At 73.0% G+C, this 56,044-nt stretch carries 53 protein-coding genes (1 of these 53 cut by a window edge); 33 read left to right on the top strand and 20 right to left on the bottom strand.

Annotation, left to right across the window (positions count from 1 at the left end; translation table 11 throughout):
* A protein-coding gene (locus tag ACGFZF_RS07735; RefSeq protein ID WP_393551905.1) for an ABC transporter ATP-binding protein crosses the window boundary here: on the bottom strand, positions 1-214 show its 5' end (the start). It extends 929 nt beyond the left edge of the window; the window shows 214 of its 1,143 coding nt (coding positions 1-214); its start codon is at positions 212-214; its stop codon lies beyond the left edge, outside the window.
* A 142-nt stretch (positions 215-356) separates the two neighbouring features.
* Here ACGFZF_RS07735 and ACGFZF_RS07730 point away from each other — a divergent pair, with 142 nt between their 5' ends.
* The 5 genes from ACGFZF_RS07730 to ACGFZF_RS07710 all read left to right on the top strand — a co-directional run bounded on the left by ACGFZF_RS07730 (position 357) and on the right by ACGFZF_RS07710 (position 4,370).
* Positions 357-1,043 (top strand): ABC transporter permease, encoded by a 687-nt coding sequence (locus tag ACGFZF_RS07730; RefSeq protein ID WP_393551903.1) that lies wholly within the window; start codon positions 357-359, stop codon positions 1,041-1,043.
* A gap of 1 nt (position 1,044) precedes the next feature.
* Positions 1,045-1,707: an ABC transporter permease gene (locus ACGFZF_RS07725; protein ID WP_393551901.1), complete on the top strand. Its 663-nt coding sequence runs from the start codon at positions 1,045-1,047 to the stop codon at positions 1,705-1,707.
* A gap of 28 nt (positions 1,708-1,735) precedes the next feature.
* Complete coding sequence (locus tag ACGFZF_RS07720; protein WP_393551899.1) at positions 1,736-2,731, top strand: ABC transporter substrate-binding protein; 996 nt, start codon at positions 1,736-1,738, stop codon at positions 2,729-2,731.
* Positions 2,732-2,850: 119 nt separating this feature from the next.
* Positions 2,851-3,837: a hypothetical protein gene (locus tag ACGFZF_RS07715; RefSeq protein WP_393551897.1), complete on the top strand. Its 987-nt coding sequence runs from the start codon at positions 2,851-2,853 to the stop codon at positions 3,835-3,837.
* Entirely contained in the window at positions 3,834-4,370 is a 537-nt protein-coding gene (locus ACGFZF_RS07710) for a GNAT family N-acetyltransferase (protein WP_393551895.1), read from the top strand. The genes ACGFZF_RS07715 and ACGFZF_RS07710 overlap by 4 nt, the downstream gene beginning before the upstream one ends.
* A 33-nt stretch (positions 4,371-4,403) precedes the next feature.
* Here the strand turns inward: ACGFZF_RS07710 and ACGFZF_RS07705 are convergent, their stop codons facing one another.
* Positions 4,404-5,546: an NADH-quinone oxidoreductase subunit D gene (locus tag ACGFZF_RS07705; protein ID WP_356603772.1), complete on the bottom strand. Its 1,143-nt coding sequence runs from the start codon at positions 5,544-5,546 to the stop codon at positions 4,404-4,406.
* Positions 5,547-5,636: 90 nt separating this feature from the next.
* A complete protein-coding gene (locus ACGFZF_RS07700) occupies positions 5,637-6,632 on the bottom strand; it encodes an SAM-dependent methyltransferase (protein ID WP_393551893.1) in 996 nt (331 codons plus the stop codon).
* Positions 6,633-6,729: 97 nt separating this feature from the next.
* Between ACGFZF_RS07700 and ACGFZF_RS07695 the strand changes: the two genes are divergently transcribed.
* Both ACGFZF_RS07695 and ACGFZF_RS07690 read left to right on the top strand, forming a co-directional pair.
* Entirely contained in the window at positions 6,730-7,935 is a 1,206-nt protein-coding gene (locus tag ACGFZF_RS07695; RefSeq protein WP_356603776.1) for a sensor histidine kinase, read from the top strand.
* Positions 7,936-8,014: 79 nt separating this feature from the next.
* The gene (locus ACGFZF_RS07690) at positions 8,015-8,692 is read left to right on the top strand and encodes a response regulator transcription factor (RefSeq protein WP_356603778.1); all 678 of its coding nucleotides are present in this window, start codon (positions 8,015-8,017) and stop codon (positions 8,690-8,692) included.
* Positions 8,693-8,748: 56 nt separating this feature from the next.
* On the opposite strand, the gene ACGFZF_RS07685 is transcribed toward ACGFZF_RS07690, so the two are convergent.
* On the bottom strand, positions 8,749-9,930 hold the full coding sequence (locus ACGFZF_RS07685; RefSeq protein WP_393551890.1) for a threonine aldolase family protein: 1,182 nt from the start codon (positions 9,928-9,930) through the stop codon (positions 8,749-8,751).
* A 125-nt stretch (positions 9,931-10,055) separates the two neighbouring features.
* On the opposite strand from ACGFZF_RS07685, the gene ACGFZF_RS07680 reads away from it, so the two are divergent.
* From ACGFZF_RS07680 to ACGFZF_RS07635, 10 genes are all read left to right on the top strand, one after another.
* Positions 10,056-10,967: a Rossmann-like and DUF2520 domain-containing protein gene (locus tag ACGFZF_RS07680; RefSeq protein ID WP_393551888.1), complete on the top strand. Its 912-nt coding sequence runs from the start codon at positions 10,056-10,058 to the stop codon at positions 10,965-10,967.
* Entirely contained in the window at positions 10,964-12,025 is a 1,062-nt protein-coding gene (panC, locus tag ACGFZF_RS07675; protein WP_393551886.1) for a pantoate--beta-alanine ligase, read from the top strand. The genes ACGFZF_RS07680 and panC overlap by 4 nt, the downstream gene beginning before the upstream one ends.
* Positions 12,022-13,728 (top strand): L-aspartate oxidase, encoded by a 1,707-nt coding sequence (locus ACGFZF_RS07670; RefSeq protein ID WP_393551884.1) that lies wholly within the window; start codon positions 12,022-12,024, stop codon positions 13,726-13,728. Before panC ends, ACGFZF_RS07670 begins: the two co-directional genes overlap by 4 nt.
* Before the next feature lie 3 nt (positions 13,729-13,731).
* Complete coding sequence (nadC, locus tag ACGFZF_RS07665) at positions 13,732-14,775, top strand: carboxylating nicotinate-nucleotide diphosphorylase (RefSeq protein WP_356776350.1); 1,044 nt, start codon at positions 13,732-13,734, stop codon at positions 14,773-14,775.
* A complete protein-coding gene (locus ACGFZF_RS07660; protein WP_147979053.1) occupies positions 14,775-15,581 on the top strand; it encodes a type III pantothenate kinase in 807 nt (268 codons plus the stop codon). Before nadC ends, ACGFZF_RS07660 begins: the two co-directional genes overlap by 1 nt.
* A gap of 208 nt (positions 15,582-15,789) precedes the next feature.
* On the top strand, positions 15,790-16,371 hold the full coding sequence (locus ACGFZF_RS07655) for a hypothetical protein (protein ID WP_393552941.1): 582 nt from the start codon (positions 15,790-15,792) through the stop codon (positions 16,369-16,371).
* Between the two features lie 14 nt (positions 16,372-16,385).
* Positions 16,386-16,568, top strand: coding sequence for a hypothetical protein (locus tag ACGFZF_RS07650; protein ID WP_147979055.1), 183 nt, complete (start codon positions 16,386-16,388; stop codon positions 16,566-16,568).
* 121 nt (positions 16,569-16,689) lie between these two features.
* Positions 16,690-17,112 carry a BlaI/MecI/CopY family transcriptional regulator gene (locus tag ACGFZF_RS07645; RefSeq protein ID WP_356603791.1) on the top strand — a complete coding sequence of 141 codons (423 nt, stop codon included), beginning with the start codon at positions 16,690-16,692 and terminating at the stop codon, positions 17,110-17,112.
* A gap of 9 nt (positions 17,113-17,121) precedes the next feature.
* The gene (locus ACGFZF_RS07640; protein ID WP_147979057.1) at positions 17,122-17,661 is read left to right on the top strand and encodes an amino-acid N-acetyltransferase; all 540 of its coding nucleotides are present in this window, start codon (positions 17,122-17,124) and stop codon (positions 17,659-17,661) included.
* A 144-nt stretch (positions 17,662-17,805) separates the two neighbouring features.
* Entirely contained in the window at positions 17,806-18,141 is a 336-nt protein-coding gene (locus tag ACGFZF_RS07635) for an Lsr2 family protein (RefSeq protein ID WP_147979058.1), read from the top strand.
* On the opposite strand, the gene ACGFZF_RS07630 is transcribed toward ACGFZF_RS07635, so the two are convergent.
* Complete coding sequence (locus ACGFZF_RS07630; RefSeq protein ID WP_393551880.1) at positions 18,120-18,716, bottom strand: SCO3374 family protein; 597 nt, start codon at positions 18,714-18,716, stop codon at positions 18,120-18,122. The genes ACGFZF_RS07635 and ACGFZF_RS07630 overlap by 22 nt on opposite strands.
* Positions 18,717-19,178: 462 nt before the next feature.
* Between ACGFZF_RS07630 and ACGFZF_RS07625 the strand changes: the two genes are divergently transcribed.
* Complete coding sequence (locus tag ACGFZF_RS07625; protein WP_393551878.1) at positions 19,179-21,704, top strand: ATP-dependent Clp protease ATP-binding subunit; 2,526 nt, start codon at positions 19,179-19,181, stop codon at positions 21,702-21,704.
* A 103-nt stretch (positions 21,705-21,807) separates the two neighbouring features.
* Here the strand turns inward: ACGFZF_RS07625 and ACGFZF_RS07620 are convergent, their stop codons facing one another.
* Positions 21,808-24,813 carry an NACHT domain-containing protein gene (locus ACGFZF_RS07620; protein WP_393551875.1) on the bottom strand — a complete coding sequence of 1,002 codons (3,006 nt, stop codon included), beginning with the start codon at positions 24,811-24,813 and terminating at the stop codon, positions 21,808-21,810.
* A gap of 482 nt (positions 24,814-25,295) precedes the next feature.
* Here ACGFZF_RS07620 and ACGFZF_RS07615 point away from each other — a divergent pair, with 482 nt between their 5' ends.
* On the top strand, positions 25,296-25,997 hold the full coding sequence (locus ACGFZF_RS07615) for a M23 family metallopeptidase (protein ID WP_356603798.1): 702 nt from the start codon (positions 25,296-25,298) through the stop codon (positions 25,995-25,997).
* A gap of 37 nt (positions 25,998-26,034) precedes the next feature.
* Here ACGFZF_RS07615 and ACGFZF_RS07610 read toward each other — a convergent pair whose 3' ends face one another.
* Entirely contained in the window at positions 26,035-26,589 is a 555-nt protein-coding gene (locus ACGFZF_RS07610) for a TetR/AcrR family transcriptional regulator (protein WP_393551873.1), read from the bottom strand.
* A 118-nt stretch (positions 26,590-26,707) separates the two neighbouring features.
* Here ACGFZF_RS07610 and ACGFZF_RS07605 point away from each other — a divergent pair, with 118 nt between their 5' ends.
* A complete protein-coding gene (locus ACGFZF_RS07605; protein WP_393551871.1) occupies positions 26,708-28,285 on the top strand; it encodes an MDR family MFS transporter in 1,578 nt (525 codons plus the stop codon).
* A 276-nt stretch (positions 28,286-28,561) separates the two neighbouring features.
* Here ACGFZF_RS07605 and cseC read toward each other — a convergent pair whose 3' ends face one another.
* The 4 genes from cseC to ACGFZF_RS07585 all read right to left on the bottom strand — a co-directional run bounded on the left by cseC (position 28,562) and on the right by ACGFZF_RS07585 (position 31,937).
* Positions 28,562-29,881, bottom strand: a complete 1,320-nt coding sequence (gene cseC / locus ACGFZF_RS07600) for a two-component system sensor histidine kinase CseC (RefSeq protein WP_393551869.1) — start codon at positions 29,879-29,881, stop codon at positions 28,562-28,564.
* Between the two features lie 16 nt (positions 29,882-29,897).
* Positions 29,898-30,602 (bottom strand): two-component system response regulator CseB, encoded by a 705-nt coding sequence (gene cseB, locus ACGFZF_RS07595; RefSeq protein ID WP_147979066.1) that lies wholly within the window; start codon positions 30,600-30,602, stop codon positions 29,898-29,900.
* A gap of 91 nt (positions 30,603-30,693) precedes the next feature.
* Positions 30,694-31,383 (bottom strand): hypothetical protein, encoded by a 690-nt coding sequence (locus ACGFZF_RS07590; protein WP_393551867.1) that lies wholly within the window; start codon positions 31,381-31,383, stop codon positions 30,694-30,696.
* Positions 31,371-31,937, bottom strand: coding sequence for a SigE family RNA polymerase sigma factor (locus ACGFZF_RS07585; protein ID WP_393551865.1), 567 nt, complete (start codon positions 31,935-31,937; stop codon positions 31,371-31,373). Before ACGFZF_RS07585 ends, ACGFZF_RS07590 begins: the two co-directional genes overlap by 13 nt.
* A 223-nt stretch (positions 31,938-32,160) precedes the next feature.
* On the opposite strand from ACGFZF_RS07585, the gene ACGFZF_RS07580 reads away from it, so the two are divergent.
* Positions 32,161-33,105 carry a sigma-70 family RNA polymerase sigma factor gene (locus ACGFZF_RS07580; RefSeq protein ID WP_393551863.1) on the top strand — a complete coding sequence of 315 codons (945 nt, stop codon included), beginning with the start codon at positions 32,161-32,163 and terminating at the stop codon, positions 33,103-33,105.
* A 142-nt stretch (positions 33,106-33,247) separates the two neighbouring features.
* On the opposite strand, the gene ACGFZF_RS07575 is transcribed toward ACGFZF_RS07580, so the two are convergent.
* Positions 33,248-34,198: an A/G-specific adenine glycosylase gene (locus ACGFZF_RS07575; RefSeq protein WP_393551861.1), complete on the bottom strand. Its 951-nt coding sequence runs from the start codon at positions 34,196-34,198 to the stop codon at positions 33,248-33,250.
* A 22-nt stretch (positions 34,199-34,220) separates the two neighbouring features.
* The gene (locus tag ACGFZF_RS07570; RefSeq protein WP_393551859.1) at positions 34,221-34,883 is read right to left on the bottom strand and encodes a phosphatase PAP2 family protein; all 663 of its coding nucleotides are present in this window, start codon (positions 34,881-34,883) and stop codon (positions 34,221-34,223) included.
* 183 nt (positions 34,884-35,066) lie between these two features.
* Between ACGFZF_RS07570 and ACGFZF_RS07565 the strand changes: the two genes are divergently transcribed.
* A complete protein-coding gene (locus tag ACGFZF_RS07565) occupies positions 35,067-35,870 on the top strand; it encodes a hypothetical protein (protein ID WP_393551857.1) in 804 nt (267 codons plus the stop codon).
* An 81-nt stretch (positions 35,871-35,951) separates the two neighbouring features.
* On the opposite strand, the gene disA is transcribed toward ACGFZF_RS07565, so the two are convergent.
* Positions 35,952-37,076, bottom strand: a complete 1,125-nt coding sequence (gene disA, locus ACGFZF_RS07560; RefSeq protein WP_393551855.1) for a DNA integrity scanning diadenylate cyclase DisA — start codon at positions 37,074-37,076, stop codon at positions 35,952-35,954.
* 332 nt (positions 37,077-37,408) lie between these two features.
* Positions 37,409-38,812, bottom strand: a complete 1,404-nt coding sequence (gene radA, locus ACGFZF_RS07555) for a DNA repair protein RadA (protein ID WP_393551853.1) — start codon at positions 38,810-38,812, stop codon at positions 37,409-37,411.
* A gap of 174 nt (positions 38,813-38,986) precedes the next feature.
* Between radA and ACGFZF_RS07550 the strand changes: the two genes are divergently transcribed.
* Positions 38,987-40,735: a hypothetical protein gene (locus ACGFZF_RS07550; RefSeq protein ID WP_393551851.1), complete on the top strand. Its 1,749-nt coding sequence runs from the start codon at positions 38,987-38,989 to the stop codon at positions 40,733-40,735.
* Between the two features lie 160 nt (positions 40,736-40,895).
* On the opposite strand, the gene ACGFZF_RS07545 is transcribed toward ACGFZF_RS07550, so the two are convergent.
* Complete coding sequence (locus tag ACGFZF_RS07545) at positions 40,896-41,762, bottom strand: hypothetical protein (protein WP_393551849.1); 867 nt, start codon at positions 41,760-41,762, stop codon at positions 40,896-40,898.
* Positions 41,763-41,802: 40 nt separating this feature from the next.
* Here ACGFZF_RS07545 and ACGFZF_RS07540 point away from each other — a divergent pair, with 40 nt between their 5' ends.
* The 4 genes from ACGFZF_RS07540 (at position 41,803) to ilvD (ending at position 46,336) form a co-directional block, all read left to right on the top strand.
* Positions 41,803-42,735, top strand: a complete 933-nt coding sequence (locus ACGFZF_RS07540) for a Ppx/GppA family phosphatase (protein WP_393551847.1) — start codon at positions 41,803-41,805, stop codon at positions 42,733-42,735.
* A gap of 157 nt (positions 42,736-42,892) precedes the next feature.
* A complete protein-coding gene (locus ACGFZF_RS07535; protein WP_356603823.1) occupies positions 42,893-43,729 on the top strand; it encodes a sugar phosphate isomerase/epimerase in 837 nt (278 codons plus the stop codon).
* Positions 43,726-44,337, top strand: coding sequence for a TetR family transcriptional regulator (locus ACGFZF_RS07530; RefSeq protein WP_393551844.1), 612 nt, complete (start codon positions 43,726-43,728; stop codon positions 44,335-44,337). Before ACGFZF_RS07535 ends, ACGFZF_RS07530 begins: the two co-directional genes overlap by 4 nt.
* 145 nt (positions 44,338-44,482) lie before the next feature.
* A complete protein-coding gene (gene ilvD / locus ACGFZF_RS07525) occupies positions 44,483-46,336 on the top strand; it encodes a dihydroxy-acid dehydratase (protein ID WP_393551842.1) in 1,854 nt (617 codons plus the stop codon).
* Between the two features lie 141 nt (positions 46,337-46,477).
* On the opposite strand, the gene ACGFZF_RS07520 is transcribed toward ilvD, so the two are convergent.
* Positions 46,478-48,655: a serine/threonine-protein kinase gene (locus tag ACGFZF_RS07520; protein WP_393551840.1), complete on the bottom strand. Its 2,178-nt coding sequence runs from the start codon at positions 48,653-48,655 to the stop codon at positions 46,478-46,480.
* A 157-nt stretch (positions 48,656-48,812) separates the two neighbouring features.
* On the opposite strand from ACGFZF_RS07520, the gene ACGFZF_RS07515 reads away from it, so the two are divergent.
* The 5 genes from ACGFZF_RS07515 to proC all read left to right on the top strand — a co-directional run bounded on the left by ACGFZF_RS07515 (position 48,813) and on the right by proC (position 52,798).
* Positions 48,813-49,121 (top strand): SH3 domain-containing protein, encoded by a 309-nt coding sequence (locus tag ACGFZF_RS07515; RefSeq protein WP_393551838.1) that lies wholly within the window; start codon positions 48,813-48,815, stop codon positions 49,119-49,121.
* A gap of 113 nt (positions 49,122-49,234) precedes the next feature.
* Positions 49,235-49,768: a hypothetical protein gene (locus tag ACGFZF_RS07510; RefSeq protein ID WP_393551836.1), complete on the top strand. Its 534-nt coding sequence runs from the start codon at positions 49,235-49,237 to the stop codon at positions 49,766-49,768.
* A 571-nt stretch (positions 49,769-50,339) separates the two neighbouring features.
* Positions 50,340-51,170, top strand: a complete 831-nt coding sequence (locus ACGFZF_RS07505; protein WP_393551834.1) for an ABC transporter ATP-binding protein — start codon at positions 50,340-50,342, stop codon at positions 51,168-51,170.
* A complete protein-coding gene (locus ACGFZF_RS07500) occupies positions 51,167-51,904 on the top strand; it encodes an ABC transporter permease (RefSeq protein ID WP_393551832.1) in 738 nt (245 codons plus the stop codon). Before ACGFZF_RS07505 ends, ACGFZF_RS07500 begins: the two co-directional genes overlap by 4 nt.
* An 84-nt stretch (positions 51,905-51,988) precedes the next feature.
* Positions 51,989-52,798: a pyrroline-5-carboxylate reductase gene (gene proC, locus ACGFZF_RS07495; protein ID WP_393551830.1), complete on the top strand. Its 810-nt coding sequence runs from the start codon at positions 51,989-51,991 to the stop codon at positions 52,796-52,798.
* A 22-nt stretch (positions 52,799-52,820) separates the two neighbouring features.
* Here proC and ACGFZF_RS07490 read toward each other — a convergent pair whose 3' ends face one another.
* Positions 52,821-53,417, bottom strand: a complete 597-nt coding sequence (locus tag ACGFZF_RS07490) for a cysteine hydrolase family protein (RefSeq protein ID WP_393551828.1) — start codon at positions 53,415-53,417, stop codon at positions 52,821-52,823.
* Positions 53,418-53,491: 74 nt separating this feature from the next.
* Between ACGFZF_RS07490 and ACGFZF_RS07485 the strand changes: the two genes are divergently transcribed.
* Positions 53,492-54,493 (top strand): GlxA family transcriptional regulator, encoded by a 1,002-nt coding sequence (locus ACGFZF_RS07485; RefSeq protein WP_393551826.1) that lies wholly within the window; start codon positions 53,492-53,494, stop codon positions 54,491-54,493.
* On the opposite strand, the gene trpS is transcribed toward ACGFZF_RS07485, so the two are convergent.
* Positions 54,460-55,458 (bottom strand): tryptophan--tRNA ligase, encoded by a 999-nt coding sequence (gene trpS, locus ACGFZF_RS07480; protein WP_393552939.1) that lies wholly within the window; start codon positions 55,456-55,458, stop codon positions 54,460-54,462. The two genes, ACGFZF_RS07485 and trpS, sit on opposite strands and share 34 nt — an antisense overlap.
* A 406-nt stretch (positions 55,459-55,864) precedes the next feature.
* A partial coding sequence (locus tag ACGFZF_RS07475; protein WP_356780150.1) for a hypothetical protein occupies positions 55,865-56,044 on the bottom strand: 180 nt, incomplete at its 5' end.

Genomic DNA, 56,044 nt, shown 5'->3' with positions numbered 1-56,044 from the left:
CGGGGTCGCCGGCGGATATGTCCTGGCCGTCGAGGAGTATGCGGCCCGAGGTGGGTTCGATGAGCCGGTTGACCATCTTCATGGTGGTGGTCTTGCCGCAGCCGGACGGGCCGACGAGCGTGACCAGTTCGCCTTCGGCGACCTCGAAGGAGAGGTCGTCGACTGCGGTGGTGCCGTCCGCGTAGCGCTTGGTGACGTGCTCGAACCGGATCATGGTTCACCATTCTGTCCCCTTACGGCCGGGGGCGTGTGAAGGGCGTGTTGCCGCATTGTGGCGGTCCTCGGTGATGGCCGGCGTCGAGGGCTAGGGTCGGGTCAGACGTACGTTCGGAGTGCGGGCGGCGGGGGGAGGGCTCATGGCTGCGGCGAACTGCCTGGTGACGAACGACTGGATCTGTGGGGAGTATCTGCGCACCCGCAGTGGGGAGTTGACCGAGGCGACGCTCCAGCATGTGGGAATCACCGTGGTGTCCGTGGTGATCGGGCTGATGATCGCCTTCCCGCTGGCGCTGCTGGCCCGGGCGCGTCCGCGGTGGGCGGGGCCGGTGCTGGGTCTGACGACGCTGCTCTACACGATTCCGTCGCTGGCGATGTTCTCGCTGCTGCTGCCGTTCTTCGGGTTGTCGGCGGCGCTGGTGGTGACCGGTCTCGTGCTGTATTCGCTGACGATCCTCGTGCGGAACATCCTGGCCGGTCTCCAGGCGGTGCCGGCGGAGGCGCGGGAGGCCGCGCGGGGTATGGGGTACGGCTCGGGCCGGATGCTGTGGGAGGTCGAACTCCCCCTCGCTCTGCCGGCGTTGATGGCGGGTCTGCGGATGGCGACGGTGTCCACGATCGCGTTGACGACCGTCGGGTCGATCGTGGGGCGTGGGGGGCTCGGCAATCTGATCGAGGACGCGCTGCCGACGTTCTTCAAGGCGCAGGTGCTGGCCGCCTCGGTGCTGTGCGTGGTGCTGGCGGTGGTCGCGGACCTGCTGTTGCTGGGGGTTCAGCGGTTGCTGACGCCGTGGACGCGGATCCGTGCCGGGCGGGGGGCGGGGTGACATGGGGATCGTGACGGGTGCCTGGGAGTGGCTGGTCACCGGGGCCAACTGGTCCGGTGAGGGCGGGGTGTGGCACCGGCTCGGCGAGCACGTGTACGTGAGCGGGGTGTCGTTGGCGCTGGCCTGTGCGGTGGCGTTGCCGCTCGGGTTGTTCCTCGGTCATCTGGGCCGGGGCGGCACGGTCGCGATCAACGTCTCCAACGCGGGGCGGGCGGTCCCGGTCTTCGCGGTGCTGGCGCTGTTCATGGTGTCGCCGTTGCGCAACGCGGGCTATGTCCCGACGGTGATCGCGCTGGTGCTGTTCGCGGTGCCGCCCCTGCTGACCCACGCCTATGTGGGGGTCCGGGAGGTGGACCGGGCGGTGGTGGAGGCCGCGCGGGGGATGGGGATGTCGGGCGGGCAGCTGTTCCTGCGGGTGGAGCTGCCGCTGGCCCGTCCGCTGCTGATGACGGGGCTGCGGTCGGCGGCGGTGCAGGTGGTGGCCACGGCGACGATCGCGGCGATGGTCGGCCAGGGCGGCCTGGGCCGGATCATCACCGCCGGGTTCAACACGTACGACACCCCTCAGGTGGTCGCGGGCGCGCTGCTCGTGGCCGTGCTGGCCCTCCTGGTGGAGGCGGTGCTGGTGGGGGCGGACCGACTGCTCGGCCGCAGGACGCTGTGACGACGGACCGATGGACGAACCGAATGGAATGGGTGATCTCGTGAGCAGGACCTCGCGCATCGCTGGTGCGGTACTGGGCGTGGCGGCGCTGACCGTCTCGCTCGCCGCGTGCGGCGGCGACAGCCTGGAGGAGGGCAAGGCGGGCGGTTCCGGCGGGAGCACGGGCGACTCGGGGAAGAAGGGGTCGCTGGTCGTCGGGGCGGCGGCGTTCACCGAGTCGAAGGTGCTGGCGGAGCTGTACGCGCAGGTGCTGGGCGACGCCGGGTACGCGGCGAGCGTCACGACGGTGAAGAACCGCGAGCTGTACGAGCCGTCGTTGGAGAAGGGCGAGATCGACGTCGTCCCGGAATACGCGGCGACGATCGCGGAATTCCTCAATGCCAAGGTGAACGGTGCGAAGGCGCCCGAGGAGAAGCCGGTCGCCTCGGGTGACGCGGCTGCCACGGTGGCGGAGCTGAAGAAGCTCGCCGAGCCGCGTGGACTGAAGGTGCTGGCGGTCGGGGAGGCGGTCGACCAGAACGCCTTCGCGGTGTCGAAGGAATTCGCCGAGAAGAACAAGTTGACGACGCTTTCGGATCTCGGCCGGGCGAAGCTGAAGGTCAAGATCGCGGCGGGTGACGAATGCGAGATCCGGCCTTTCTGCGCGCCGGGTCTGAAGAAGGTCTACGGGATCGACGTCGCCGGGATCGACCCCAAGGGTGTGGGGACGCCGCAGTCGAAGCAGGCGGTCAAGGACGGGGTGGACCAGCTGGTGCTGACCACCACGACGGACGCGACGATCGAGAGCTTCGGGCTCGTCTTCCTGGCCGACGACAAGAAGCTCCAGAACGCCGACAACGTGCTGCCGGTCGTGAATGCGAAGGATGCCGGATCTCCGGAGATAGCCGCCGCGCTGGACAAGATCACCAAGGTGCTGACGACGGCTGATCTCGCCGAACTCAACCGCAAGGTGGACGCGGAGCGGGCGAAGCCGGAGGACGTCGCGAAGGCCTATCTGGAGTCGAAGGGGCTGATCGGGAAGTAGCGTTCCGGCAGGGGGAGTCGGCCCGGTCCCGGGTGGGTCCGGGGCCGACGGCGAGAAGTGGCCAAGAGATTGCCGGGCCGACCCCCCATACGGCGCCTACGCACGGTAAATTTCAGGCCATGCCACGTGGACGCCACCGCCATTCACCTCCTCTGCACAAGCTTCTGCCGCCCTCCGCGGTAGCCGGGGCTGCGGCCGTGTGTGCCGCGGGCGCCTGGTTGCTCGCGGATCCGGTGGCGCTGCGGCTGCTCGTCGCGGCCGCGGCGGCCGCCGCGGTCACCGGCGCCGTCATGATGCGCAGTTGGGACCGGGGCGCCGGCCGGCAGGTCGCCGAGCTGATCCGGGCGCGGACCGCGGACGAGTGGAAGACCGAGGAGCGGATAGCCGAGCTCGAGTCCGACATCGAGGAGTCGCGCGAACTGCGCGCCCGGCTCGACAAGAAGCTGCGCGCCAAGCGGGTCGAGCTCGCCGGGCTGCGCGGCGAGCACGCCGAGCTGCTGCGCCGGTACGCCACCGCGGAGACGGAGCGGGCCAGCGCCCTGGAAGGCCGCCGTCAGCTCGCCCTGGAGGCGTCCTCCCCCGCGAAGGAGCTGCCGGCCGCCGGGTCCACGCCGACGCCGGCCGCCTACCGCCAGGCCGCCGAGGCCCTGCGCAGCCTCTCGCGCAACGCCGCCGCCCAGCAGGCCCGCCGCACCGCGGAGGCGGCCCGCAGCCGCGATCTGGCGGAGCGCGCCCGGGAGACGGAGGAGCCGCAGGGGAAGCACGCGGCGGTCGCCGGGACCGAGCGGCACGCTCGTCCGTCGATCGCCGCCGTACCTCCCGTACGGGCGATCCCGGCCGCGGCGGCCATCGTCCCCTACGCCTCCCGCCGGCCCGCCCCGCGCCCCGAGGGCGGCTTCGACTTCTTCGGCATGCAGAAGGCGACGGCCGCGATCGAGGCGGTCCAGGACACCGACCTCGCGGACGTGGTCGGCGAGGAGGCCCTCGCCGACGCCGCCCCCCGCACGCGCGAGAAGCGGGCCATCGGTCATGTCATCGACCTGACCGCGCACGACGAGACCGAGCAGATCGACGTGGTGGAGCTGCGGGGAGCGGTCAACTCGTGAGCCTGCGGACCGCCGCCCTGGGCGCCGACGAGGCGCACGGGCTGCGGGACGAACTCATCGCCCTGTGCGCCCAGGCCTTCTGCGGCGCACCGTGGCACGAGCCTCCGCGGGGGGCCCTGCGGATCGTGGAACGGCTCCTCGGCCGGACCGGAGGGCAGGGCTTCCGCTGCGTCGCGGCGTTCGACGGCGGCACCCTCCCGGCGCGGGCGCGGGCGCGGGCGGGGGCGCCCGGCGCGGAAGGCGCCGGGGGCGCGCTCGCCGGCTTCGCGGCCGGCTGGTCCGACCGCGCCCTGTCCGGCGCGGACGACGCCTTCGAACTCGCCGAACTCGTCGTCGCACCCGCCCACCAGGGCCGTGGTCTGGGCCGCGCGCTGCACGACGCCCTGCTGGACCGGGCGCCCGCGCCGCGCCTGCTGATGACCCTCGACGTGCCGGAGCTGCGCGACCGCTACGTCCGCTGGGGCTGGCGCGTGGTCGAGCGGAGGCTGCCGGAGAAGGACCCGCGGCCCTTCGTCGTCATGCGGCACGGCTGACCCCCGCGCCCTGCGGAGCGCACCGCGCCCGGCCTACTTGTCGATGTCCCCGACCACGAAGAACAGCGAGCCGAGGATCGCCACCATGTCGGCGACCAGCGTGCCGGGCAGCAGTTCGGTCAGCGCCTGGATGTTGTTGAACGACGCCGACCGCAGCTTGAGCCGGTACGGCGTCTTCTCGCCCTTGGACACCAGGTAGTAGCCGTTGACGCCGAGCGGGTTCTCCGTCCAGGCGTAGGTGTGGCCCTCGGGCGCCTTGAGGACCTTCGGCAGCCGCTGGTTGATCGGCCCCGGCGCGAGCTCCGCCATCCGGTCGAGACAGGCGTCCGCGAGGTCCAGGGAGTTGTGGGTCTGCTCCAGCAGGCACTCGAAGCGGGCGAGGCAGTCGCCCTCCTCGCGGGTGACGACCCGCAGGGTGTCCTGGAGCTCCCCGTAGGCCAGGTAGGGCTCGTCGCGGCGCAGGTCGAAGTCGACGCCGGAGGCGCGGGCGATGGGCCCGGAGACGCCGTAGGCGTGGGCGGCCTCCCGCCGGAGCACGCCGACGTTCCGGGTGCGGCCGCGGAAGATCTCGTTGCCGAGGACGAGCTTGTCGTACACGTCCATCCGCGAACGGACGTCGGCGACGGCCAGCCGGGCCCGGCCGAGCCAGCCGGCCGGCAGGTCCTCCTTGAGGCCGCCGACCCGGTTGAACATGTAGTGCATCCGGCCGCCGGAGACCTCCTCCATCACGGCCTGGAGCTCCTCGCGCTCCCGGAAGGCGTGGAAGACCGGGGTGATGCCGCCCAGTTCCAGGGGGTACGAGCCGAGGAACATCAGGTGGTTCAGCACCCGGTTCAGCTCGGCGAGCAGCGTGCGGGTCCACACGGCACGCTCGGGGACCTCCATGCCGAGCATCCGCTCGACGGCCATGACGACACCGAGCTCGTTGGAGAAGGCCGACAGCCAGTCGTGGCGGTTGGCGAGCATGACGATCTGGCGGTAGTCGCGCGCCTCGAAGAGCTTCTCGGCGCCGCGGTGCATGTAGCCGATCACGGGCTCGGCCTGCCGGATGACCTCGCCGTCCAGGACGAGCCGGAGGCGGAGCACACCATGGGTCGAGGGATGTTGCGGCCCGATGTTCAGCACCATGTCGGTGCTCTCCGCCGCCCCGCCGATTCCGACCGTCGTCTCCGTCATGGGGACAGTATCCCTGCACCGGACGGCCGCCGTCGGGGGCGTCCACCGTCCGCGGCCCGGGCCGCGGACGGACCGCCGGCCCCGGTCCCCTCAGACCGGCCGGTCCGGCCCGGCCGGGACGCTCCGGGTCAGCCACAGGAAGTCCCCGAGGCCGCCCCGGGAGGTGAGCTCGGCCGCCTCGCCCGCCGCGGCGAGCGCCCGCACGTAGGCGGCGGGGTCGCTCGACGCCAGGGCCAGCGGCGGCCGGCCGCCGGCCACCCCCAGCCGTCCCAGCGCCTCCCGCTGGGTGCGCAGCTCCCCGCCGGCCGCGGCGCACGCGTCCATCGCCACGTGCGCCGTCAGATCGCACGACCCGTCCGGCACCGGGGCCACCTCGCGCCCGGCCCGGAAGCCCGTCAGCGTCCCGAAGGGCGGCCGGGCCGCCCGCAGGTGCCCGTAGTCCACCGCCACCGCCGTCCCCGCCGCCAGCGCGTCGACCGCGTCCGCCCACGCCTCGTCCCGGGGCCGTCCGATCTCCGCGCGCTCGCCCGGCTCCCGCAGCGGCCACCACCGCTCCAGCCATCCTGCGTCCGGGCCCGTCACGGGGTCGCCGTGCCGTTCCGTGCCGTCGTCCCGCACCTCCACGTAGCGGACGGTTCCCGACGCGTCGACCTGCGCGACGTCCACCGGCACGTTGTCGAGCCACTCGTTGGCGAAGAGCAGCCCCCGCACCCCCCGGGGCACCCGGTCCGTCCACACCACGCGCGGGTCGAGGCCGTCGGGCCGGGCGGCGCGCTCCACGCCGTACGGCCGCACGGTGAGCCCGGGCGGCACCGCGGCCAGCACGCCCGTCAGCAGCTCCCCGCGCCCGGCCCCCATGTCGACCAGCGCGACCTCGTCCGTCCCCAGCTCCCCGGCCACCTCCGTCAGCAGCCGGGCGACGGCCCGGGCGAAGAGCGGGGAGGCGTGCACGGAGGTGCGGAAGTGCCCGGCCGGGCCCTCGGGCCGCAGATAGAAACCACCCGTCCCGTACAGCGCCCGCTCGGTGGCCTCGCGCCACCGCAGCCACCCCTCGCGCTCCCGCCGCTGACACGTCTCATCCGTCACAGGCCCCAGTCTCCACCTTGCGGAGTACGGTCCTCACGCCAAGGATCGACCCCACGGTTGACCCCTGCACCTATCCGCCTTCCCTACGCTGGGTCACGTGCAGCGCCTCTACGACTTCATCCGCAGACACCCGACGGGCGTCGACACCTTCTGGGCCGTCGTCCTGTTCGGGTTCTCCCTGCTGTGGGTGGGTTCGACCTACCCGGCGGTGGACCATCCCGCCGCGTACGGGGTGGTCGCCGCGCTGCTGTGCCTGGTCGTGGCCCTGCGGCGGCGCGCGCCCGAGAAGATGCTGGTGCTCACGGTCGTCCTGGGCGTCGCCCAGCTCGCCTTCGGGCTGATGCCGTTCTTCGCCGACTTCGCGATGCTCGTGATCATCTACACCGTCGCCGCGCACGACGGGCCGCGGTGGGCCTCCCGGCTGGCGCTGGCGGGCGGTCTGAGCGCCGCGACGCTCTCCCAGGTGCGCTGGCCGGAACAGGAGGAGATCGACTCCACCGCGGCCCACGTCTTCTTCACGGTCATCATGACCGTGCCGTTCGTCCTCGCCTGGGTCCTCGGGGACTCCCTGCGGACCCGCCGCGCCTACTTCGCACAGCTGGAGGAGCGGGCCTCGCGCCTGGAGCAGGAACGCGAGGCGCAGGCCAAGGTGGCCGTCGCGGCCGAGCGTGCCCGGATCGCCCGCGAACTGCACGACGTCGTCGCCCACAACGTCTCGGTGATGGTGGTGCAGGCCGACGGCGCCGCGTACGTCCTGGACGCCTCGCCCGACCAGGCCAAGCAGGCCCTGGAGACCATCTCCTCCACCGGCCGCCAGGCGCTGGCCGAGATGCGCCGGCTGCTCGGCATCCTGCGCACCGGCGAGCACCAGGAGGCGGGGGAGTACGTGCCCCAGCCCGACGTCGAGCAGATCGAGGACCTCGTCGAGACGGTCCGCGGCGCGGGCCTCACGGTCGACTTCCGGGTCGAGGGGACCCCGCGCCCGCTGCCCAGCGGCGTGGAGCTCACCGCGTACCGGATCGTCCAGGAGGCGCTGACCAACACCCGCAAGCACGGCGGTCCGGACGCCGGCGCGAGTGTCCGCCTGGTGTACTTCGACGACGGTCTCGGGCTGCTCGTCGAGGACGACGGGCGGGGCGCGACCCACGAGATGTACGAGGACGGGGGTGCCGACGGCCGTGGCCACGGCCTGATCGGCATGCGCGAGCGGGTCGGCATGGTCGGCGGCACCCTGGACGCGGGGCCGCGTCCCGGGGGCGGCTTCCGCATCAGCGCCCTGCTCCCCCTCAAGCCCGCTCACTAAGGGGTGCCTCGTCGATCGTGCCGGGCTCCCGACGCGATCGACCGGACGCCCTCCAGACCGCCGCTCCTAAGGAACCCACATGTCCATCCGCGTGATGCTCGTCGACGACCAGGTGCTGCTGCGCACCGGCTTCCGCATGGTGCTCGCCGCCCAGCCGGACATGGAGGTCGTGGCCGAGGCGGGCGACGGCGTGGAGGCGCTGGCCGTGCTGCGCTCCACGGCCGTGGACGTGGTGCTGATGGACGTCCGGATGCCGAAGCTCGACGGGGTCGAGACGACGCGGCGGATCTGTGCGCAGCCCGACGCCCCCAAGGTGCTGATCCTGACCACCTTCGACCTGGACGAGTACGCCTTCTCCGGGCTGAAGGCGGGCGCGAGCGGCTTCATGCTGAAGGACGTGCCGCCGGCCGAGCTGCTCGGCGCGATCCGCTCCGTGCACAGCGGGGACGCGGTCGTGGCGCCCTCGACCACCCGCCGGCTGCTCGACCGCTTCTCGCCGATGCTGCCGACGACGGGCAAGGACCCCGAGCACAAGGAGATCGACCGGCTCACCGACCGGGAGCGCGAGGTGATGCTCCTGGTCGCGCAGGGACTGTCGAACGGGGAGATCGCGGCCCGGCTGGTGCTGTCGGAGGCCACGGTGAAGACCCACGTCGGCCGGATCCTCACCAAGCTGGACCTGCGCGACCGGGTGCAGGTCGTGGTCCTGGCGTACGAGACCGGCCTGGTGCGGGCGGGCGGCACCGGCCGGGCCTGAGGTGTGCCCCGGCGGGCGGCGGCCCCCGGTGGGCGAGGGCCGGTGCCGCGAGCCGGTCAGGCGAGGTGGGAGAGGAAGGCCGCGACCGCCTCGCGGACGTCGGCCCCGGTCCAGTCGAGCGCCGGCCCGGCCACCGTCACCTCGGTCGCCGCCACGCCCGGCGGCCCGCCGGCGCCGGGGGAGAACCAGCGGCGGAACAGGACCGTGCCGGAGGTCTCGGCCAGCGCGACCGAGGCCGCCGTCAGCGTCTCGGGGTCGTAGGGGAGCCAGACCTGGAACTGGTGGGTGTGCGGGATCCCGGGGTGGACCCGGAACCACGGCACCCCCGCCTCCTCGAAGCCCGCCCGCAGCCCGTCCGCGACCACCCGGGCGTGCGCCACGTACGAGGGGAGCCTGGGCAGCTCCACGGCCAGGCCGTGGAGCGCGGCCAGGGCCGTCGGGAACTGCTGGAAGACCAGGCCGCCGTAGCGGTGGAGCCACACCCGGGCCTCCTCGACCAGGTCCTCGGGGCCGGCGAGGGCGGCTCCCGAGATCCCGCCCAGGGACTTGTAGAAGGACACGTAGACGCTGTCCGCGAGGCCCGCGATCTCGGGCAGTGTGCGCCCGAAGTGAGGGGCGCACTCCCACAGGCGCGCGCCGTCGACGTGCACCACTGCGTCACGTTCGCGGGCCGCGTCCACGACGTCGACCAGCTCGTCCCAGGTCGGCAGCACGAAGCCGGCGTCCCGCAGGGGCAGCTCCAGCATCAGCGTGCCGAACGGCTCCGGGTGGTCGCGGACCTCCTGCGCCGTGGGCAGCCGCGGCTCGCCCGTGGGGTGGACGGTGCGCAGTCCCGTGAGCGCGACCAGCGCCCCGTCCTCGTGGACCTCGGGATGGGCGAGCGGGTGCAGGGCGACCACGTCGCTGCCCGTGCGGCCGGCCCAGCAGCGCAGCGCGACCTGCTGGGCCATGGTGCCGGTGGGGAAGAAGACGGCCGAGGGGAAGCCCAGCAGCTCGGCCACCCGCCGCTCCACCTCGGCGACCGGACCGCCGCCGTAGGTGTCGACCAGTTCGTGCGGATCGGTGAAGGCGTGCCCCCGGCGGGCGAGTTCCGCCAGCTGGTCCAGGCGTTCGCCGACCGTCCGCTCCACCGGTGTGTCCCAGAGCCTGCGGCTCGCGCCGGACCACGCGGCGGCTCTGCGCCGACGCTCGTCCGGCTCCGGCTCGTTCATCTCGTCCGTCTCGCCCACCTCATCCATGAACCGATCATCACACCGTCGCCCACACCCTGTGGACAGGCCACGAGCACGCGCGAAACGCTGGCGTAGCATGACCAGAAATCGTCCGGTACCCACCGCGGACTGGAACGGAAGGCCGTAGCCGCGTGAACCAACCAGCAGAACCCCGAGCCGAGGACCGACCCGCACGACTCACCGTCGGAGTCGTGGGAGCGGGCCGGGTGGGGCCGGCACTGGCCGCCTCCCTCAAGCTGGCCGGGCACCGTCCCGTCGCCGTGTCCGCGGTCTCCGACGCCTCCCTGCGCAGGGCCGCTTCGCTGCTGCCGGACGTTCCGGTCGTCCCGCCCGCCCAGGTGCTCGCCCGCGCCGACCTCGTCCTGCTGACCGTTCCCGACGACGCCCTGCCGGGTCTCGTCGAGGGACTCGCCGAGACCGGGGCCGTACGGCCCGGACAGCTCCTGGTGCACACCTCCGGGCGGTACGGGGTGAAGGTCCTGGACCCGGCCCGCCGCGCCGGCGCGCTGCCGCTGGCCCTGCATCCGGCGATGACCTTCACCGGGACCTCCGTCGACATCCAGCGGCTGGCCGGCTGCTCGTTCGGCGTCACCGCGCCCGTGGAGCTGCGGCTGGCCGCCGAGGCCCTGGTCATCGAGATGGGCGGCGAGCCCGAATGGATCGAGGAGGAGGCCCGCCCGCTCTACCACGCGGCCCTCGCCCTGGGCGCGAACCACCTGGTCACGCTGGTCGCCCAGTCCATGGACCTGCTGCGCACGGCCGGGGTCTCCGCCCCCGACCGGATGCTCGGCCCGCTCCTCGGCGCCGCCCTGGACAACGCCCTGCGGTCCGGCGACGCGGCGCTCACCGGCCCGGTCGCCCGCGGTGACGCCGGCACGGTCGCCGCGCACGTGGCCGAGCTGCGCAAGCACGCCCCCGGGACCGTCTCCGGCTATCTGGCGATGGCCCGCACCACCGCAGACCGGGCGCTCGCGCACGGCCTGCTCAAGCCCGAACTGGCCGAGGAACTGCTGGACGTGCTCGCCGAGGGGGAAGCCCGATGAAGACCACCCCGTCCACGGCGGCCCCGGCGCCGGGCGCCGTCGCGCCGGCCCCCGCGGCCCCGGCGCCGTTCGCTCCCGTCCGTACTGCCGAGGCCCTGCACGCGCTGCCGGGCCCCGGCCGGCGCGCCGTCGTCATGACCATGGGCGCCCTCCACGAGGGGCACGCCACGCTCGTCCGGACGGCCCGCGAGCACGTCGGGCCCGACGGGTTCGTCGTCGTCACCGTCTTCGTCAACCCGCTCCAGTTCGGGGCCGGCGAGGACCTCGACCGGTATCCGCGGACCCTCGACGCCGATCTCGAGGTGGCCCGCGCGGCCGGGGCGGACGCCGTCTTCGCCCCCGCCGTCGACGAGGTCTACCCCGGTGGCGAGCCGCAGGTGCGGATCACCGCGGGCCCCATGGGCGAGCGCCTCGAAGGAGCCTCCCGGCCCGGCCACTTCGACGGGATGCTCACCGTCGTCGCCAAGCTGCTCCACCTGACGCGCCCCGACGTGGCCTTCTTCGGCCAGAAGGACGCCCAGCAGCTGGCCCTGATCCGCCGGATGGCCCGCGACCTGAACTTCCCGGTCGACATCGTCGGCGTCCCGACCGTCCGCGAGGCCGACGGCCTGGCCCTGTCCAGCCGCAACCGCTACCTCTCGGCCGCCGAGCGCCGTACGGCCCTGTCCCTGTCCCGCGCCCTGTTCGCCGCCGGCGACCGGCTCGCCGCCCAGCAGGCGCTGTGCGCCCGTGCCGCCTCGCTGCCCGCCTCGGAGACCCGTGCCGAGGCGCTGTCCAAGCTCGGCGAGGCCCGTGCCGCGGCCGACGCGCACGCCGTCGCCCAGGCGACCGAGGGCGGCGGCGCCGACGCCGTACGGGCCGCGGCCCGCGCCGTCCTCGACGACGCGGCCAAGACGGAGCCCCCGCTGACCCTCGACTACCTCGCCCTCGTCGACCCGGCCGACTTCACCGACGTCGGCGCGGACCACGACGGCGAGGCGATCCTCGCCGTCGCCGCGCGCGTGGGCGCCACGCGGCTGATCGACAACATCCCGCTGACCTTCGGAGCCCCCAAGTGACCGGAATACGGCTGCACGCGCCCGCCCCGGGCTGGTCCATCGACGCCGACGTCGTTGTGGTCGGCTCCGGTGTCGCGGGCCTGACCGCCGCCCTGCGCTGCACCGCCGCCGGACTGCGTACGGTCGTCGTCACCAAGGCCCGCCTCGACGACGGTTCCACCCGCTGGGCCCAGGGCGGCATCGCCGCGGCGCTCGGCGAGGGAGACACCCCCGAGCAGCACCTGGAGGACACCCTCGTCGCCGGAGCCGGCCTGTGCGACGAGGACGCGGTCAGGCTCCTGGTCACCGAAGGACCCGACGCCGTCCGCCGGCTGATCGCCACCGGCGCCGACTTCGACAAGACCGCCGACGGCACGATCGCGCTGACCCGCGAGGGCGGGCACCACCGGCGCCGGATCGCGCACGCGGGCGGCGACGCCACCGGCGCCGAGATCTCCCGGGCCCTCGTCGAGGCGGTGCGCGCCGACGCCGTGCGCACCATCGAGAACGCCCTCGTCCTGGACCTCCTGACGGACGCCGAGGGCCGCACGGCCGGCGTCACCCTGCACGTCATGGGCGAGGGGCAGCACGACGGCGTCGGCGCCGTCCACGCCCCGGCCGTGGTCCTCGCCACCGGTGGCATGGGCCAGGTCTTCTCGGCGACCACCAACCCGGCGGTCTCCACCGGCGACGGCGTCGCGCTCGCGCTGCGCGCCGGCGCCGAGGTCTCGGACCTGGAGTTCGTCCAGTTCCATCCCACCGTGCTCTTCCTGGGCGCCGACTCCGAGGGCCAGCAGCCGCTGGTCTCCGAGGCGGTACGCGGCGAGGGCGCGCACCTCGTCGACGCGGACGGCGTCCGGTTCATGCTCGGGCAGCACGAGCTGGCCGAGCTGGCCCCCCGCGACATCGTCGCCAAGGCGATCATGCGCCGGATGCAGGAGAAGGGCGCCGAGCACATGTACCTCGACGCCCGCCACTTCGGCGCCGAGATGTGGGAGAACCGCTTCCCCACGATCCTGGCCGCCTGCCGCGCCCACGGCATCGACCCCGTCTCCGAGCCGATCCCGGTCGCCCCGGCGGCCCACTACGCCTCCGGCGGCGTGCGCACCGACCTGCGGGGCCGCACCACCGTCCCGGGCCTGTACGCGTGCGGCGAGGTCGCCTGCACGGGCGTCCACGGGGCCAACCGGCTCGCCTCGAACTCGCTCCTGGAGGGGCTGGTCTTCGCCGAGCGCATCGCCGACGAGGTCACGGCCCTGGCGGCACGGACCGCGGGCGTCCCGGCGCCGCACCCCTCGCCGGTGACCCTCCCGCTGCCCGACCCGGGCGCCCGCATCAGGATCCAGCGGGTCATGACGCACGGCGCCGGGGTGCTGCGGTCCGCCGAGAGCCTGGCGGCCGCGGCCGCGGGCCTGGACACGCTGCACGCCGAGGCGGTCGCCGCGGCCACCGGGGAGCACGACGAGCACAAGGCGTCCGAGCCGGGCGTCGAGTCCTGGGAGACGACCAACCTGCTGTGCGTCGCCCGGGTGCTGGTCGCCGCGGCCCGTCGACGCGAGGAGACCCGGGGCTGCCACTGGCGCGAGGACCATCCGGAGCGGGACGACGCGGCCTGGCGCCGGCACCTGGTCGTGCGCCTCGAACCGGACCGGACGCTGGACCTCCGTACCACCGAGACCCATGACTTTCCCCCCACCGCCGACGACGCCCCCAGGGAGCTGTAACCCGTGAGCACGCCCAGCACGCCCGAAGAAGCCCGCCCGCAGCCCGTGGACGTGCCCCTGATCCAGATCGGCGCCCCGGGCACGGCCTCGGCGGATGCCGGCGGCTGCGGTGACGGCTGCGGCTGCGCCGACGACGAGGTGTACGAGTGCGGCCTCGACCCGGCCCTCGCCCAGCTGCTCGCCGACGCCGGCCTCGACCCGGTGCAGGTCGAGGACATCGCCCACCTGGCGATCGAGGAGGACCTCGACGGCGGGGTGGACGTGACCACCGTCGCGACCGTGCCCGAGGACGCCGTGGCCACCGCCGACTTCACGGCGCGCGAGGCGGGCGTCGTGGCCGGCCTGCGGGTCGCCGAGGCGATCCTGTCCATCGTCTGCACGGAGACCTTCGAGGTCGAGCGGCACGTGGAGGACGGCGAGCGGGTCGAGGCGGGCCAGAAGCTGCTCTCGGTCACCACCCGCACCCGGGACCTGCTCACCGGCGAGCGCAGCGCGCTGAACCTCCTGTGCCGCCTGTCCGGCATCGCCACCGCGACCCGCGCGTGGGCGGACGTCCTGGAGGGCACCAGGGCCCGGGTCCGCGACACCCGCAAGACCACCCCGGGCCTGCGCGCCCTGGAGAAGTACGCCGTGCGCTGCGGCGGCGGCGTCAACCACCGCATGTCGCTCTCCGACGCCGCCCTGGTCAAGGACAACCACGTGGTGGCCGCCGGCGGCGTCGCCGAGGCGTTCAAGGCCGTGCGCGAGCTGTTCCCCGAGCTGCCGATCGAGGTCGAGGTCGACACCCTGCACCAGGTCCGCGAGGTCCTGGACGCCGGCGCCGACCTGATCCTGCTGGACAACTTCACCCCGCTGGAGACCGAGGAGGCCGTCGCGCTGGTCGCGGGCCGTGCCGCCCTGGAGTCCTCCGGCCGCCTCACGCTGGAGAACGCGGCGGCCTACGCGGCGACCGGCGTGGACTACCTCGCGGTGGGCGGGCTCACCCACTCGTCCCCGATCCTCGACATCGGCCTCGACCTGCGGGACGCCTCCGAGGCGGCTGTCTGATGCTCCTCACCATCGACGTCGGCAACACGCACACCGTCCTCGGCCTGTTCGACGGCGAGGAGATCGTCGAGCACTGGCGGATCTCGACGGATCCGAGCCGCACGGCCGACGAGATGGCGGTCCTGCTGCAGGGCCTGATGGGCATGCACCCGCTGCTCGGGATGGAGCTCGGCGACGGCATCGAGGGCATCTCGATCTGCGCGACCGTCCCCTCGGTCCTGCACGAGCTGCGTGAGGTGACGCGCCGCTACTACGGCGACGTGCCCGCCGTCCTGGTGGAGCCGGGCGTGAAGACCGGCGTCCCGATCCTCACGGACAACCCCAAGGAGGTCGGGGCGGACCGGATCATCAACGCCGTCGGCGCCGTCGAGCTCTACGGCGGCCCGGCGATCGTGGTCGACTTCGGCACGGCGACCACCTACGACGCGATCACCGCACGCGGCGAGTACGCGGGCGGTGCCATCGCGCCGGGCATCGAGATCTCGGTCGAGGCGCTCGGCGTCCGGGGCGCGATGCTCCGCAAGATCGAGCTGGCCCGGCCGCGCAGCGTCATCGGCAAGAACACCGTCGAGGCGATGCAGTCGGGCATCGTCTACGGCTACGCGGGCCAGGTCGACGGCGTGGTGTCCCGGATGAAGCGCGAGCTGGTGGGCCGCGACGGCGACCCCTCGGACGTCACGGTGATCGCGACGGGCGGTCTGGCCCCGATGGTCCTGGCCGACGCCAAGGAGATCGACGAGCACGAGCCGTGGCTGACCCTGATCGGTCTGCGCCTGGTCTACGAGCGGAACGTCTCCCGCATGTAGGAGGCGGGGAGGAGCGGGGCGGCGGCCGACGGCGGCCGCCCCGCTCGCGTCCTCCCGGCCGCCGCCCGGTTCGGGCCCCCGCGGGGCCGGTCGCCGCGCCCCGGCCGGCCCGCCCCCGCGCCGCGCCCGAAGTGATCAATAAGTCAGAAATTGTCCGATTAGCGCGTATCGTCACCCCATGCCCACGCCATACGGATCCCGCGGCGGCATGGTGTTCAGTGCGGACGAGCTGCGTGTGCTCCGACGCGCCCTCGCCACCGCCCTCAACCCTGCCCCCCTCCAGGACGAGGACGTCCGGGACTGCCTGCGTCTCGCCGAATCCGTGGACGAGGCGGTCCGCGAGGCGGATCGGCTGCGCGCCTTCCTCCTCGCCGACCTGGCCCGCTACCGCGATGCCCTGCCCGGTTCCCTCGCCGGCTACCTGGAGCTGCTCCAGGACGCCCTCGCGGCCGGCCACGAGCCCGGCGTCGACGACCTCGCAGCCCTGCGCGCACTGCGCGGCACCCCGCGGGCCGCCGCCCTCCTGGCGCGCTGCCAGGTGATCGCGGAGCGCTCGGTGCGCGCCCGGCTGGCCCGCGTCTCCCAGGTGGGCGCGCGCACCGCCCCCGCGCCCCGCGCCCGGCTGCTCGCGCTGCCCGGTGGGCGCGCCGCCGACCCGCCCAAGCCGACCCCGAGCGGCCCCAAGCCGCCGCCGCCGGGCGAGCGTCCGGTGCCCAAGCCCTCCGAGGTGTTCCCGCCGCGCCGACGGCCCGTACCCCCGCCCCCGCCCGAGGAACGCGCCGCCGGATAGCTACTCTGGACGGCATGGACTACGTATCCGCGCTCCTGCCCCCCGTCGTGATGGCCGCGTTCTTCATCGGCCTCGTCGTCACGATCGTCAAGAGCCAGGGCGGCCCCAACAAGGCCAAGGAGGACGCGGCCGTGGACGCCGCCCTCGCCCGTGCCGAGACCGCCCGCCAGGCGGACGGCGGCGCGACCGCCTCGTAGGACCCCGCTCGACCCAAGGACGTACGGCCGATTTCAGGCCGTACGTCCTTTTTGTTGCGTCTGTTGCGTTTCCGGTCGCAATAGGCGGCCCATTCCCGGCATCGCGCACTAGGGTGGCCCTGTGCCCCGTCAATTGGGAGAGCTGGAAGACGCCGTCATGACGCGCGTCTGGCAATGGAACCGTCCGGTGACCGTCCGGGAAGTCCTGGAGGATCTCCAGCAGGAACGGTCCATCGCCTACACCACCGTCATGACCGTTATGGACAATCTCCATCAGAAGGGCTGGGTGCGCAGGGAAGTCGACGGGCGCGCCTATCGATATACCGCGGTCTCCACTCGCGCCGCCTACTCGGCCGCGCTGATGAACGAAGCCTGGTCGCAGAGCGACAACCCCGCCGCGGCGCTCGTCGCGTTCTTCGGCATGATGTCGCCCGAACAGCGCGAGGCGCTCGGCGACGCGATCCGCGTGGTCGGGTACAACGCCCCCGAGGCCGCCGCGCCACCGGCGGAGGGTGCCGGTGGGACGGGGTCCGAGGGGCGATAGCGTCCCCTCATGCAGTCCTCCGTGCCCGCTTCCGCACCCGCCCCGAAAACCGTCACCGTACGCCGGGCCCGCACCGGCGACGTCGCCGCCGTTCGCCGGCTCGTCGACCCGTACGTGGGGCGCGGCATCCTGCTCGACAAAGCGACCGTGACGCTTTACGAGGACATCCAGGAGTTCTGGGTCGCCGAACGCGACGAGGACGGAGTCGTCGTCGGCTGCGGCGCACTCCACGTGATGTGGGAAGACCTTGCCGAAGTGCGTACTCTCGCGGTCGATCCCGAGTTCAAGGGCGCCGGAGTGGGTCATCTCGTGCTCGACAAGTTGCTGCACACCGCCCGATGGCTCGGGGTGCGCCGGGTATTCTGCCTGACCTTCGAAGTCGACTTCTTCGCGAAGCACGGCTTCGTCGAGATCGGGGAGACTCCGGTGGACGGAGATGTCTACAGCGAGCTCCTGCGTTCCTATGACGAGGGTGTCGCCGAGTTCCTGGGTCTCGAACGAGTGAAGCCGAACACCTTGGGTAACAGTCGGATGCTTCTGCACCTGTGACCGTGACGAACCTCCGGAACCCTATGTCCGAATCGCGCATGTTTCCCGCGTTGCCGGGCTTCTGAACCTCTGCCGGGGGTTTGTGTTTTTCCGGGAAAAGCGGTTTCCTTTCCGCGTACTGCATTTTCGATGAAAGGAAATCCGGTGGCACAGAAGGTTCAGGTCCTTCTTGTCGATGACCTCGACGGTGTCGAGGCGGACGAGACCGTGACGTTCGCGCTGGACGGCAAGACCTACGAGATCGACCTCACCACCGCCAACGCGGACAAGCTCCGTGGCCTGCTCGAGCCGTACACCAAGAGCGGTCGGCGCACCGGTGGCCGCAGTGCCGGTACGCGTGGAAAGGGCCGCGTCGCCGCCGGCGGCAGCCCGGACACCGCGAAGATCCGCGCGTGGGCCAAGGAGAACGGCTACAACGTGAACGACCGCGGTCGCGTGCCTGCCGAGATCAAGGCGGCCTACGAGGACGCGAACCGCTGAGGCGCCAGCTGCTGAGCGGCCGGTTCGCCGGCGGCCGCGCTCAGCAGCCGCACCCGATGGCACTCCGCTGCCGCGGCGGCCACGAGGCGCACGAGGCAGGGGGCGCCCGCACCGCCCCGTGCGACGGCCTGCAGGGCCGGCAGGGAGGACTCCACCTCACGCCCGGGCTCCGGGGCCCGCAGCCACACCGCGGCGCCCGGTGCGCCGGGGCCGCCCCATCCCGGGGGGACGGGGGCGGTCATCCGGCCGCCCGCGCCCAGCGCGGCGAGATCCAGCGTGATCCCGCCCCACTCCAGCCAGTCGAGCAGCCCCGGCAGCTCCTCCGCGCTCCCCGCGGCCACCAGGAGCCGCATCCGCCGCCCCATGAGGGCCACCGGCCCGACGCCCGCTCCCGCCCTGCGCAGGACGGCACGGCCGGCAGTGGCGGGCAGTTCCAGGACGTCGAAGCGCAGCCCCGTCACGAGCTGCACGGGCTGTCCCGACCCGGACGAGGTGGCCCAGCCGAGCTCGTGCTCGTACCACCGCGCCACACCGCCGTCGCGCGGCGAGCAGGGAGGCGGAACGGTGAGGGCCATACCCGGGGAACGGCCGGGACGGCTTCCTGGTTACGCCCGTGGTGACCCAGCGTCCTCGATCAGGTGCGCAGAGTGTCCATGATGGGGGCGTACGGGTGCATTCGAGAGCGCAAGGATGTTCGCCCGTAGCGGAGGGAACCGGGGTGTGCTGCATGGAGTGTCAGTCCTGACGGGTAAGACATTCCTAGTGGGAAGGGGCAACCCGCGGGCTTGGGCGTCTCACGTTCGCCATCGGCGTACAGATGGCACGGGTAACTGCTTGGCCTGCGGGAACATCGTCTCGCACCATCGGGTTGGAGCATTTGTCGGTTGTTCGGCAGCAGGTCTCCCCGCTAGAGAGGGGGTGATCCGGACGGATGTCGGCAGTTGGAATGAGCGGTCCCCGCTTGCGGGACTAAGCTGCGGAAGGACAGGGAGGGGATCGACCCCTAACTGACTGACCGCTCTGAGGAGCGATTAACGATGTTCGAGAGGTTCACCGACCGCGCGCGGCGGGTTGTCGTCCTGGCTCAGGAAGAAGCCCGGATGCTCAACCACAACTACATCGGCACCGAGCACATCCTCCTGGGCCTTATCCATGAGGGTGAGGGTGTCGCCGCTAAGGCCCTGGAGAGCCTCGGGATTTCGCTCGAGGCGGTCCGACAGCAGGTGGAGGAGATCATCGGTCAGGGCCAGCAGGCCCCGTCCGGGCACATCCCCTTCACCCCTCGTGCCAAGAAGGTCCTGGAGCTTTCGCTCCGCGAGGCCCTCCAGCTCGGCCACAACTACATCGGCACCGAGCACATCCTGCTCGGCCTGATCCGCGAGGGCGAGGGCGTCGCCGCCCAGGTCCTCGTGAAGCTGGGCGCCGATCTCAACCGGGTGCGGCAGCAGGTCATCCAGCTGCTCTCCGGCTACCAGGGCAAGGAAGCCGCCACCGCCGGCGGTCCTGCGGAGGGCACCCCCTCGACGTCCCTGGTCCTCGACCAGTTCGGCCGGAACCTCACCCAGGCCGCTCGCGAGTCCAAGCTCGACCCGGTCATCGGGCGCGAGAAGGAGATCGAGCGGGTCATGCAGGTGCTGTCCCGCCGCACCAAGAACAACCCGGTCCTGATCGGCGAGCCCGGCGTCGGCAAGACCGCCGTCGTCGAGGGCCTGGCGCAGGCCATCGTCAAGGGCGAGGTGCCCGAGACCCTCAAGGACAAGCACCTCTACACCCTGGACCTCGGCGCGCTGGTCGCCGGCTCCCGCTACCGCGGTGACTTCGAGGAGCGCCTGAAGAAGGTCCTCAAGGAGATCCGCACCCGCGGCGACATCATCCTGTTCATCGACGAGCTCCACACCCTGGTGGGTGCGGGTGCCGCCGAGGGCGCGATCGACGCCGCCAGCATCCTCAAGCCGATGCTGGCCCGCGGTGAGCTCCAGACCATCGGTGCCACCACGCTCGACGAGTACCGCAAGTACCTGGAGAAGGACGCGGCCCTCGAGCGCCGCTTCCAGCCCATCCAGGTCGCGGAGCCGTCGCTGCCGCACACGATCGAGATCCTCAAGGGTCTGCGCGACCGCTACGAGGCCCACCACCGGGTCTCCATCACGGACGAGGCCCTCGTCCAGGCCGCGACCCTGGCCGACCGGTACATCTCGGACCGCTTCCTCCCGGACAAGGCGATCGACCTGATCGACGAGGCCGGCTCCCGGATGCGCATCCGCCGGATGACCGCGCCGCCGGACCTCCGCGAGTTCGACGAGAAGATCGCCGGCGTCCGCCGGGACAAGGAGTCCGCGATCGACTCCCAGGACTTCGAGAAGGCGGCGTCTCTCCGCGACAAGGAGAAGCAGCTGCTGGCGGCGAAGACCAAGCGGGAGAAGGAGTGGAAGGCCGGCGACATGGACGTCGTCGCCGAGGTCGACGGCGAGCTGATCGCCGAGGTCCTCGCGACCGCCACCGGCATCCCGGTCTTCAAGCTGACCGAGGAGGAGTCCTCGCGTCTGCTCCGCATGGAGGACGAGCTCCACAAGCGCGTCATCGGCCAGAAGGACGCCGTCCGCGGTCTGTCGAAGGCGATCCGCCGTACGCGGGCCGGCCTGAAGGACCCGAAGCGTCCCGGTGGCTCGTTCATCTTCGCCGGCCCGTCCGGTGTCGGTAAGACCGAGCTGTCCAAGGCGCTCGCCGAATTCCTCTTCGGCGACGAGGACGCGATGATCTCCCTCGACATGTCGGAGTTCAGCGAGAAGCACACGGTCTCCCGTCTCTTCGGTTCGCCTCCCGGATACGTGGGCTACGAAGAGGGCGGCCAGCTCACCGAGAAGGTGCGCCGCAAGCCGTTCTCCGTCGTCCTCTTCGACGAGGTCGAGAAGGCCCACCCCGATATCTTCAATTCCCTTCTCCAGATCCTGGAGGACGGTCGCCTGACCGACTCCCAGGGCCGGGTCGTGGACTTCAAGAACACGGTCATCATCATGACGACCAACCTCGGGACCCGGGACATCTCGAAGGGCTTCAACCTGGGCTTCGCCGCCCAGGGCGACACGAAGTCCAACTACGAGCGGATGAAGGCCAAGGTCAGCGACGAGCTGAAGCAGCACTTCCGCCCGGAGTTCCTGAACCGTGTGGACGACATCATCGTCTTCCCGCAGCTCACCCAGGACGACATCCTGCAGATCGTCGACCTGATGATCGGCCGGGTCGACGAGCGCCTGAAGGACCGGGACATGGGCATCGAGCTCTCCCAGTCCGCGAAGGACCTGCTCGCCAAGAAGGGCTACGACCCCGTTCTGGGTGCCCGTCCGCTCCGTCGGACCATCCAGCGCGAGATCGAGGACTCGCTGTCGGAGAAGATCCTCTTCGGCGAGCTGCGCCCCGGTCACATCGTGGTCGTGGACACCGAGGGCGAGGGTGAGGAGAAGAAGTTCACCTTCCGCGGCGAGGAGAAGTCGGCGCTGCCCGACGTCCCCCCGATCGAGCAGGCGACCGGCGGAGCCGGCCCCAACCTCTCGAAGGACGCGTGACGCCGCACTGAGCGGCTGACGGGGCTGCCCCGGCCCGTACGGAGACGTACGGGCCGGGGCAGCCCCTTTTCCGTGGGCGCCCGGCGGAGGAGCCGGGGGCGGATCAGGTGGCGATGCGGAGGGTGGGAGGCAGGTGCCCGGTGCCGATGACCTCGGCGCCGGGCAGCTCGACGAGCGCGAGGTCGGGCAGGCCGGCCAGCGGGCTCAGGTCGTACGTCCGTCCCTCGCAGCGACCGGAGAGGAGCAGCGCGCCCAGTCCCGGGAAGATCTCGGCGATCCGCTCGAACGGCAGATCGGCGTCGTCGCCCGCCACCACCAGGTGGTCGACCTGCGCCAGGACGAGCCCGTCGGGGCAGCCGTCGAGATGGCGGGGGTCGAGTGCGAGCTCGCGCAGGCCGGGCACGGCGGCGACGGCGCGCCAGTCCGCCGCCGTGGGGGACGCCGCCCCGTAGAGGTCGAGATGGCGTAGCCGCGGGACACGGCACGCTCCGGCAGGCGCGTCGCCGTCGCGCAGCAGGCTCGCCACGGCGGTCCCCGCCGAGACCAGCGCGACATGCAGGTACTGCGTCTGCTCCAGGAGCGGTTCGAGGGCGGCGACGCCGTGGCAGGAGAGGCCCTCACGGATGTCGAGGGAGCTGGGCCGGATCCCCCGGCGGACCAGTTCGTCGACCTGGTCGTCGGAGCGGAGGGTGAAGTAGAGGGAGCCGGGAGCGAGGTGGGCGAGGACCTCCCGCGCGTAGTCCCGGGTGTCGAAGCGCGACCACGCCCACATCAGCTGTGACCGGACCTCGATCGACTCGTGTCGGGCGAACCCGGCCAGGTACGGCAGCGCGGCGTCGTCGGTGACGTGGGTGGCGGTGATCACCGACATGAGCGCGTCCCGGGCGCTCAGTCCGTCCGGGCCCGGCAGCAGGTGCAGGACCGCCCGTCCCGCCGACGACAGCTCGCGTGCCTCCTCCGGGTCGCGCGGGGGGATCACCTCCGCCGTCCGTCGCAGGATCCGCTCCCGGATGTCCGGCGCGACCTCCGTCGCCTCGTCCAGGGCCGTCGCCGCCGTCACGAGGACGCGCAGCCGGGTGCGGCGGTCCGTCGTACGGTCCGCGGCCTTCAGGAGTTCACCGAGGATCTCCGCGCACTCGCGCGGGCGGGCGTGGCCGACCGCCATGCGGACGACGTCCTGCCACTGGTCGTCGGCCGCGTGGTCGGCGAGGACGCCGATGTGCCACTCGTCGACGAGGGCCTTGGCGGCCAGGTGGTCCTGGAAGGTGCGGTGGACGAAGTCGACCGTGTCCGGGCTGGGTTCGCGCAGCAGGCCGCTGCGGTGCAGCAGGTGGGTGAAGACCGCACCGGGGTCTTCGTGGGCGGCCGCCTCCGGCACGGCCGGGACGGCCGCCCGCACCAGTGCTTCGGCGCGCGAACGGTCCATCTGGGTGCGGCCGTTGAGTGTGAGCCAGTGGGCGAGCCGCTGGATCAGCTGGATCTGCGGGGCCTCGCCGAGCGCGATCCCGTACGGCGTCCCCATGTCCCGCTCGCGGTCCCGGCGGGTCAGGAGCATCGAGAGCGCCGCCTCGTAGAGCGCCTTCCGGCCGCGGGGCAGGAAGCCCCGGCGATCGCGGTGCAGGGCGCAGATGAGCCCGCACATCAGGGGGTTGGTGGCGAGCTGGGCGACGTGCGTGGTGGTGCGCAGGGCGTCGAGGAGCGGCTTCTCGTACGGGGCGGCGTCGGGTCCGGCGGCGTCGTGCCAGCGCCGGACGAAGGCGGTGACCTCGGCCCGGGACATGGGGGAGAGGGTCAGTTCGGTGAACCCGTCCGGCGTGAGCCAGTCCTCGCGTACGGCGGTGGGGCGGGAGGTGACCAGCCAGCGGTTGCCCTCGTAGGCGTCGAGGAGGTCGCGGAGCCAGCCGCGGGCGCGCCCGCGCTCGGCCTCGGGGACCTCGTCGATGCCGTCGACGAGGATCAGGCCGCGGCCGGCGGCGAGGACGCGCTCGGCCCAGCCGTCGGGAGGAGTCAGGGGGCAGCCGGCGGCGGCCAGGAAGCGGTCGGGCGAGGGGAGGCGCTCGCCGTGGCGGGTCAGGGCCCGCAGGGGGAGGACGAAGGGGATCCGGTCGCGCAGGTACCCCATGCCCTCGTCCCGGCCGTCGTTCGCGGCGCTGACCGTCAGCCACTGGACCAGTGTCGTCTTGCCGGATCCGGCCAGGCCCCGCAGGAGGACCTTGTCGTGGCGGGCGAGGGCGAGTTCCGCGCGCAGGGAGCCGGCGGTGGGGCGCAGGGGGGTCACGTGCTCGTCGTAGGCGTACGGGGCGCGAGTGTCCGGGGCGGCGTACGGGGCCGGGTCCGCGCTGCCGTCGCCGTCCCGGGGCTCGTCGAGGGCGGCGAGCCACCTGCCCGCCGGTCCCGGGCCCGTCGCCTCCAGCGGCAGGTACGCCCTGTCCAGGGGCCAGGTGTCCGGGGAGTGGTGGAGGTCGACTCCGTAGATCGTGAGGCGGCCGTGCTTCCTCGCCAGGTGCGCCCGGTAGCGCCGCTCGAACTCGGTGTCGCGGCCGTCCGGCCGCGGGGTGCGGGTGAGGAGTGCGTCGACCTTGGCGACCAGCTCGCTCTGGCCGCGGGTCTGCTCGACCAGCGTCCGCGCGACGAAGGTGGAGCGCTGGGTGAAGAACTCCAGGATGTGCAGGCAGGCCCATTCGGTCAGGGTCCCCAGGAAGAGGACGGAGTCCGTGGTGAGCCCGTCCGGGGCCGGGGCGGCCGCGCGCAGGCGGCGGGCCAGGGTGGTGTGGCCCAGGGCGACCGCCTGGACGTCGTCCATGTCCAGGTCGCCGAGGGCGAGCAGCGTGGTGGCCAGGGTGTCGGTGACGGCCTCGGTCTCGTCGGCCGGGAAGGGCGGTTCTCCGGGCCCGGCGAGGGCGCGTTCGACGAGGGTGGCGGCCAGTGTGCGGACCTCCCGGTCGGTGAGGGTGCGCCGCTCGCCGCGGAAGGAGACGAGCCGGGAGAGCCGGACGCGGCGGCCCTCGCCGGGTAGGCCGGCCCCGGGACCGTCGGTGACCAGCAGTTTCTTGAGCAGCGGGCCGATCGCGCCGGAGACCAGACGGGTGCCGATGAGCGCTGGATCCACGTACGTCCCCCGAAGCATCCGTGTCCTGTCCGGCCGTGTCGCCGACGTAGTCGGGGACGGCTTCCGGGGGCCTCCGGTTGCGTGACCCAGGTCGCAATGGTGGGGGGTGCGCCGTGACAAGGCGCACAGGCGTTTCGAGGGGTACTAGCCGGGATAGTGGTGGCGTTCGGGGGCAATTCGGGACGTTTCGGTCCCTCGCGTCGGGACCTTGGTCCCGGGGGGTCCCGAACCGGGCGAGAGGCGGCCTCTCGGGCCCATCCGGACAGGGGCGACATGCGGATAAACCGATTTACTTGTGCCGGTTTGTCCGATTTCAAGGACGGGGTCCGGGGGTCGTCAAGACCTGAACTTTCAAGGAGATCGCTACGACGCCATGTCGTAGATGGGGGGTTTGAGGCGAGATGGGGTGGCGGGTTACCAAGGGATGGCCAGCCCGGCGCAGCACAGCGTCGGTCCCGTACTTCCCGGAGGTTTTCCCCCGTATGTCGAAGCGCGTCATGAACCCCACCCGTACCACCGTCGTCGCTCTCGCCGCCGCCGGCCTGGGAGCGTCGTTGGTGGCCGGAGCGGGCTCCGCCTTCGCCGCCGAGGGCAAGGCCATCGCGTCCGCCCCTGTCGGTGTTTCCGCCGCCGTCGCCGCCCAGGCCGACGCCCAGGCGAAGGTCGCCGCTCAGGTCAAGGCCGCTCAGGTCAAGGCCGCCGCCGCGAAGACCGCCGCCGTGAAGGCAGCGGCGAAAAAGGCCCCGGTCGCCGCCAAGAAGGCTCCGTCCTGGGTCAAGCCGGTCGCCGGCTACTCGCTGAGCGCCAGCTTCAACCAGGGCGGCGCCATGTGGGCCCACAAGCACTCCGGCCAGGACTTCGCCGTCCCGGTCGGCACCCCCGTCAAGGCGGCCGGTGCGGGCACCGTCGTGAAGGCCGGCCCCTACGGCGGCGGCGACGGCCCGGCGTACGGCAACGCCATCGTCGTCAAGCACGCCAACGGCAAGTACTCGCAGTACGCGCACCTGTCGAAGATCAACGTGCACATCGGCCAGAAGGTCGGCGCCGGCCAGAAGATCGCGCTGTCGGGCAACACCGGCAACTCCTCCGGCCCGCACCTGCACTTCGAGATCCGTACGACCCCGAACTACGGCTCCGCGCTCAACCCGGCCGCGTTCCTGCGCTCCGTCGGCGTCACCATCTGACCCGACGCGACCGGACCCGGCCCTGCCGGGAGTGGTCTCAGGCGTGGTGCGCCTGGGTGATCAGATCGAGGGCGACCTCGAGGACGGCTTCGTGCTTCTCCTCGGGGTCGCCCTCGATCGTCTGCATGAAGAACATGCCGGCGTGCATGGTGAACAGCGCGCTGATGCAGCGGACCCGGTCGGCCATCGCGAAGTCCGGCTCCTGGATCAGCCCGCTCAGCGTGACCATGCGCTCCTTGAAGGTCAGGCCGATGCTCAGTTCGCGCACGGTGGCCTGGTTCTCCTGCATGAAGCGGAACAGCGGGGCCGCGTCGGCCAGTGCCGACTGGTAGCGGCGCAGCGTCTCCTGCTTGGTCTCCAGGGTGCGCGGCTGCTCCTGGGCCCAGGCGATCAGCTCGTCGATCGGCCGGGTCAGGTCCTGGAAGATCCCGATGAGGATGTCTTCCTTGGTCTTGAAGTGGTAGTAGAGGGCGGCCTTGGTGACGTCCAGCCGTTCGGCGATCTCGCGCAGCGAGGTCTTCTCGTAGCCCTGCTCGGCGAAGAGTTCCAGGGCCACGTCCTGGATGCGCTGGCGGGTGTTGCCTCTGACCATGCTCTTCTCCCCACACCCTGTTACTTACTTGACGCCCGGCTAGTTGGCCTTCTACCTTCCTAGTCTAGTAACTAGCCGGGCGGCAAGTAAGCGTCTGAAGGTGTGGGGAGCAGGGGACATGGCGACGACCGAGTCAGTGAAGGCAGCCGAGGGGGGCGGGGCGGAGGTACAGCAGCGCAGTGTGCGCGTCGTGCTGCTCGCCCTGATGATCGCGATGCTGCTCGCGATGCTGGACAACATGATCATCGGCACGGCCATGCCGACCATCGTCGGCGAGCTGGGCGGCCTGGAGCACCTCTCCTGGGTCGTCACCGCCTACACGCTGGCCACCGCCGCCTCCACTCCCATCTGGGGCAAGCTCGGCGACATGTACGGCCGCAAGGGCGTGTTCCTCACCTCGATCGTGGTCTTCCTGATCGGTTCGGTGCTCAGCGGCATGGCGCAGGACATGGGCCAGCTCATCGGCTTCCGCGCCGTCCAGGGCCTGGGCGCCGGCGGTCTGATGGTCGGCGTCATGGCGATCATCGGCGACCTGATCCCGCCCCGGGAGCGCGGCAAGTACCAGGGCATGATGGCCGGCGTGATGGCGCTCGCCATGATCGGCGGACCCCTCGTCGGCGGCTCCATCACCGACCACTGGGGCTGGCGCTGGTCCTTCTACATCAACCTGCCGCTCGGCGTGGTCGCGCTGGCGATGGTCACCGCCGTGCTGCACCTGCCCCGCAAGGAGCGGACCGCCGGCACCCGGATCGACTTCCTCGGCGCCGCGCTGCTGACCGTCGGTATCACCACGATCGTGCTCGTCACCACCTGGGGCGGCACCGAGTACGCCTGGGGTTCGGCGACCATCGTGGGCCTCGCGGTCACCGGCGTCGTCGCGCTCGCCGCGTTCCTGCTGGTCGAGACCCGCGCGAGCGACCCGATCATGCCCCTGCACATCTTCCGCAGCCGCAACTTCACCCTCATGTCGGTGATCGGCTTCCTCACCGGCTTCGTGATGTTCGGCGCGGTGCTCTTCCTGCCGCTCTTCCAGCAGTCCGTGCAGGGCGCCTCGGCCACCAACTCCGGCCTGCTGCTCCTGCCGATGCTGCTGTCGATGATGGTCGTCTCGCTGATCTCCGGCCGGGTGACCACGAACAGCGGCAAGTACAAGATCTTCCCCATCATCGGCACCGCGCTGATGGTCGTCGGCCTGTTCCTGCTGGCCCAGATGGACACCGGCACCTCCCGGCTCACCTCCGGGATCTACATGGCGGTCCTCGGCGCCGGCATGGGCTTCCTGATGCAGATCACGATGCTCGTGGCCCAGAACAGCGTCGAGCTCAAGGACATGGGGGTCGCCTCCTCGTCGACCACCCTCTTCCGGACCCTCGGTTCGTCCTTCGGCGTCGCGATCATGGGCGCGCTCTTCACCAGCCGCGTCCACGACGAGATGGCGACCCGCGGCGGCTCCGGGCTGACCCAGCAGTCGGCCCAGCTCGACGCCGCCAGCCTGGCCAAGCTGCCCGCCGCGCTGCGCGAGGCGTACCAGTACGCCGTGGCGTCCGGCACCCACTCCGCCTTCCTGGTGGGCTCCGCGGTCGCGGTGATCGGCTTCGTCCTGGCGTTCTTCGTCAAGGAGGTGGCCCTGCGCGGGACCGGACCGGCCCCCAAGCCGGCCGACGGAGAGACCGTGAAGGTCGCCGAGACGGTCTGACCCCGCCCCCGGGCACCACACGCCCGAAGGCCCCCGGCGCGACAGCGCGCCGGGGGCCTTCGGTCGTCTGCCGGAGACGACGCCCTAAGGGCTGTCCCGTAATCCGCGGCGGGCGCACGACGTCGGCTACGGCCCTCCCCCAGCCTTCGGCCGGGGGTGCCCCCACGCTGCGTTGTCGGATCGCCCGAATACGCCCGGTATGAGGACGACCCTCCGCCTTGCGATGCACCGCATCCGACGCCGTGCGCCGACCCACCGCGGATTACGGGACAGCCCTTAGTCCGGGAACCTGATCATCGGGAAACTGCCCGTGTTCGTGGGCGCGTGGTCGGGGAGCCAGAGCACCGCGATCGCACCGCCCTGCGTCCCGGCGGGCGCCCCCGAGGGGGCCGCGTTGCGGAACGTCAGCCGGGCGCCCAGGACCCGCGCCTGCCCCGCCGCGATCGTCAGGCCGAGCCCGTGGCCCTGGCCGGCCCGGTCGCTCGCCCCGGTCCGGAAGCGGCTCGGGCCTTCGCGCAGCAGCTCCTCGGGGAAGCCGGGGCCGTGGTCCCGTACGCGGAGCACCCGGCCCTCGACCGTGACCTCCACCGGCTTGCTGCCGTGCTTGGCCGCGTTCGCCAGGAGGTTGCCCAGGATCCGCTCCAGCCGGCGCGGATCGGTGTTCACCCACGACTCGTGGACCACCCGGACGACCACGTCCGGGTCGAGCGTCCGCACCCGCCGCTCGACGAACTCGCCGAGCGCGATCTCCTGCAGCTCGGCCCGCTCCGAGGCGCTGTCCAGCCGGGCCACCTCCAGCACGTCCTCGACCAGCGTCCGCATGGCCTGCGCCCGGTCCCGTACGAGCTCGGTGGGCCGCCCGGGCGGCAGCAGCTCGGCCGCCGTCAGCAGGCCCGTCACCGGCGTGCGCAGCTCGTGCGCGATGTCCGCCGTGACCCGGCGCTCGGCCTCGATCCGTTCGTTGAGAGCGTCGGTCAGGCCGTCGACCGCGCGGGCCAGCTCGTCGGTCTCGTCGCGGACGACCCCGCCGATCGCGTCCCTGACCCGGACGCCCGTGTTGCCCTGGGCCACCTTCCCGGCGGCCGCGGCGGCCTTCCGCAGTCGTCGGGAGAGCTGGCCGCCGATGAGCACGCCGAGCGCGCAGCCGCCGAAGACCACCGAGACGGAGCCGATGATCAGCGCCCGGTCGAGGTCCTTCATGATGGCCGCGCTGCGGTCGGCGAAGGGGATGTGCAGCGACAGCACGTCGCCGTTGGCCAGCGGCACGGCCGCCCAGACGTCCGGCGGACCGCCGTGGCTGTGCTCCTGGACGTACGTGCCACGCCGGTTGTCCCGCATCAGCTGGTCGAGCTGGCGCGGCAGCATCGGGTCGTTGATCTTGGTGCCGAAGCGGGGCTCCTTGGGCTTGGAGCCCTCGTACATCCGCTGGGCGAAGAGCAGCCGTTCCATCTGGACCTCGCGGGCGTTGTCCAGCATCGAGACGCGCGCGGAGTTGTGGACGACCAGGCTGAGCGTGACCGCGATGAGCGCGCCGACCGCGGCGATCGCGACGGAGATCTTCCAGCGGACGCCCGTGCGCAGGGGGAGCCGCCTCATCCGTTCATCCCCCGCGTCATCCCTTGAGCTTGTAGCCGAAGCCGCGGACCGTCTCGATCCGGTCCTGGCCGATCTTGGTGCGCAGGCGCTGCACGTGGACGTCCACGACCCGGGTGTCGCCGCCCCAGCCGTAGTCCCAGACCCGCTCCAGAAGCTTGTCGCGCGACAGGACCGTGCCGGGTGCGGAGGAGAACTCCAGCAGCAGACGCATCTCCGTCGGCGTCAGCGCCACCGGCGCCCCGCCCCTGCGGACCTCCATGCCGTCGGTGTCGACCTCCAGCTCGCCGAAGACCAGCACGCCGCCGTCGGGGCCCTCGTCCCGCCCGGCGTCCCCGCCGGCCGCGCCGCCCGCGTGCCCGAAGCGGCGCAGCACCGCCCGGATCCGGGCCACCAGGACGGATCCGTCGAAGGGCTTGGTGACGTAGTCGTCGGCCCCGGCCTCCAGGCCCAGCACGACGTCGATGGAGTCGGCGCGCGCCGACAGCATGATCACCGGCACGGTCGACTCGTCGCGGATCCGGCGGCACAGGCTGACGCCGTCCATGCCCGGCAGCATCACGTCGAGCAGCGCGATGTCCGGGCGGTCGGCCCGGAACGCCTCCAGACCGGAGAGCCCGTCGGGCATCGCGGTCACCGCGAAGCCGTCCCGCTCCAGAGCGAGCTGGGTGGCTTCGCGGATCACGTCGTCGTCCTCGACGAACAGCACATGGGTCTCGGCCATCGGGCGCCCTTTCCGTTTCTCTCCCGCCGGCGTCGCACGCCGGCGGGGGTGTTCGCGCCGGCCCGTCTCCGGAGCCGGCATCACGTCGCGGTCAGCCGCCGCCGGGCGCCGGCGCGGAGCCGTCGATGCCGCCGTCACCGACCGCGCGGCTGTAGTCGTTGTGCACCCAGTCGTGCTGGGTGAACCTGTTGCCCGACCACCGGTACGTGATCACGTCCTCGCCCGAGGGGTACGCCACCGGGTCGCCCTTGGCGTACACCTGCCGGGTCACGATCAGATCGCCGCGGTCGATCGTCGCGTAGACGGCGGCGTCCTCGGTCATGAAGACGTTCTTGTACTCCTTGTTCTCCTCGCGGTACACGTACGTCCCGATGCCGACGGCGTCGCCGCAGGTCATCACGTTGACGACGACGTCCGGCGACCCCCCGCCGGTCAGGTTCCCGTAGGAGGTGTCCACCGGGTACGCGTCCGCGACGCAGGGCTTCAGGTCGCCCTTCAGACGCTCGCCGATCTTCGGGTCGGACTTCAGCAGCGCGATCGGGTCGACCCGCTTGGCCGACTGCTTGCCCGTGGAGGAGGACGGGGAGGCGGCCGGGGCCGTCGAGGTCACGTCGTCGGCGCGGGCCGCGCCCTCGTCACGGGAACCCGTCCCGCCGGTCGAGCAGCCGGTCACGAGCAGGCCGACGGCGACGAGCCCGGCCAGTGCCGTGGTGCTCGCCGCCGCGTGGGTGCCGCACGGGCCGTTCTCCCCGCCGTCGTGTCTGCTTCCTAGGCCGCGCACCGGTCCCGCCCCCGTTCCTCGCGTCGTTCGGTCGACCGCTCCAGAGCGCGGGCGTCGTGGTCGATGCCCCGGCTCTCCAGTTCCTGGCGCAGTCGGGCCAGTGCACGGTGGAGCGTGCTCTTCACCGTACCGGTCGACATGCCGAGGGCCGCCGCGGTCTCCTCGGTGCTCATCTGCTCCCAGTGGCGCAGGACGACGACGCTGCGCTGCTTGGGCGCGAGGACCTTGAGGATGTCCATGAGCAGGGCCCGGTCGGCGTGCTGCTCGGTGGCGTCGTCGACGGACGCGTCGGGCAGCTGCTCGGTGGGCACCTCGTCGAGCTTGCGGGCACGCCACCACTCGGTGCGGGTGTTGATCATCACGCGGCGCAGGTAGGCGTCGGCCAGGGACTTGTCGGCGATGCCGTCCCAGCGGCCGTACGTCCGGGCCAGCGCGGTCTGCAGCAGGTCCTGCGCGTCGACCGGGTCGGGCACGAGACGGCGGGCACTGCGCAGCAGGGCGTCCTGCCGTGTACGGACGTACTCCTCGAAGTCGAGCACCTCGCCGTGCGCCATTCCCAACCGCCTCCGATCCCCGTGACCAGCACTGTTTCCGTGTACGTCGACGACGCTACGGAGCGGTTGTCACGAGGCTGTGCGCGGCAGCCGTCGGCGGACGCACGGCTGTCCATCGGTTGTGTAACGGCCGGGGACGGGCCGGGCGTCCGGCCCCTGTCGGACGGTCGGTAGGTTCGCGGTGTCCGCGCGCGGGCAGCGGCGGGGGAGGACGGGGGGAACCATGGACGACGACGCGGGGCGGAGCGGCGGGGGGCAGGGCGACGCGGGGTTGGACGACGTGGGGCTGGCGGCCCGCTTCGAGGAGGAGCGCGGCCGGCTGCGGGCGGTGGCCTACCGGATGCTCGGCTCGGTCGCCGAGGCCGACGACGCGCTCCAGGAGGCATGGCTGCGTGCGAGCGCCGCCGGCACCGAGGGGGTCGCGAACCTGAGCGGCTGGCTGACCACCGTGGTGTCCCGGGTCTGCCTGAACACCCTGCGCACCCGCCGGACGCGGCGCGAGGACCTCTTCGACGAGCCGCCCGGGTCGTTCGCGCCCGAGGGGTCGGCGGGCGGCGACGGGACAGGCGATCCCGAGGAGGAGGCGCTGCTGGCCGACTCGGTCGGCGTCGCCCTGCTGGTGGTGCTGGACCGGCTGTCGCCCGCGGAGCGGCTCGCCTTCGTCCTGCACGACATGTTCGCCGTGCCCTTCGAGGACATCGGGCCGATGCTGGAGCGGACCCCCGTGTCCGCGCGGCAGCTCGCGAGCCGGGCCCGTCGCCGGGTCAAGGGGGCGGGTACGCCGCCCGGACCGGATCAGGTGCGGCGCCGCCAGGTCGTCGACGCGTTCCTGTCCGCCACGCGCCGCGGTGACTTCGAGGCGCTGGTGGGGCTGCTGCACCCCGACGTGGTGCTGCGGGCCGACGCGGCGGTCGTGCCCACGCCCGAGCCGGTCGTCGTCCTCGGGGCCCACACCGTGGCCAAGGGCGCGATGGCGGCGGTGGGCCGGGCCCGGTTCACCGGACCCGTACGGATCGACGGGGCGGTCGGGCTGGCGATGGCCCGGCACGGGCGGCCGGCCGTGGCGCTCGCCTTCACGATCGTCGAGGGCCTGATCACCGAGATCGACGTCGTCGCGGAGCCGGAGCGGCTCCGCGCTCTCGACCTCACCGTCCCCGACGGTCACTGAGCGGAGGCGCCGGGTGGCCGGGTGGTCCCGGCCACCCGGCGTGACCGGGACCCGGCCGCCGCTGACCGGACGGCGGCCGCCCGGCGGCACCGGCCCGGGCGCCGCCGGGGGGCGCCGCCCCGTGTTCGGGGAACAGCGGACGTCAGGACTGCGGCAGGCGGTAGAGCCCGCCCTCCAGGGGTTCGACCAGGCCGTCGGCGACCAGGCCGTCCAGGGCACGGTCGCGCTGGACCGGGTCGTGCCAGACGGCGTCCAGGGACGACTGCGGCACCGCGTCCGTGGCCTCCCGCAGGACGGCCAGCAGCTTGCCGCGGACCTGTCGGTCCGTGCCGGCGTAGGTCTGACCGCGCCGTGGCGGGCCGTCGTGGGCCGGCTTCCCCGACTGCCGCCAGACGCACTCGGCGGAGATCGGGCACCGCCCGCAGTCCTCGTTCTTCGCGGTGCACACCAGCGCGCCGAGCTCCATGGAGGCCGCCGCCCAGCGGGCGGCCGTGGCGTCGTCCTCCGGCAGCAGGTCGCGCGCCAGCCTGCGCTCGGCCGCCGTCGTGGCGTTCGGCGGGTACTGGACGCCGGTGGCCGCCCGGGCGAAGACCCGGCGCACATTGGTGTCGAGCACCGCGTGCCGCTGCCCGTACGCGAAGGAGGCCACCGCCGCCGCGGTGTACTCCCCGATGCCCGGCAGGGCGAGCAGCTGCCCGTGCTCGCTGGGGACGTCGCCGCCGTGCCGCTCCGTTATGGCCACGGCCGCGCCGTGCAGCCGCAGGGCGCGCCGGGGATAGCCGAGCCGGCCCCAGGCGCGGACCGCCTCGCCCGGCGCCTCGGCGGCCAGGTCGGCCGGTCGCGGCCAGCGCGCGAGCCACTGCTCGTACACCGGCAGGACCCGGACGACCGGGGTCTGCTGGAGCATGAACTCGCTCACCATCACGCCCCACGCGCCCGCCTCGGGGCGGCGCCAGGGCAGATCGCGGGCGTGCCGGTCGAACCAGGCGAGGACGGGCCCGTGCAGCCGGTCGGGTGCGGGCGCCGGGGCGGACCCGGCCGCGGGGCCGTCGGAGGGGACGGGGGACGTGGTGGAGGCATCGATGGAAGTCATGGCACCTCCGATCCTGGCACGTTCAGTACGCGCCGTGCCGCACGCCCTCACGGCGCGTGGAGGCGTGCTGGCGCGGGCCGCGCCCCGCGCACCACACCACCGCGCCGTTGCCGCTGGTGCGGGCCGTGTCCACCAGGGTCCGGACGGGCCGCGTCGCCGCCTTGACGACGAGGAACGCGACCGCTCCTCCCAGCAGCAGGCCGACCGTCACGTCGTGCGGGTAGTGCACGCCGACGAAGACCCGGGAGAAGGCCATGAGGAGCGCCATCGGCACGGTCAGCCAGGCCATGCCGCGCCAGGACAGCGCGAGGGCGACGGCCGCGGCTCCCGCGATCGCCGAGTGGTTGCTCGGGAACGACCAGTCCCCGTAGGGCGGGCAGGGGACGAGCGAGGCGGCGGCCCCGGCCACCGCCCGGCACGGACGCTCCTCGTCCACCAGCGACTTGAGCGCCTCGCTCACCACGTATCCGAAACCGGTCGCGAGCGGAGCCAGCAGCGCGAGCGCCATGGCGCCGCTCGGCGCCGTCCTGGTCCGCCACCAGCCGGCCAGGAACAGCACGCCGAACAGCAGCAGTCCGGCCTCGGTCCACACCTCGGCGAGTTGCTGGAACCAGTGCGGGGTGGAGTGGGCGAAGTCGGTGACGTCGCGGTAGAGGTCGCCCGAGAGATCGGAAAGCGTGTTCATGAGGGGAGACGCTAACCGGAGTACGGCACTCGGCGCCCGGGCCGAAGGTCCATACCCCTCCCCGACGAAAGTGGGGGCGGAACGGATGAGTCCGGCACCGGAGATGTGATCATCGGCAAAACTTGGTGCCTGGGGCGGCGGGTGGGGCGGGAGTTGGCCGCGATCTCTCGTAAGGTTCGGGGCGTGGGATCACTGCGCAATCCGGTCGGGCCGCTTCCCTCCTCCATCTACTGGCGACGGAGGGCGGTCGCGCTGTGCCTGATCGCACTCCTCGCGCTGCTCACCCTCTGGGCCGTCACCTCCGGTGGCGGCGGCGGGAGGAAGCCGAACGACGGCGCCAACGGGGCGTCCCCCGCGCCCTCGATCACTCCCGGACCCTCTGGTTCCGGTCCGGCGATCAGTGAACAGCCCGGCGGACGCGACGAGTCGGGCGACTCCGGAGAGACCACGGGAGGCGAGGACGGCACCGGCGAAGACGCCTCCGCCGGCACCGAGGGCGGCGGCAAGAACGGCGATACGGACGGCGGGGGCGGCGACGGCGGCGCGGGCTCGACCGCCGGGCAGCAGGTGCCGGCCGGCTCCCCGCTCCCGAACTGCGCCCCGGGATCACTCCAGTTGACGCTGAAGAGCGACAAGCTCTCCTTTGCGCCGGGGGACAAGCCGCGGTTCCGGCTCATCGCCCGGAACGCCACGGGCACCGACTGCAAGGCCGACTTCGGCCCGAAGAGCGCGGTCCTGAAGATCAGCAACGACAAGGGCGCCCAGATCTGGTCCTCGCAGGACTGCCCCCGACCCGGCACCCCCGTCCTGCTGCGCGTCCCCGCCCGCACCGCGATCACGCACACCGTGGACTGGGACCGCGGGCAGAGCGCCCCGCGGTGCGCCACCGCCCCGGCGGGCCCGGTCGGCCCGGGCACGTACCTGGTGGAGGCGGCGCTGCCCGGCACGAAGGTCTCCCCGGCCTCGTTCACGTTGGCGAAGGACTGACCGCACGGCGGCACGGCACGCGGAAGGGGCGGTACGGGATTCCCGTACCGCCCCTTCCGCGTGTGGTGGGTGGACCCGCGGCTACACGTACCGCTCGAGGATCGAGGACTCCGCGAGCCGGGAGAGGCCCTCACGGACGCTGCGGGCCCGGGCCTCGCCGACGCCGTCCACGGCCTGGAGGTCGTCGACGCTCGCCGCGAGCAGCTTCTGCAGGCCGCCGAAGTGCTCGACGAGCCGCTCGATGATCGCCCCCGGCAGGCGCGGGACCTTGGCCAGGAGCCGGTACCCGCGCGGGGAGACGGCGGAGTCGAGCGTCTCGGGGGAGCCGCTGTAACCGAGGGCGCGCGCCACGATGGGCAGTTCGAGCAGCTCGGCGTGGCTGAGCGCGTCCAGCTCCGTGAGCGCCTCGGCGACCGTGCGGGACCGCTTGGCCGTCGGCTCCGGCACGTAGTCGCGGATGACGAGCTCGCGCTCGGGCTCGACACCTGCGATCAACTCGTCGAGCTGGAGCGAGAGGAGGCGGCCGTCGGTGCCGAGCTCGACGACGTACTCGGCGATCTCGGTGGCGATCCGGCGGACCATCTCCAGGCGCTGGGCGACGGCGGTGACGTCCCGGACCGTGACCAGGTCCTCGATCTCCAGCGCGGACAGCGTGCCGGCGACCTCGTCGAGACGGAGCTTGTACCGCTCCAGGGTCGCGAGGGCCTGGTTGGCGCGGGAGAGGATCGCGGCCGACTCCTCCAGGACCCGGCGCTCACCGTTCACGTACAGCGCGATCAGGCGCATGGACTGCGAGACGGAGACGACCGGGAAGTTGCACTGCTTGGAGACGCGGTCCGCCGTGCGGTGGCGGGTGCCGGTCTCCTCGGTGGGGATGGACGCGTCCGGGACCAGCTGCACGCCGGCCCGCAGGATCTTGGTGATGTCCTTGTCGAGGATCAGCGCCCCGTCGAGCTTGCACAGCTCGCGCAGCCGGGTCGCGGTGAACTCCACGTCCAGCACGAAGCCGCCGGTGCACATCGATTCGACCGTTTTGTCCATACCGAGGACGAGGAGTCCTCCGGTGTTGCCCCGAAGGATCCGCTCCAGGCCGTCCCGCAGGGCGGTGCCGGGGGCGACGGCGCTGAGCGAGGCGCGCATGAGCGCCTCGTTGCCGGAGCCCGCGCCGGACTTTCCGGGAGCTGCTGCCCCGTCCTTGGCTGCCACTGCACTCCTCCGGCTCGTACGGTTGGGCGAGACCAGGGCAAAGTCTAGCGACACCGTTCCGCGCCGAGTTTGCATACCGGTGGTGGGCAACTCTTCCCGACGGCCGCGCCTCCCGGTCGGCGCGTTCCGGCGGAGGGTGCCGGGAGGCCGCGCGGGCCGCCCGCCGGAGCCCTCTCCCGGCCTGCCGCAAGGGCTCCGGCGGGCGGCCCGCGAAGCCGGTCCGGCCGCCCTCGCAGCAGGCCCGTGCCGTGTCCGCCCCGCCCCGCGCCGCCTTCCCTGCCCGGCCCGAGTCCGGCCCGTGCAGCCTCCGGGGCGGCCCGCCCGCCCGGCGGCTATCCCTCGGCGCTCTTCGGGGCCGCCGCCCGGCGGCTGCGCGGCAGGACCTGGAGGGCCTCGCCGATGTTCGCCACTTCCGTCACCTTCATGCCCGCGGGGACCTTGCCGGGATCGGTCGGGACCAGGGCGTGGGTGAAGCCGAGGCGGTGGGCCTCGGTGAGACGGCGCTGGACGCCCGTGACCCGGCGGACCTCGCCCGCGAGCCCGACCTCGCCGATCGCGACCAGGTTCTTGGGCAGCGGGGTGTCGCTGGCCGCGGAGGCCAGCGCGAGGGCGACCGCCAGGTCGGCGGCCGGCTCGGAGAGCTTCACGCCGCCGACGGTCGCGCTGTAGATGTCGCGCTTCCCCAGCGCGCTGATCCGGCCTCGCTGCTCCAGCACGGCCAGCATCATCGACACCCGGGAGGTCTCCAGGCCCGAGGTCGTCCGCCGGGGCGAGGGGATCTGCGAGTCGACCGTCAGGGCCTGCACCTCGGCCACGAGCGGCCGGCGGCCCTCCAGGGTCACCGTCAGGCAGGTGCCGGGCACGGCCACGTCGCGCCGGGTGAGGAACAGCCCCGACGGGTCCGCCAGGCCCGTGATGCCCTCGTCGTGCAGTTCGAAGCAGCCGACCTCGTCCGTCGCCCCGTAGCGGTTCTTCACACCGCGGACCAGGCGCAGCCGCGCGTGCCGGTCGCCCTCGAAGCTCAGCACGACGTCGACCAGGTGCTCCAGGAGGCGGGGGCCGGCGATGGCTCCGTCCTTGGTGACGTGGCCCACGAGGAGCGTGGACATCCCCCGCTCCTTCGAGGCGCGGATGAGGGCCCCGGCGACCTCGCGGACCTGGGCCATGCCGCCCGGGGCCCCGTCGATCTCGGGGGAGGCCACGGTCTGCACCGAGTCCATGATCAGCAGCGAGGGCTTGACGGCGTCGAGGTGGCCGAGCACCGCGGAGAGGTCGGTCTCGGCGGCCAGGTAGAGGTGGTCGCTCAGCGCGTTGATCCGGTCGGCGCGCAGCCGGACCTGGCTCGCGGACTCCTCGCCGGTGACGTACAGCGTGCGGTGCTCGTCGCTCGCGGCCTTCGCGGCCACGTCGAGCAGCAGCGTCGACTTGCCGACGCCCGGCTCGCCGGCGAGCAGGACCACCGCGCCGGGGACCAGCCCGCCGCCGAGGACCCGGTCGAGCTCGTCGACGCCCGTGGAGCGCGCGGTGGCCTGCCGGCCGTCGACCTGGCCGATGGGCAGCGCGGCGGTGGAGACCCGGCCCGCGGCCGTCGTGCGGACGGCGGGCGCGCCGTACTCCTCGACCGTCCCCCAGGCCTGGCACTCGGGGCAACGGCCGAGCCATTTGGCGGTCGTCCAACCGCACTCGGTGCAGCGGTAGGACGGCCTGTCCTTGGCGGATTTCGTACGGGCAGCCATGCACCGAACCGTAGCGGGCCCCACCGACAACGCCGTCCGGCCCGGGCCGGGGGGCCTCCCGCACCGGTCGTCATGACATATTCCTGTCCCCTTTTGAGGGATACGTTCACCCGTAAGAATTAAAAGTGTTCAAGTGGTACGAAGAGGGCTGTCCTGCCTGCCTACGGTCGGCCCGTGACGAGCAGCAGGCTGGATCCCCCCACACACACCACCGGCGCACACCGGGCGCACCGCCGCGCACCGTCCTCCGCCGCCGCGGGCTCCGGCAACCGCTCCGGGCCGCACACCCTCGGCCACCACCCGCCCGCACGCTACGAGGCGTATCTGGACGGCCTGTTCACCTACTGCCTGTCCGTGCTCTGCGACCACGACGACGCGACCGCCGCCCTCGGCGACGTCCTCGCCATCGCCGAACGCCAGCAGGGCCGCTGTCCGGCCGACCAGGCCGGACGCCGCGCCTGGCTCTACGCCCTGGCCCGCTGGGCCTGTCTGCGCACCCTCGGCGAACAGCGACGCAAGCGTCCCGGCGCGCACACCGGCCGCCCCGCGGCCGCGCCCGCGCCGTCCCGCGTCTCCGAGGAGACCGCCGAGCGCCGCCGGGCCGAACTCGCCCGGCTCGCCTGGCCCGAGGCCGCCGGCACCACCCCCGAGCAGCGCGAGGCCCTGGAGCTCGCCGTGCGCCACGGCCTCGGCCCCCGCGAGGTGGCGGCCGTCCTGACCCTGGACCCGCTCGCCGCCCGCGAGCTGCTCTCCTCCGCCGCCTGCGAGGTCGAACGGACCCGCGCGGCCCTCGCGGTCGTCGAGACCGGCACCTGCCCCACGGTGGCCCGGCTCACCGGCGACCACCAGGTGCTGCTCTCCGCGACCCTGCGCGCCGAACTCGTCCGCCACGTCGACGACTGCCCGCGGTGCCGGCGGGCCGCCGAGCGGGCGGGCGCCGGCGGGCCCTGGCCGGGCGCACCGGTGGCCTCCCCGGCCCGGCTCCCGCTGGTCGAGGCGCCCCGGGCGGCCGCGTACGTCGCGATGACGCACGTCCCCCGTGCCCGGTCCGGCGCCCCGCGCTTCGGCGCGACCGGATTCCCGGTGGACCCCAAGGACCACGCGGCCCGCCGGGACCGGATGCGCGCCCGGGCGGTGACCACCACCGTCGTGGCCGCCGTCGTCGCCGCCCCGGTCCTCGCCCTGTGGGCTTCGTACCGCGGCGGGCCCGCGGAGGGCGAGGCCGCGGGGGGCGCCCCGGTCACCGCGCGCGAGTCGGACGAGCGCACGGACCCGGACGGCACCCCGAACGATCGCTACGAGAACGCCGGCAACGCCCGGATCACCCCCGACCCGCGCTTCACCCGGGGCAGCCGGTCACCGGACGTCTCGGTCGAGGTGATCAGCCCCGGCGGGCCGGTGGACGGGGCATCGCCCGGGCAGCCCGGGGCCGGCCGGATCACCGTCGCCGCGCAGGGCGACGGGACCACGACGCTGCTGACCCTCACCAACTCCGGCGGAGCGCCCGCGGGCTGGTCGCTGTGGACCGACGCGCCCTGGCTGTACGTGAGCCGTGCCTCCGGCACGCTGGCGCCGGGCGAGTCCGTGACGGTCCGGATCACCGTCGACCACGGGCGCGAGCCCTCCGGCGCCTGGTCCGCGCGGGTGGGGGTGAAGCCCTCCGGCGCCATGCTGCGGATCACCGGTCACGGGACGCCGCCTCCGACGACGGAGGAGCCGCCGTCCACGGACCCGACGACCCCGCCTCCGACGACAGAGGAGCCGCCGCCGTCGACCGACCCGACGACCCCGCCGCCGTCCACGGACCCGACCACGCCGCCTCCGACGACGGAGGAGCCGCCGCCGTCCACGGACCCGGCGACCCCGCCGTCGTCGACGGACCCGGGCACCCCGAGCGAGCCGGGGTCCCCTTCGTCCTCCTGAGTGCTGTCCCGCGATCCTCGGCGGGCGCACGGACGCCGGAGAGGGCGTGCCGGAACCGGCGAGTGGCCGCGGGGCGCCGGACCGGTGCCGTGGCCCGGGTCTCGCCGTGAGCCGTCCGGTGCGGGGCGCCGGACCGGACGCCCCGCACGACGGCCGTGCGTCAGGCCTTCTCGCGCGGAGGGTCCGCCGGGTGCGGGGCCACCAGCGGCAGCTGCGCCGCGAGCCGCGCCTCGCACAGCTCCGCGAGGACGTCGTAGGCCTCCTTGCCCATCATCTCGGTGAGCTCGGGCCGGTACGTGACGTACACCGGCTCCCCGGCCCCGTGCGCCGAGGTCGCCGAGGTGCACCACCAGTGCAGGTCGTGCCCGCCCGGGCCCCAGCCACGGCGGTCGTACTCGCCGATCGACACCTGGAGGACCCGGGTGTCGTCCGGCCGGTCGATCCAGTCGTACGTCCGGCGCACCGGCAGTTGCCAGCACACGTCCGGCTTGGTCTCCAGCGGCTCCTTGCCCTCACGGAGGGCCAGGATGTGCAGCGAGCAGCCGGCGCCGCCCGCGAAACCGGGACGGTTCTGGAAGATGCAGGACCCCTCCCAGCGGCGGGTCTGGCGGTCGCCGTCCTCGTCGAGCTGGGTCCAGCCCGTCTGCGTACCGACGTCGTGGAACTGCCACAGTTCGGGCGTCAGCCGGGCCACGTGCGAGGCGACCCGCTTCTCGTCGTCCTCGTCGGAGAAGTGCGCGCCCAGCGTGCAGCAGCCGTCGTCCGCACGGCCCGCCTGGATGCCCTGGCAGCCGCTGCCGAAGATGCAGGTCCAGCGCGAGGTGAGCCAGGTCAGGTCGCAGCGGTAGACCTGTTCGTCGTCGGACGGGTCCGGGAACTCGACCCAGGCGCGCGGGAAGTCGAGCCCCTTCTCGTCGGGCTCGGCCGCCTTGCCCTGCTTCCCGGAGGTCCTGGGAGCCTTGGGGGCCTTCGTGGCGCCGGGGCCGCCACTGTCTTTGCCCGGCTTCGCCTTTTTCGTCTTTGGCACACGACAAGCGTATGCGCGTCGGAGCAGTAGCGTTCCGTCCATGAGACTCGGAGTCCTGGACGTCGGTTCGAACACGGTGCACCTGCTGGTGGTGGACGCGCACCCCGGCGCCCGCCCGCTGCCCGCCCATTCCCACAAGGCGGAGCTGCGTCTGGCCGAGCTCCTGGACGAGCGGGGCGCCATCGCCCCCGCCGGGGTCGAGCGGCTCATCGCGACCGTCGGGGACGCCCTCCAGGCCGCCGAGGACAAGGGCTGCGAGGAGGTCCTGCCGTTCGCGACCTCGGCCGTGCGGGAGGCGACCAACGCGGACGCCGTCCTGGCCCGGATCAAGGAGCGCACCGGGATCGACCTCCAGGTCCTCACCGGCGGGGAGGAGGCACGGCTCACCTTCCTCGCGGCCCGCCGCTGGTTCGGCTGGTCCGCCGGCAAGCTGTTCCTCCTCGACATCGGCGGCGGCTCGCTGGAGATCGCGTACGGCATCGACGAGGAGCCGGACGCGGCCGTCTCGCTGCCGCTGGGGGCGGGCCGGCTCACGTCCGGCTGGCTGCCGGGCGATCCGGCCGACGCGGCGGACGTACGGGCGCTGCGCCGCCATGTGCGCGCCCAGATCGCGCGGACCGTCGGCGAGTTCAGCCGCTTCGGAAAGCCGGACCACGTCGTCGCCACGTCCAAGACCTTCAAGCAGCTCGCCCGGATCGCCGGGGCGCCCGGCTCGGGCGACGGGCTCTACGTCCAGCGCAACCTCACCCGGAAGTCCCTGGAGGAGTGGGTCCCCAAGCTCGCGGTGATGACGGTCGACCAGCGCACCGGCCTCCCCGGGGTGTCGGAGGGGCGCGCCCCGCAGCTCCTCGCGGGCGCGCTGGTCGCCGAGGGCGCGATGGACCTGTTCGGCATCGACGAGCTGGAGATCTGCCCCTGGGCGCTGCGGGAGGGCGTCATCCTGCGCCGCCTGGACCACCTGCCGGCGGAATAGCCCGGACCGCCGGGGCGCGGGTCGGGCACGGCCCGACGGCCGTCCGGCCCGCACCCCGTGGCCGGCGGCGCACGCGGCTCCGCGCGCGCCCGGAGTGCACGCGGCGTGACGGGAACCACTCCCCCCGGCCCCCTGCCCGCCCCGTACGCTGTCCTTCGTGGCAGAACCAGTGGTGCGCATCCCGGATGCGAAGGTCGCCCTGTCGACGGCCTCGGTCTATCCGGAGTCGACGGCGACGGCCTTCGAGACCGCCGCGCGCCTCGGCTACGACGGCGTCGAGGTCATGGTGTGGACCGACCCCGTCAGCCAGGACATCGAGGCCCTGCGCCGGCTCTCGGACTACCACCAGGTACCGATCCTCGCCGTCCACGCCCCCTGCCTGCTCATCACCCAGCGCGTCTGGTCCACCGATCCGTGGACGAAGCTGCGGCGTGCCCAGGCGGCGGCCGAGAAGCTCGGTGCCTCCACGGTCGTCGTGCACCCGCCGTTCCGCTGGCAGCGTCAGTACGCCCGGGACTTCGTCTCCGGAATCTGGCGGATGGCGCACGAGACCGACGTCCGGTTCGCCGTCGAGAACATGTACCCCTGGCGGTACAAGGACCGCGAGATGCTCGCCTACGCCCCCGAGTGGGACGTCACCAAGGACGACTACCGGCACTTCACCGTGGACCTCTCGCACACCGCGACAGCCCGCACCGACGCCCTCGCCATGATCGACCGCATGGGCGACCGCCTGGGCCACGTCCACCTCGCCGACGGCCGGGGTTCGGCGAAGGACGAGCACCTGGTCCCCGGCCGCGGCACGCAGCCGTGCGCCGAACTGCTGGAGCGGCTCGCCCTCGGCGGCTTCGACGGCCACGTCGTCATCGAGGTCAACACCCGCCGGGCCATGTCGTCCGCCGAACGCGAGGCCGACCTCGCGGAGGCCCTGGCGTTCACCCGGCTGCACCTGGCCTCGGCGTCCGCCCGCCCGCCCCGGATCCCCCGCTCATGACCGGAGAGGCCCCGCGCCGCCGCGGCCGGCCCTCCCGCGCGGCCGAGGAGAGCGGCCCTGGTGCCCGGGAGCGGATCCTGGAGGCGGCCCGCGCGCAGTTCGCCGAGCGCGGCTACGACAAGACCTCGGTCCGGGGCATCGCGAAGGCGGCCGGGGTGGACGCGGCGCTCGTGCACCACTACTTCGGTACGAAGGACGAGGTCTTCGCCGCCGCGATCGAGGTCTCCATGGAGCCCGCGACGATCGTCCCGGCCGTCCTGGGCGAGGGGACCGAGGGCATCGGGGAGCGTCTCGCGCGCTACTTCATCGGCGTCTGGGAGAACCCCGCGAGCCGGGCCCCGCTCCTGGCGATCATCCGCTCCGCGCTGACGCACGAGGCGGCGGCCAAGGTGCTGCGCGGCTTCGTCCTGCGCCGGGTCCTGGAACGGGTGGCCGCCGATCTCGACGTGCCGAACCCGAAGTTCCGGGCCGAGCTGGCCGCCTCGCACATGATCGGCATCGCGATGATGCGGTACGTGCTCCAGGTCGAGCCCCTGGCCTCGGCGGACCCGGAGGAGATCGTGGAGCTGGTCGCCCCGACGCTCCAGCGGTACCTGACCGAGGCGTGAGCGTGCCGGACGGCACCCCTCCACGGCCCCCTGCCGGCTGACCGAAAGCTGAACAGCCGGTCCGGCATACGGACACGCTGTCCAGATCTTGGAGGGGCGGCGTACGCTCGAATGCAAGCACATCCATCACGAGGAGCGAGCGACGATGCCCGAGCTGAGGTCCCGCACTGTCACCCACGGCCGCAACATGGCGGGCGCACGCGCCCTGATGCGCGCCTCCGGTGTACCGGGTGCGGACATCGGGCGGAAGCCGATCATCGCCGTGGCCAACTCCTTCACGGAGTTCGTGCCCGGCCACACCCACCTCCAGCCGGTCGGCCGGATCGTCTCCGAGGCGATCGTCGCGGCGGGCGCCATCCCGCGCGAGTTCAACACGATCGCCGTCGACGACGGCATCGCCATGGGCCACGGCGGCATGCTCTACAGCCTGCCGTCCCGCGACCTGATCGCGGACAGCGTGGAGTACATGGTCGAGGCGCACTGCGCCGACGCCCTGATCTGCATCTCCAACTGCGACAAGATCACCCCGGGCATGCTGATGGCCGCCCTGCGCCTGAACATCCCGACGGTCTTCGTCTCCGGCGGCCCGATGGAGTCCGGCAAGGCCACGCTCGTCGACGGCACGGTCCGGACGCTCGACCTGGTCGACGCGATCTCCGACGCGGTGAACGACAAGGTCTCGGACGAGGACATCCTCCGCATCGAGGAGAACGCCTGCCCGACCTGCGGGTCCTGTTCCGGCATGTTCACCGCCAACTCGATGAACTGCCTGACCGAGGCCATCGGCCTCTCCCTGCCCGGCAACGGCTCGGTCCTCGCCACCCACACCGCCCGCAAGGCGCTGTACGAGAACGCGGCCCGCACGGTCGTCGACATCACCCGTCGCCACTACGACGAGGACGACGCGTCGGTCCTGCCGCGCAACATCGCCACCCGCGCGGCCTTCGAGAACGCGATGGCGCTCGACATCGCCATGGGCGGTTCGACCAACACGATCCTGCACCTGCTCGCCGCCGCCCAGGAGGCCGAGCTGGACTACGGCCTGTCCGACATGGACGAGGTCTCGCGGCGCGTGCCGTGCCTGGCCAAGGTCGCGCCGAACGTGGCGCCCGGCGGCACGTACTACATGGAGGACGTGCACCGCGCCGGCGGGATCCCCGCCATCCTCGGCGAGCTGTACCGCGCCGGCCTGCTGAACGAGGACGTCCACACCGTCCACTCCCGCTCCATCAAGGAGTGGCTGGGGACCTGGGACGTGCGTGGCGGCTCCCCGTCGGAGGAGTCCGTCGAACTGTGGCACGCGGCGCCCGGCTGCGTCCGCTCCGCCACCGCCTTCTCGCAGTCCGAGCGCTGGGACACCCTCGACACGGACGCGGCCGGCGGCTGCATCCGCGACGCGGCCCACGCGTACTCGAAGGACGGCGGCCTGGCGGTCCTGCGGGGCAACCTCGCCGTCGACGGCTGCGTGGTGAAGACCGCCGGCGTCGACGAGTCGATCTGGACCTTCGAGGGCCCCGCCGTCGTCTGCGAGTCGCAGGACGAGGCCGTCGAGAAGATCCTCAACAAGCAGGTCAGGGACGGCGACGTGGTCGTCATCCGCTACGAGGGCCCGCGCGGCGGCCCCGGCATGCAGGAGATGCTCTACCCGACCTCCTTCCTCAAGGGCCGGGGCCTGGGCAAGACCTGCGCGCTGGTCACGGACGGACGCTTCTCGGGCGGCACCTCGGGCCTGTCCATCGGCCACGCCTCGCCGGAGGCGGCCTCGGGCGGCACGATCGCGCTCGTCGAGGACGGCGACCGGATCCGCATCGACATCCCGAGCCGTTCGATCGAACTCCTGGTCACCGACGACGTCCTGGCCGCCCGCCGCGAGGCGCTCGGCGGGGTCTACGCGCCGAAGAACCGCGAGCGCAAGGTCTCGGCCGCGCTGCGGGCCTATGCCGCGATGGCGACCAGCGCCGACAAGGGCGCGGTCCGGGACGTGACCCGGCTCGGCTGAGACGGGAAGGGCCCCGGGCGGACCGGGGCCGTCCCGCACGTGTCGTCGCGACCCCGCCGGACCGCCTTCGCGGCGGTCCGGCGGGGTCGAGGTCGTTCCGGGGCCGGGCGTGACGTCACCGGCGCCCGTCCTCCGTGCCCGTCACCAGGCGGCCGGGTCCCGCCCGTCCACGGCGAACACCGAACCGTCGGGCGCGGTCCCGAACACCCGCGTGCCGGCCACGACCGGGGCCGGCACGCTCGTCGCGTAGCCGAGCCGGCCGTCCCGCAGCCGGGTGCCGGTCTGCCCGAGCAACGCGCCGCGCGCGGTGTCGACGGCGAGCAGCCGGCCGTCCGACGCGGAGAGGTAGAGGCGGTCGTCCGGACCCACGACGGGGGCGGAGACGTTCTTGGCCGAGGTCTCCAGCTCCCACACCGTCCGGTCGGCGCCGTCCGCGGCCCCGCCGCCCTCGGTGCTCCCGGCGTTCCCGGTGTCGAGGGCCAGCAGCCGGCCGGAGGCGTCCACGAGGTAGACCGTGTCGCCGCGCAGCGCGGCGCTGGGCGCGTCCATCGGGTAGGGCAGCGGGACGCGACGCACGGAGCGCCCGGCCGGGTCGTAGCGGACCACGGCGTCGGTGCGCGACTGGCGGTCGGCGGACCGCAGGTGGACCACGCCGTCCGGTCCCGTGCCCAGCGGCACGAGGTCCCCGTCGAGCCGTTGCTGCCAGACGATCTCGCCGCTCCGCGGGCGCACCATGCTGACCAGCGTCCGTCTGCCGCCGGCCGAGTTCTCGAAGACGGGCAGCAGACCGGTCTCCGGGGAGTACGGGCCGAAGCGGGGAGTCGAGTGGCCGCGCAGCCGATGGCTCCAGCGCTGCTTTCCGGTGGTGGGGTCGACGGCCTTCACCGTGCCGCCGCCGCCGAGCAGGAGGACCGTGTCGCCCGCCGGCCGCAGTCCGGCACCGCCCGCGGCGGCGGCCGTCGTCCGGCCGGGGGCGCCGTCCTGCGTGTAGGTGCGCAGGTCGCGGCCGTCCGCGACGACGCCCAGGAGTCCGGCGGAGAGCGTCTCGGGTGCCGAGAGGTCCTCGTCGCCGGCGGCGGCCGGCCGTGACCACAGCACCCGGCCGGTGGCGGGATCGACCCGGGCGAGGCCGATGCCCCCGCCGGAGCAGTAGAGCGCCCCGGCGACGTGTCCGCAGGCGGGCGCGGTGGCGTCGGCGTCCTTGTCCAGCGGGGTCTGCCAGCCGGCGAAGGCCCTGGCCGCCTCGGCCGGGTGCGGCTCGCGGGAGGGTGTGTCCGTGCCGGGGACGAGCGTGAGCGCGGCGGCGGTGACGACGCCGGCCAGGACGAGCAGTGCGGCGGACGTGAGCGCCCAGCGCGGGATCCGGCGCCGGCGGCGTCCGGTGGCCGTGACGCGGACGGGCGTGTCCGCGACCCAGGAGCCCTCGGCCGCGGGCCCGGGCTCCGGCAGGGTCAGAGGTCGCCGCTGGGCCGGTATGAAGGCAGCCGCCTCGTACGAGGGCGGGAGCAGTGCCGCCATGATCTCGGCGGGCCCGGGCCGGTCCGCGGGCTCCTTGGCGAGACAGCGGGCGACGAGCGGTGCGAGGTCGGCCGGCACCCCGGTCAGATCGGGCTCGTCGTGCACGACCTGGTAGGCGACGATGTACGGGCTGTCCGAGTCGAACGGGCCGTGGCCGGTCGCCGCGTGCACGAGCACGGACCCGAGCGCGAACACGTCCGCCGCCGGTCCCACCTCGCGCGGGCGCTGGAACTGCTCGGGTGCCATGAAGGGCGGCGAACCGATCAACTTGCCCGTCTCGGTGTGCAGATCGCTGTCCACGGGCCGGGAGATGCCGAAGTCGATCACCTTCGGTCCGGTGTCGGTGAGCAGCACGTTGCTCGGCTTGAGGTCGCGGTGGACCACGCCCGCCCGGTGGATGTCGCGCAGCGCCTCGGCGAGCCCCGCCGTCAGCCGGCGCAGTTCGGCGGGGGAGAGCGGGCCGTTGCGCCGTACCTGGTCGGCCAGGGTGGGGCCGGGGACGTACAGGGTCGCCATCCAGGGCCGCACGGCGTCGGGGTCGGCGTCCACGACGGGCGCGGTGAAGGCGCCGCTCACCTTGCGCGCGGCGGCGACCTCCTGCCGGAACCTGGCCCTGAACTCCGGGTCCTCGGCGTACTGCCCGTGCACGACCTTGACCGCGAGCCGCAGGCCGGAGGCGGAGGTGGCCAGGTGGACGATGCCCATGCCACCCGCGCCGAGACAGGCTTGGAGGCGGTACTCGCCCGCGTACTCAGGTCCTTCCGCGTCCCGGTCGGCGCCGGTACTGCGCAACGGCGGCATCGCCCACCCCCGTGTGGTTCCCCGTTGAGTTCGCGCGCGTGCGCGACGCACGGAGCCTAGTCGATGGTGGGGGCGATGACGGTGGGGCTTGCTAGCCTGCGCGTCGCAGAGAGTGAATTTCAGCGGAGCGCTCGCGTTCCCAACGGGGGAGGAAACCATGACTGTCGAGGAGACGAACACCGCAGCGAGAGCCGAGCAGACGGCCGCGGCGGCGGAGGTGGCGCGCTACCCGATCGCCCCCGGCTACCGGGTCAACGTGCGCTCCGGCCCGGGGACGAAGTACTCGATCGTGCGGACGCTGGCGCTCGGCGTGAGCGTGCCGATCTACTGCCAGAAGGCCGGCGAGTGGATCACCGGCCCTTACGGCACCACGAACCTCTGGGACAACATCGCCCCCGGCGAGTTCGTCTCGGACGCGTACGTGAGGACCGGGAGCGACGGCTACGTCGCCCCGCGCTGCGGCTGACGGAACCGTGGGACCCGGCCGGACCCGGCCGGGAAGGGGAACGGGGAGCGACCGGCGGGTCACGTGCCGCGGCGGCCGCCCCGTTCCCCCGCCGCCCGGGGATAATCGATCCCGTGAGCGACGACGACCAGACCGAGAACCCCGGCACTCCCCAGGGCGGGACCGCGGCCACGGCCGCCGGACCGCAGCCCGAGGAGATCCGTTTCTTCGGCACGACCTGGGTCGACCACGACGGTGGCTACGGGCTGCGCCGTGCCGGTGTCGCCGTCGGCTCGCTCGCCGCCGCGGCGGCCGGCTGCTTCGTGCTGCGCTTCGCGTACGAGGGCCTGGAGATCGCCGACATCGGCGGTTTCGTCAACCTGCTGGTCGTCGTCATGTTCGCGATCTGCAGTGCCATCGCCTTCCGCAAGACCTGGGAGGGCTTCGGCTCGCGGCCCGCCGACCCGGCCCGCGAGGAGGCCCTGCGCGGCCTGAAGGCCATCGGCTTCATCGGCTCGCTCCTCGCCTACTTCTTCCGCAGCCTGGTCGAGGCACCCGGCGAGCGGCTCCGCCGCGCCGAGTACGAGACGGCCCGCGCGCGGTACGAGAAGCGCCGCGACGCCCGCACGGGCAACCCGTCCGCGCGCCGGAAGCCCAAGCGCCGCTGACCCGGGGCGGCCCGCGCCCGACAGCGGACGCCGCCCGGGTACCGCCGTCCCCGGGACGCCGCTCACCGATCCGGCCTGATCGACGAGACACCCCGGACCCCGCACGCGCACGGCGCGCTCGTCGACCGGACCGACCGGACCGACCGGACCGACCGGTCCACCCGGGCGCGTCCGCCTCCGCGAGCGCGCCGCCGGGCGCCCCCGTCGTCGCGCCCGCGCTCACGACGTTCCCGCGCGGCACCGGCGTCGAGCACGTCACCGCCCGCGCGCGCCTTCGACCCGGCCCCGCCCGACCGCGTGTCCCCACCGCCCGGGCGCGCGCCCTCACCGAGGAGCGGATGGTCCGCTCGACCGTTCGGTCCGCTCGACCGTCGGTCCGTTCCGTACGGCCTCCCGCCGTCCCGCCCCGATCCCGCCGGTCCCCGGCTTCGGCCGACCGGGCCCTTCGCGGCCGGTCCCGGTGTCCCCACCGGCCGCTGCCGCCGGCCCACCGCGACCCGCACGCCCCCCGCTGTTCCGGGTCCGTTCCGGATGCTTGACGGCCGGGACCCCCGCGCGCATTATTCATCGCATGATGAATTATTCCGAGGGGGCTCCGCCGCCCGCGATCGCCGCCCGCGGCCTCACCGTCGTACGAGGCGACCGCACGGTCCTGCGCGGCATCGACTTCACCGTGCCGCCCGGCCAGATCACCGGCCTCCTGGGCCCCTCCGGCTGCGGCAAGTCCACCCTGATGCGCGCCGTCGTCGGCACCCAGGCCAAGGTCGGCGGCACCCTCGACGTCCTCGGCCGCCCGGCCGGGGACGCGACCCTGCGCTCCCGCATCGGCTACGTCACCCAGGCGCCGTCCGTCTACGACGACCTGACCGTGCGCCAGAACCTCGACTACTTCGCCGCCGTGCTCCTCCCGGGCCGCGCCCACCGCGAGGACCGGCGGACCGCCGTCGACCGCGCCGTCCACGACGTCGACCTCGGCTCGCACGCGGGCTCCCTCGCCGGCCGGCTCTCCGGCGGCCAGCGCAGCCGCGTCTCCCTCGCCGTCGCCCTGCTCGGCACACCGGAACTGCTCGTCCTCGACGAACCGACCGTGGGCCTCGACCCGGTCCTGCGGCGCGACCTCTGGAACCTCTTCCACCGCATCGCCGCCGACCGCGGCACCGCGATCCTCGTCTCCTCCCACGTGATGGACGAGGCCGAGCGCTGCCACCGGCTGCTGCTCATGCGCGAGGGCGACATCCTCGCCGACGACACCCCCGACGCGCTGCGCCGCCGCAACGACACCGCCACCGTCGAGGACGCCTTCCTCCGCCTGGTCGACGCGGCCGCCGCCCGCGCCCGCGTTCACCAGGGAGACCGGCACCCGGACCGCACCACCCAGCCCGCCGAGGAGATCCAGCGATGAACGGTGCCCGCACCCTCGCCACCGCCGCCCGCGTCCTGCGCCAGCTGCGCCACGACCCGCGCTCGATCGCCCTCATGCTCCTCGTGCCGTGCGTGATGCTCTTCCTGCTCCGCTACGTCTTCGACGGCAGCCCGCGGACCTTCGACGGCATCGGGGCCTCGCTGCTCGGCATCTTCCCGCTGATCACGATGTTCCTCGTGACCTCGATCGCCACCCTGCGCGAACGCACCTCCGGCACCCTGGAGCGACTGCTCGCCATGCCGCTCGGCAAGGGCGACCTGATCGCCGGCTACGCGCTCGCCTTCGGGCTCCTCGCCGTCGTGCAGTCCGCCCTCGCCACCGGCCTCGCCGTGTGGTTCCTGGGCCTCGACGTCGTCGGCTCGCCCTGGCTCCTCCTCCTGGTGGCCCTGCTCGACGCCCTGCTCGGCACCGCCCTCGGCCTCTTCGTCTCGGCCTTCGCCGCCTCCGAGTTCCAGGCCGTCCAGTTCATGCCGGCCGTGATCTTCCCCCAGCTGCTGCTCTGCGGCCTCTTCATCCCGCGCGACCGCATGCAGCCCGTGCTGGAGGGGATCTCCGACGCGCTGCCCATGTCCTACGCCGTCGACGGCATGAACGAGGTGCTGCGGAGCACCGACGTCACCGGGGACTTCGTCCGGGACGTCCTCGTCGTCGCCGGCTGCGCCGTCCTCGTCCTCGGTCTCGGCGCGGCCACCCTGCGCCGCCGGACCGCGTGACCGCCCCTCGGACACCCGGCCCGCGGGAACCGGCGCGGTGCGAGGATGGCGACACGTACCCCCTCCGGCGAGGTGAACAGAGCCATGACCCAGACCGTCGCAGTCCTCGGCACCGGCAAGATCGGTGAAGCGCTCCTCAGCGGCATGATCCGAGGCGGCTGGAGCCCGGCCAGCCTGCTGGTCACCGCGCGCCGCACCGAGCGCGCCGAGGAGCTGCGTGCCCGCTACGGCGTCGAGACCGTCACCAACGCCGAGGCCGCCAAGCGCGCCGACACGCTCATCCTCGCCGTGAAGCCCCAGGACATGGGCCGCCTCCTCGACGAACTCGGCCCCCACGTCGCCACCGACCGGCTGGTCATCAGCGCCGCCGCCGGCATCCCCACCGCCTTCATCGAGGAGCGCCTGGCCGCCGGCACCCCGGTCGTCCGCGTCATGCCCAACACCCCCGTCCTCGTCGACGAGGGCATGTCGGTCATCTCCGGCGGCAGCCACGCCACGCCCGACCACCTCGTGCACACCGAGGAGATCTTCGGCGGCGTCGGCAAGACCCTGCGGGTCCCGGAGTCCCAGCAGGACGCCGCCACCGCCCTCTCCGGCTCCGGCCCCGCCTACTTCTACTTCCTGGTCGAGGCCATGACCGACGCCGGCATCCTCCTCGGCCTGCCCCGCTCCCAGGCCCACGACCTGATCGTCCAGGCCGCCATCGGCGCCGCGGTGATGCTCCGCGACAGCGGCGAGCACCCGGTCAAGCTCCGCGAGGCCGTCACCTCCCCGGCCGGCACCACCATCAGCGCCATCCGCGAGCTGGAGAACCACGGCGTACGGGCCGCCCTGATCGCCGCCCTGGAGGCCGCCCGCGACCGCAGCCGCGAGCTCGCCTCCGGCAACGGCTGACCGACACCGTCCTCCGCCGGGGTCACCGCGCCCCGGCGGACGCCGCCTCCACGACGTCCCGCGTCGACACCACCCGGGCGAACCGCCCCCCGTGCAGCGAGACCGCCGTCGCTCGCGTCAGCTCCTCGGCGCCGGCCGTCCATCCGAACGGGCCCGCCAGGTCGAAGGTGTGCATGGCGTCGAGCGGGAACAGCACGTCGTACCCGAGGTTCCCGCCCATCCGGGCCGTCGTCTCGTTGCACATGTTGGTCTGGATCCCCACGATCACGATCTGGCCGATCCCCGCGCCCTTCAGCCAGGCGTCCAGGTCCGGCTCCCCGTAGAACGCCGAGTTCACCGACTTCGTCACCAGCAGCTCCGGCCCCCGGCCCTTCCCCCGCCGCTCCTGCACGAAGTCCTTGAAGTCGTTGCCCACGTGCCCCCGCCGCAGCGGCGAGCGCGACCCGGCAGGCGAGTCGTGCCGTACGAACACGACCGGCCTGCCCGTCTCCTGCCACAGGTCGATCAGCGTCGCGATGTTCCCCTCGGCGTCGACGTTGTCGCGCTTCCCCCAGTACTCCTCCTCGAAGCCCTTCTGCACATCGACGACGACCAGCGCTGCGTTCTCCGAAATCTCCATGACCACGATGCTGCCGCCCGCCGGCGCCCCCTCCCAGAGGAGGAAAAGTCAGCGATCGATGGTTTACTGCCACCATGTCGACGGACACCGCGGAACCCCAGCGCATCGCCCTCGTGGCCTTCCCCGGCGTCCGGGCCTTCGACGTCTCCGTCATCACCGAGGTGTGGGGCAGCGACCGCCGCCTGCCGGCCGTCCCTTCCTTCGAACTCCGCCGCGTCGCGGCCGACCCGGACGCGGCCATCCCGCTGCGCGGCGGCCTCACCCTCACCCCCGACCGCCCGCTCGCCTGGCTCACCGGCGCCGACCTCGTCCTCGTCCCCGGCATCGAGGACCCTGACGCGGACGTCCCCGCCCCCGTGCTCGACGCCCTCCGCCGCGCCCACAGCGCCGGCACCCCGGTCGCCTCCCTGTGCGCCGGCGCCTTCGTCCTCGCCCGGGCCGGTCTCCTCGACGGCCGTCGCGCGGTCACCCACTGGCACCTGGCCCCGACCCTCGCCGCCCGTCACCCGAAGACCGCCGTCGAACCCGACGCCCTCTTCGTCGAGGACTCCGGCATCTGGACCTCGGCGGGCACCGCCGCCGGCATCGACCTCTGCCTCCATCTGGTCCGGACCGCCCACGGCGCCGAGGCCGCGGCCGCCATCGCCCGCGCCATGGTCACCGCGCCCTTCCGCACGGGCACCCAGGCCCAGTTCATCGAGCACCCGACGCCCCGCGCCGACCGCGACGCCGACGCCCTCGCCGGGATCCGCGCCTACGCCCTCGCCCACCTCGACGAGCCGCACACCGTCGCGAGCCTCGCCGCCCGGGCCGGCATGTCCCCGCGCAGCTTCGCCCGCCACTTCCAGGCGACCACCGGAACGACCCCGCTCCACTGGCTCATCGGCCGACGGGTGGCCGCCGCCCAGAAGCTGCTCGAACGCACCGACCACCCGCTCCCCGAGGTCGCCCGCCGCGCGGGCTTCGGCAGCGAGGTCACGATGCGCCAGCACTTCGCCTCGCACCTCGGCACCAGCCCGCGCGACTACCGCCACGCGTTCCGTCACCCGGCGGGCAGCAACCCGACCGCCCGATAGGCCCGGTCGACCAGCGGCCGCGCCAGCTCCCGGGCCCGCGCGGCCCCCTCGCGGAGCACCCGGTCGACCTCACCGGGATCGGCCGCCAGCTCCGCGTGCCGCTCCCGCACCGGCCTCAGCAGCTCGATCACCGCCTCCGCCGTGTCCTTCTTCAGCGCTCCGTACGACGCGTAGGCGCCGGCCAGGGTCTCCGGGTCCCCGCCCGTGGCCGCGGCCAGCAGGTCGAGCAGGTTGGCGACGCCCGGCCGGGCCTCCCGGTCGTAGGCCACCTCCTCGCCGCTGTCCGTCACCGCCCGCATGATCTTGCGCCGGACGGTGTCCGCCTCGTCGAGCAGATAGACGATGCCGGTCCCGTTCTCGTGGGACTTCCCCATCTTCGACCGCGGGTCCTGGAGATCCATCACTCGCGCGGCCACCTCGGGGTGCGTCGCCCGGGGCACGGTGAAGGTGTGCCCGTACCGCTGGTTGAACCGCACGGCCAGATCCCGCGTCAGCTCCACGTGCTGCGTCTGGTCGTCGCCCACGGGCACCTCGTCGGTGCCGTACGCCAGGATGTCCGCCGCCATCAGGACGGGATACGTGAGCAGCGAGAGCCGCACGCTCTGCCCCGCCTCGCGCGCCCCGACGCTCTTCTCCTTGTACTGGATCATCCGCCGCAGTTCGCCGTCCGTGGCCGTGCACTCCAGCAGATAGGACAGCCGCGCGTGCTCGTCCACGTGGCTCTGCACGAAGACGGTGCACCGCTTCGGGTCCAGCCCGGCGGCCAGCAGCAGCGTCGCCGCCTGCCGGCTGAGCCGCAGCACCCGAGCCGGGTCGTGCTCCACCGTCAGGGCGTGCAGGTCCACCACGCTGAACAGCGCGTCCGACCGGAGCTGGTCGACCTCGACCCACCGGCGAACGGCCCCGAGGTAGTTGCCCAGCGTCAGATGCCCGGTCGGCTTGACCCCGCTGAAGATCCGCGTCATCGCGTCCACTCCCTGTCTCCTGTATGCCGACCCGACGGCCGGCACCCGGAGGGGGATACGCGAACGGCCGCCGAGGCGGCGGCCGTGTGCGCATGCGCTACGAAGGGGCCGCCGTCAGGCGGCCCACCACTGAAGGGTGCGCGCATGCGTAGTCATACGGAGAGAGTACGCCCGAGGCCAGGGGTTGACACGGGATTGCCCGATCCGTAATGTTCTCCGAGCTGTCCGACGTGAGTACCGACTCCGGTCGGCCCCGGACAGCCATCTCGCAAGAACCACTTCAAGCAGACGACGCTTCGTCGCGTCGTTCTTCTTTCCGTGCGCTTTTGCGAAATGAGGAATCCGCGTTCGAAAGCCTGGACGCGAGCCGCCGATTAGCGTCGGAGGCAGGGAATCCGCTAAAGTCTCACTCGTCGGAACGGCCCAACAGCCGCAAAGACAAAACCCGCTGACTGGGAATCAGGCCCGAAAGGATCTGATAGAGTCGGAACCGCCGGAAGGGCCCGGAGCGAAAGCGAATGGGACCGGAAAGCACCGAGGAAATCGGATCGGAAAGATCTGATAGAGTCGGAAACGCAAGACCGAA

The organism is Streptomyces sp. NPDC048338 (assembly GCF_043201055.1).
In the GTDB taxonomy this organism is placed as follows: domain Bacteria; phylum Actinomycetota; class Actinomycetes; order Streptomycetales; family Streptomycetaceae; genus Streptomyces.
The sequence above is the reverse complement of the archived record's forward strand: the minus strand, read 5'-3'. Positions and strand labels throughout refer to the sequence as shown.

Excerpts from the sequence above, each read along its gene's own strand:
- ACGFZF_RS07730 (WP_393551903.1), top strand. The coding sequence starts at position 357 with ATGGCTGCGGCGAACTGCCTGGTGACGAACGACTGGATCTGTGGGGAG.
- ACGFZF_RS07725 (WP_393551901.1), top strand. The coding sequence starts at position 1,045 with ATGGGGATCGTGACGGGTGCCTGGGAGTGGCTGGTCACCGGGGCCAAC.
- ACGFZF_RS07720 (WP_393551899.1), top strand. The coding sequence starts at position 1,736 with ATGGGTGATCTCGTGAGCAGGACCTCGCGCATCGCTGGTGCGGTACTG.
- ACGFZF_RS07715 (WP_393551897.1), top strand. The coding sequence starts at position 2,851 with ATGCCACGTGGACGCCACCGCCATTCACCTCCTCTGCACAAGCTTCTG.
- ACGFZF_RS07705 (WP_356603772.1), bottom strand. The coding sequence starts at position 5,546 with ATGACGGAGACGACGGTCGGAATCGGCGGGGCGGCGGAGAGCACCGAC.
- ACGFZF_RS07690 (WP_356603778.1), top strand. The coding sequence starts at position 8,015 with ATGTCCATCCGCGTGATGCTCGTCGACGACCAGGTGCTGCTGCGCACC.
- ACGFZF_RS07685 (WP_393551890.1), bottom strand. The coding sequence starts at position 9,930 with ATGGATGAGGTGGGCGAGACGGACGAGATGAACGAGCCGGAGCCGGAC.
- panC (WP_393551886.1), top strand. The coding sequence starts at position 10,964 with ATGAAGACCACCCCGTCCACGGCGGCCCCGGCGCCGGGCGCCGTCGCG.
- ACGFZF_RS07660 (WP_147979053.1), top strand. The coding sequence starts at position 14,775 with ATGCTCCTCACCATCGACGTCGGCAACACGCACACCGTCCTCGGCCTG.
- ACGFZF_RS07655 (WP_393552941.1), top strand. The coding sequence starts at position 15,790 with ATGGTGTTCAGTGCGGACGAGCTGCGTGTGCTCCGACGCGCCCTCGCC.
- ACGFZF_RS07650 (WP_147979055.1), top strand. The coding sequence starts at position 16,386 with ATGGACTACGTATCCGCGCTCCTGCCCCCCGTCGTGATGGCCGCGTTC.
- ACGFZF_RS07640 (WP_147979057.1), top strand. The coding sequence starts at position 17,122 with ATGCAGTCCTCCGTGCCCGCTTCCGCACCCGCCCCGAAAACCGTCACC.
- ACGFZF_RS07630 (WP_393551880.1), bottom strand. The coding sequence starts at position 18,716 with ATGGCCCTCACCGTTCCGCCTCCCTGCTCGCCGCGCGACGGCGGTGTG.
- ACGFZF_RS07625 (WP_393551878.1), top strand. The coding sequence starts at position 19,179 with ATGTTCGAGAGGTTCACCGACCGCGCGCGGCGGGTTGTCGTCCTGGCT.
- ACGFZF_RS07615 (WP_356603798.1), top strand. The coding sequence starts at position 25,296 with ATGTCGAAGCGCGTCATGAACCCCACCCGTACCACCGTCGTCGCTCTC.
- ACGFZF_RS07610 (WP_393551873.1), bottom strand. The coding sequence starts at position 26,589 with ATGGTCAGAGGCAACACCCGCCAGCGCATCCAGGACGTGGCCCTGGAA.
- ACGFZF_RS07605 (WP_393551871.1), top strand. The coding sequence starts at position 26,708 with ATGGCGACGACCGAGTCAGTGAAGGCAGCCGAGGGGGGCGGGGCGGAG.
- cseC (WP_393551869.1), bottom strand. The coding sequence starts at position 29,881 with ATGAGGCGGCTCCCCCTGCGCACGGGCGTCCGCTGGAAGATCTCCGTC.
- cseB (WP_147979066.1), bottom strand. The coding sequence starts at position 30,602 with ATGGCCGAGACCCATGTGCTGTTCGTCGAGGACGACGACGTGATCCGC.
- ACGFZF_RS07585 (WP_393551865.1), bottom strand. The coding sequence starts at position 31,937 with ATGGCGCACGGCGAGGTGCTCGACTTCGAGGAGTACGTCCGTACACGG.
- ACGFZF_RS07580 (WP_393551863.1), top strand. The coding sequence starts at position 32,161 with ATGGACGACGACGCGGGGCGGAGCGGCGGGGGGCAGGGCGACGCGGGG.
- ACGFZF_RS07575 (WP_393551861.1), bottom strand. The coding sequence starts at position 34,198 with ATGACTTCCATCGATGCCTCCACCACGTCCCCCGTCCCCTCCGACGGC.
- ACGFZF_RS07570 (WP_393551859.1), bottom strand. The coding sequence starts at position 34,883 with ATGAACACGCTTTCCGATCTCTCGGGCGACCTCTACCGCGACGTCACC.
- radA (WP_393551853.1), bottom strand. The coding sequence starts at position 38,812 with ATGGCTGCCCGTACGAAATCCGCCAAGGACAGGCCGTCCTACCGCTGC.
- ACGFZF_RS07540 (WP_393551847.1), top strand. The coding sequence starts at position 41,803 with ATGAGACTCGGAGTCCTGGACGTCGGTTCGAACACGGTGCACCTGCTG.
- ACGFZF_RS07530 (WP_393551844.1), top strand. The coding sequence starts at position 43,726 with ATGACCGGAGAGGCCCCGCGCCGCCGCGGCCGGCCCTCCCGCGCGGCC.
- ilvD (WP_393551842.1), top strand. The coding sequence starts at position 44,483 with ATGCCCGAGCTGAGGTCCCGCACTGTCACCCACGGCCGCAACATGGCG.
- ACGFZF_RS07520 (WP_393551840.1), bottom strand. The coding sequence starts at position 48,655 with ATGCCGCCGTTGCGCAGTACCGGCGCCGACCGGGACGCGGAAGGACCT.
- ACGFZF_RS07515 (WP_393551838.1), top strand. The coding sequence starts at position 48,813 with ATGACTGTCGAGGAGACGAACACCGCAGCGAGAGCCGAGCAGACGGCC.
- ACGFZF_RS07505 (WP_393551834.1), top strand. The coding sequence starts at position 50,340 with ATGATGAATTATTCCGAGGGGGCTCCGCCGCCCGCGATCGCCGCCCGC.
- ACGFZF_RS07500 (WP_393551832.1), top strand. The coding sequence starts at position 51,167 with ATGAACGGTGCCCGCACCCTCGCCACCGCCGCCCGCGTCCTGCGCCAG.
- proC (WP_393551830.1), top strand. The coding sequence starts at position 51,989 with ATGACCCAGACCGTCGCAGTCCTCGGCACCGGCAAGATCGGTGAAGCG.
- ACGFZF_RS07490 (WP_393551828.1), bottom strand. The coding sequence starts at position 53,417 with ATGGAGATTTCGGAGAACGCAGCGCTGGTCGTCGTCGATGTGCAGAAG.
- ACGFZF_RS07485 (WP_393551826.1), top strand. The coding sequence starts at position 53,492 with ATGTCGACGGACACCGCGGAACCCCAGCGCATCGCCCTCGTGGCCTTC.
- trpS (WP_393552939.1), bottom strand. The coding sequence starts at position 55,458 with ATGACGCGGATCTTCAGCGGGGTCAAGCCGACCGGGCATCTGACGCTG.